This is a genomic window from Bacillus sp. z14 (2026), assembly GCF_058313575.1.
In genome coordinates this window covers 1-57,671 of sequence record NZ_JBZFQK010000006.1, presented here as the reverse complement: position 1 = coordinate 57,671, position 57,671 = coordinate 1, and the positions used below count along the sequence as shown (strand labels likewise).

The window sequence follows — 57,671 nt, the reverse complement described above, 5'->3', positions numbered from 1 at the left end:
ACAATGACTCCCCCGAATCCAAAAATCGTGAGGTTACGATTTAATAGTTTTGTAGAACTCATCGGCACATATTTAACACCCTTCATTGCCAGTGGTATAAGCAATGGGATGATAATTGCGTTAAAGATGAGAGCGGATAGAATCGCGCTTTGTGGTGTATTTAGATTCATAATATTTAGTGCCCCTATTTGCGGGATTGCTACCATAAACATAGCTGGGATAATCGCAAAGTATTTCGCAACATCATTAGCAATACTGAACGTAGTCAAAGCACCTCTTGTCATTAACAGTTGCTTACCGATGGCTACTACTTCAATGATCTTCGTTGGGTCAGAATCTAAGTCAACCATGTTCGCCGCCTCTTTTGCCGCAATCGTTCCGCTATTCATCGCAAGGCCAACATCAGCCTGCGCGAGTGCCGGTGCATCATTCGTTCCGTCTCCTGTCATCGCTACCAGCTTTCCTTCGGCTTGTTCCTTTTTAATAACGGAAATCTTATCTTCGGGTTTTGCCTCAGAGATAAAATCATCCACCCCCGCCTCACGAGCGATCGTTGCGGCGGTCAGTGGGTTATCCCCTGTACACATGACCGTTTTTATCCCCATTTTTCGTAATTCGTCAAATCGTTCTTTCATTCCCGGTTTGACGGTATCTTTTAAATATATTAAGCCTAGAATTTTATTACCTTCTGCTACTGCAAGCGGTGTGCCACCTTCCATTGCGATTGTTTTTGTTTTACTATCAAGATCCTTTGGTACAGTCCCTCCCTGAGCGGTCACATATTCTTTAATAGCATCTACGGCCCCTTTTCTAATTCTCCCTCCATCCGCAAAGTCCGTTCCGCTCATCCGTGTTTCCGCTTTAAATTCAACGCCTTCGGAATCAATTTCATGGCCCACAGTTTCTAAAACACCTGATTTTTTTGCCAGCTCAATGATCGAGCGTCCCTCAGGAGTCTCATCATGAAGAGAGCTAGCTTGTGCGGCTTTATTCAGCTCTATTTGATCTGCTTTTCCAACGGACACAAATGCTGTAGCCATCCGGTTCCCATAGGTTATCGTTCCTGTTTTATCGAGAATTATCGTATTAATATCCCCAGCCGCCTCCACTGCTTTACCTGACATAGCAATTACATTAAATTGAGTAACTCGGTCCATCCCGGCGACTCCAATCGCTGAAAGCAGTCCCCCAATCGTCGTAGGAATCAAACAAACAAGTAAGGCTACCAAAGTTGCGATTGGTATAGTCACTCCAACATAGGAGGCGATTGGAACCAGGGTCGTACAAACAATTAAGAATATCAACGTTAAGCTGACGAGCAATGTATTTAATGCAATTTCATTCGGTGTTTTTTGGCGCTTAGCTCCTTCAACCAAATGAATCATACGATCAAGGAAGGATTCACCTGGATCCGTCGTCACTCGAATCTTTAGCCTGTCACTAATTACTCGTGTACCGCCGGTGACTGAGCTGAAATCTCCACCAGATTCTTTAATAACCGGTGCAGATTCACCTGTTATTGCTGATTCATCAACAGAGGCTACCCCTTCTACAATTTCCCCATCGCCAGGAATCAATTCAGTTGCTTTGACAACAACTATATCCCCTTTTCTCAATTCAGTTGATTGGACCATTTTGGTTGATCCATCTTTCAAAAGCAATCTGGCACTTGTATCTTGTTTTGTCTTTTTCAAGCTTTCAGCTTGTGCCTTACCTCTTCCTTCTGCTAAAGATTCCGCAAAGTTAGCGAATAGAATGGTAAGAAGTAAGATTGCACTTACACTCCCGTTGTAAATTGAACTCGCTCCCCCTCCAAATAGGGTGGGGAAAATGGTCAGGATTAGGGTGATAACAAACCCAACCTCTACTACAAACATGACTGGATTTTTAGCCATCAGACGCGGGTCCAGCTTTTTAAAAGCATCTATTAAAGCACGCTTGACTATAGCGTTATTAATCGCCGCTTTACGCTTTGTGTTCATTAGAATACTCCTTTACCTTCTTTTTTCTTTATTAGCGAATCGATAAATACTCCGCAATTGGTCCGAGCGTGATAACTGGGAAGAATGTTAATGCCCCTACGATTAAAACCGTAGTCACCAGAAGAACGATGAATGTGATGTTATCTGATTTAAACGTACCAATCGTTTCCGGAACAGGTTTTTTATTTAGTAACGATCCAGCTACTGCAAGCATGGCAATCATGGAGAAATAGCGGCCAAATAACATCACTAACCCTGTTGATATATTCCAAAATGGTGTATTATCACCTAAGCCTTCAAATCCTGATCCATTGTTCGCCGCAGATGAAGTAAATTCATAGACGACTTGAGTAATTCCATGGAACCCTGAATTCGAAATCGCTGATGACCCCATTTCTGTTGCCAGCGCAATGGCCGATGGAGCCAGAATAATTAGCGGATGTATTAAAATGGTAATGGCGATTAACTTCATTTCTTTCGCTTCGATTTTACGCCCTAAAAATTCAGGTGTTCGCCCAACCATTAATCCTGCTAAGAAAACAGCTAGAATGGCATACATTAAAATATTTACGGTTCCAACACCGTCCCCACCAAATACACAATTCAACATCATTTCCCCCAATGGAACCAACCCTCCAAGCGGGGTTAACGTGTCATGCATATTGTTTACTGTGCCTGTGGTTGCAGCTGTTGTAACTGTTGTAAATAGGGCACTTTGGGCAATTCCAAACCGCACTTCCTTCCCTTCCATACTTCCATCTGATTGAGAAAGGCCGATTTCTCGAAGCGCAGGATTTCCATTTGCTTCACTAAAATAGGCTAATGATAAGAACGCAAGAAACATAATTCCCATCGCACTGAATAAAATCCAACCTTGCTTACGGCTTCTAGCCATATGTCCAAAAGCGATTGGCAGTGAAGCTGGTAGTAAAAACATGGATAAGATTTCAATAACGTTCGTGAGTGGTGTTGGATTCTCAAATGGATGTGCAGAGTTTACACCGAAAAATCCCCCGCCATTAGTCCCTAAATGCTTAATAGATTCCAAAGCTGCAACAGGTCCACGCGCAATCTGCTGTTCGGCACCCTCCAGGGTCGTAGCTGTAATCGTCGGCCCTATTGTTTGCGGAACTCCCTGACCTACTAGCACGATTCCAACCAGGATGGAAAGCGGGATCAGAATACGTGTATGGGCACGGATTAAATCCACATAAAAGTTACCTATGCTTTTTTGCCCTGTCAGGCCTCTCATAAAGGCGATACATAGAGCAATTCCTGTCGCTGGTGTTGTAAACATCAGAAAGATAATAACCATCATTTGTGATAAATAAGATAAACCTGATTCTCCGCTATAGTGTTGTAAATTAGTATTGGTTAAAAAACTCGCTACTGTATTAAAAGATAAGAACGGATCCATTGAAGCAATCCCACTTGGATTTCCCGGTAAAACACCTTGTAGACGAACGATTATATAACATATAGCAAACATTGCTATATTACTAACCAATAAAGCCTTTGCGTATTGCTTCCATTTCATATTCCCTTGCGAAATTCCTGACAGCTTATAAATTATTTTCTCTATTCCGCCAAATGCTCGATCAAGCTTTGTCTCTTCCAAAGAGAAAGCACGGGCTATGTAGCGCCCCATAGGTATAGCAAGCAATAAAAGAACTGCTAATACCAATGCTATTTGTATAAAATCCATTATTCTTTCCCCCATAGTGTTTTAATAAATTAATATCTCTCTGGATGAATTAAGGCATCAACCAAGTAAATCGCAAGTCCACCTACAACAATTCCTATAAAGATCATTTTTCTACCCCTCGTTCCTCAATCACATTGTCACAAAATTTGATAAATCCCCAAAATAGTAGAAATGAACCTACTGCTAATCCAATTGAAATAAAATCCACAAGAACCTTCCTTTCATAAAATTAATTTTTTAATCCACAGCTAAAGGTTAAAGGTGATTGGTTAACCAACTATATGAGCTGCTTCCAGGTTTACTTATATAAACAAGTTTGGCGCCGAGCTTCTTGTAAAGCTGATAATCCCTGCTGCATTGTGTCGCAACAATGATTTTTCTCGTACCCAATTTAGAAAAGAAGGTAATCAATTCGAACCCTTCATTGATGGAATCTGAAATAATATAAACCTTGTTATATACCAAAAGTTCCTTTTCCATTTCAATTTGGTTATCTATTCTCCTGTTTCCATTTTCCGTGTTGTAAAGAGATTTAAAATATTGCTTATATGACAATACATCAAATGCCCTTGTTCTGAAGCTATTACTAGAAATCACTGATGTATAAAGATTGCCTTTGCCGATAATCAGCACGTTTCCCACTTTTAAATCCCCCTTAAATCTCATTGAAAGATAAAGCTGTCCTTTCTATATCCCATATTTGTTTATCGAATGATAGAAAGGACACGCCTTATTGCCCTTTTATCTAACTTTAGAGAAACCTTCGGATAAAATGAAATATTCATCTGGTTATTCTGGTAAACGATTGAACTAGCTCTTCTTGCATTCTCATCCTCTATTTTTGCTTTTTCCTCGAGCAGCTTAATATCCAGATAACTCATACGTAACATTTGGTTGGTTCCTCCTTGATTTTTGTTAAATTTTACCATTTAAAAAGCACAAAAAAGCCCTCTGTATTACACAGTGGGCTTTAATCCAAAGGTAATACCTTCTCTCTTAACGCTTACGAGGTTAGCTGTCGGATTCGGGCCAAAAGAGTAGCCCTACCTTGTTAAGGATTCACCCCAAGTGACATTGTCACAAAAGTGGTTCCCCCGCTCTTTAAAAGACTCAGCGATTTAAGATATTAACGTATTAAATTGTTAAATTTCAAAAAAGACCACAGAGGTCTACCCTGTGGTCGAAATAACTTCTTCGACTCCCCAGTTACACCATCCTCTCCCTTAACGCTTACGAGGTTAGCTGTCGGATTCGGGCCAAAAGAGTAGCCCTACCTTGTTAAGGATTCACCCCAAGTGACATTGTCACAAAAGTGGTTCCCCCGCTCTTTCAAGATTCAGCGATTAAGAATGATTTAATTATGAGAGTAATACTACTCCGGTATTTTCCAGTTGTAAAGAGTATGAGCAGCTCATATTCATCCTAAAATACAGAAAAACAGTTAAATATAACCACTTTGATAGCCAAATGATATGAAATCTTTAAATTACTCAGTTATTCACTGTTTTATTTAGAATTAAATTTTATTTTTCTTGATTTTAACAAGATAAAAAGGTGTTTCCTTATGACTCGTTGTCTGGCCCGAACCCATTTTATTATAAATCGAATACTTTAATTTAATAAAAAATAACGATCTATCCAGCACACCCAGGAAAAAGTGTCTAAAGATATTAAAACGGGTAAATAACCCATATTAATGAAATTGGGAGGTATAGAATGGGAGATTATGTGATTCACGTATATGAGAACGAACAACAAGCAGCAGATGCTATTGAGGAGTTTAAAAAGGAAGGCTATACTACTGTTGAAATATCTGTGATTGCTAACCAGGCAAATGATTTATCCAAGATGTCACAGGAAGTAAAAACATCTACTATGGATGGAGCTATTGCAGGAGCTGCTACCGGAGGGGCACTCGGCATTGCCGGCGCACTTGCAGGATTACCGGCTGTATTGGTCCCAGGTTTAGGGGCAATTTTGGCTGCAGGTCCTGTTTTAACTATGCTCGGCGGTGCGCTAGTTGGAGCCCGATCCAGTGAAGGAGGATTATTAAACTCTCTGATGAATATCGGACTTTCTGAAGAGGACGCTCAACGTTACTCTAATGAAGTCCAGGATGGAAAATTCCTCGTCATACTTCATGCTAAATCTTCCTGATAATAAAAACGGCTTGATGATTCCTACTTGAATCAAGCCGTTTTATATTACCTTAGGAAGTTTAGATCTCTCAGAAACTTTATTTATATTAAAAACTTTTTACTATTTTCGATATAATTTTATTCAACTGATTTTGGTCTTTTTGCCTGTTGAAAATCAAACTGCCTCTAATCGTCCATTCTTAATAGATAGCTGTGTTTTGTAGCTTTCTTTTGGAAATATAAATGTCCATGGCATACTAACTTCATTTGGAATCACAAGCTTAGGTAAGGTAAATTCATTTTCCGCAATAACCTCTCCCTGAATTTTGTATCGTAATCTTGTGTTATTAAATGTAAGCGGCTGATCCGTGAAATTATGGACTAATACGGTCACAAGCAGTGCCTCTTTGTGGTTGATGGCTTCCCGGATAGGAGAGAAAATTACACCTGTGCCGTTTAGATGCTTTGTCTCTACAAATACTTTTTCTATATAGCTTCGGTCCTGGGCAGATAACGCTTTATCCCACGATTTTTCGAACTGCAAATGTTGCATGATTAAACACTCCTATTAGCTCATTGCTCCAAAATCCCACTATAACGAGGGATAAGTTAACCTTAACATAAAAATCCCACCTGTGTTTAACAGATGGGATTATATCATTATCCTCTAAGCATATTACGTCCGCCATTAACCGCGATGATTTGTCCGTTAATATAGCCTGAAATCCTTTTCGTGATTTCCCACTCTTATTTTCTGCCTATGGAAGATGATGTTAATTGGTTTGGTCCGAACCTCGCTTAAAAAGGATGCTAGGCCTAATTGACCTCGCACTCTCTTTCTGTCATTACACCATAATGCTTACGCCTGTAAACACTAAGTACAATTCCTATTAAAAACGCATTCAAAATCGTCGACATCCAGCCATAGCTGATAAACGGTAAGTAGATTGTCATAATCGGGACAAACCCGAATATCATCGCAATATTATAGAAAAATTGTAAAGAAAACAGGGCCAGAGCTCCGATAACAAGTAACTTTCCATATCTATTGCGTGCTCCTATCGCAATATACCCCATTCGAATCACAAATAATAGGAGAATAATCAGAACTGCCACGGTGACAACATACCCGAAATGAGAGGTCAGACCCGCCAATGCATAATCGGAATATGTTCCTGGAAGAACATTACCCTGGCCAGCAGAGCTTCCATACCATTTTGCTTCGGTCATCAGCTCCCTTAGTTGCACATACATATACCCTGAACCATCTGCATACTTCTCGGGATTTATATAGGCTGCTATCCGCTCATTCTGATAACCTTTTAAAGAAGGCAAAACGGCTACCAACCCAATTATGAATGCTGTAATCGTACTTGCGGTTATAAATAATGCAGTTTTCTTACTTAAATGGCTCCACCATAACATAATCAAAACTGTCATTCCATAGATAAATGAGATTGCTAGATCTGGAACCATTAAGAAAAGATAAAAGGAGTAGATAAACAAAAGAAAAAGCTGCCAAACTTTCAATTTCTTATTCTGAAAAAATTGAGCCCAAGCCAGGAAAAAGAACGGCAATGCAATCCAACAATTGAATGAACCAAGCATTGGTATACCAAAATAAGGTTCCCCATAGATTGTATAAGACGGAATTAGCCGTAACCCATAGAGTATAGCTACACCAACCAGATAAAAGGCCCAACCCCATCTTTGCAGCTTCCGATAGTCAAAGTACATAATCCCAATTGCCAGCGCTATGCCTAGCAGACCAAAAATCACTCTATTCCGCATAAATGAATCCTGTATTTCCACTTGTGACGAATCCATTGATAAAATCGGGAGAAATCCAAGCATCATCACTGCTGCTAACAGGGAAAGAAGCAGCCAATCCACTTTCGGTCGGTATAGCTTGTTCATCTTCTCACCAAGCTTATACGGATCTCCCATTTGCTTAATCGCCTTCTCCTGTGCCTCCGTAGCCGACAGCCCTTTCCCCAGCCAATATTCCTTTGCTTCCTTAAGATGATAATTCAATTCTTTTTCAACACTTACCTTCGCTTCCTTTGAGCGAATTTGCCCGATAACTTCTCCCAAAAAGCGTTCTCTATCATTGACCATTCTGATCACCTCTCCGCCTGTCCTCTCAAGGTAAGACTAGCTAGCCATACTCGTTCATCAGACTTTTCAAGCGCACGTCTCCCCTTGTCGGTCAGCTGATACTTTTTTTCTCCTGATGATCCCCATGAAGCCGTAATGATTCCCGCTAGCTCCTGTTCATGCAAAAACGCATATATAGAACCTTCTTGGTCCTCATACTTTCTTATGCCTCTTACTGCAAGAAGCCTTGTTAATTCAAAGCCTGTCCTTTCCTTTAAAAGAAGCTGGAGGAGGTTAATGAACATATCCTGCTCGCTGAATGATTCTTTTGCGATGGACTTATGAATGCGCTTTTTCATAGTTTCTGAGAAATCTAGCTCCCGCATGCAAGTTTCCTTCATAGCCTTTTTAAGACCCTTCAACCGTTCTTCCATTCGCTATATCCCTCCCAACTATCCTTTAAAAGTGTCTTCGCCCTGCGGAGTCTCGTTTTCACTGTATTGTTATTAATATATAGTACCTGCGCCATTTCACGAATGGGCATCTCCTCAAAATAATGAAGATAGATGACTTCCCGATATTTAATCGGCAGATGCATAACAGAATGCACCAGACGTTCTTCTTCATCTTGCCGAATAACCGCTTGTTCAGTGCTATGCCCACTTTCACCAGAATAAATGTATTCATCACTTGAGAGGAAGACATGGTTTTTGTACCAGCTTTTCAAATAATCCTTGCAATGATTAATAGCTATTCTCCACAACCATGTCCTAATTTTTGATTTCCCCTTATATGTATGAAGGGATTGATAGCATTTTACAAAGATATCTTGGGTAAGGTCCTCAGCAAGTTCACGATTCTTCACATAAGAATAGGAGAGTTGTAAAATTTCTTGCCCATATTGGTCCATCAGTTCGTCGATGATGATCTCCTTTTCCTCAATAACGAGGCGTTCCATTGTTATTTCATCCACTATTTCTCCCCCTTCCTAAATATTGACGAGGCTATTCCGTTTCCGGTTTTAATTTTTTTAAATAAAGTTTCTTTCAGTTACTCAGGTTTCGGAGAGTCTGTCGGTCTCATTAATAATTTTGAGATAAATCCGTTTACAAACAATACCAATAGCAATACTGATTACTTGTCAATAATTAATAGAAATTACAGATATATAGATTTCAAATACTATATACATATATTACCACCTATAATAAATATCTTTGGGAGATTAGTAACATTTTTATTGTTCATATAAATGGTTCCAAATTGCTCTGGTATATTAATTGTCATAAAATTAAGTATACTTATAAAAATTGGGGTGAATGAGATGAAAGCAGGAGTTTATCATGGCTTAAATGATGTACGAGTTGAAGAGTTACCAATGCCAACAATCGGACCGAAGGATGTATTATTGCGTACATTGCGTTGTGGTATTTGCGGTACAGATATAAATATTGTAAAAGCTGGTGCCGGAAATATGGGCATCCGTTATGAAAAAGAATTTGGGCATGAATTTTTCGGTGAAGTCGCAGAGGTTGGTTCAGAGGTAAAGGACATTCAAGTTGGAATGCGCGTTGGGGTGAATCCGATTACCGCTAAACGAGTTGGTAAGGCACTTTCTTGTGAAGCAGGCGGATTTTCTCAATTTGTGGTCATCGAAGATGCAGCCTTAAATCATAACTTATACACTTTCTCAGATGAAGTAACACCTGAAGAAGCGGCATTAATGGAGCCGATGAGCGTTGGTTTTCATGGTGCTTTCTCAACTAACCCTAAACCAGGTGAACATATCGTAGTACTTGGTGCCGGTCCGATCGGATTATCAGCTGCTGCCGGCTTGATCGGAGAAGGTATTAAAGATGTGGTTGTAGTAGATATCAATGATTGGCGTTTAGCTAAAGCTCAAGAATTAGGTGCGAAAACAATCAATACCACTAAACAGGATCTAGCCACAACACTTGTTGAATATTTCGGCACAGCTGAATACTATGGTTTTCCACTTCCAAATGTGGATGCTTTTATTGATGCTGCCGGTGCTCCTCCATTATTTGAACAAGCATTCAAAATGGCAAAACCTGATGCTCGTTTTGCCATTGTTGCCGTGTACAAACAAGACGTACCAGTAAGTTTCTCGGATATTATGAGTAAAGAAGTAAAAATTATTGGTGCAAGCGGATATACACATGAAGATATCGTACGTGTTGTTGATCATATTGAGAAGAAAAAAACACCAATCGCAACAATGGTAACGCAAGTCTATAAATTAGACGACCTTTCAAAGGCTTTTGACACAGCTATCGCTGCCAATGAAACGATTAAAGTTGTTGTAGATCTTACTGATTAATAATTCATCGTGCATTAAAGACACTAAAGACTCTTTAATATTATAAAAATTACAATCGACATTTTTATGTTAATAACTTAAAAAGAAGTCCCTTAAAAGTGCGTAGCTTTTGAGAGGCTTCTTTGTAATTTTTATTACGTTAACGTAAGATCATGTTGTAGCCATGAATATTTTGCGCTCATTCTTCTCGCAGATTTCTTCTTTATACCTTCTCCAATAATCTAGTGGTTTGAATATATGTTTTTTAAGAGTATCTTCCACTCGTTCCATCTCTTTATTCTCAATTATAGAAAGTATATTTCTATGTTCAGCAATCATCTGTTCAAAATGATGTTGGCTAAAGTTAATCATTCGGTGATAATCCATATTCATACGTGAAATTGCTTTCCAAGTATTATCCCTATGATGGCCTCGGAAGATAATCGAATGAAAGCCATCATCTAATTCATTAAATTGTCTAGTCATCTTTTTTGGACTCAGTGTGTTTTGTTGAATCAACAGTATTTCTTGAAGATCAAGATTTCTCCTTAACTGATCAACATTCTCTTCAGAAAAATAATTACATGCTGATTTTAAATATTTCTTTTCTAAGTCAAACCACATAAACGACGCTTCTTCAACCAATTCCAAATTTATTCTTGAAACATATGACCCAACTTGTGGAATAACATCTACAAGATGCTCTTGATGTAGTTTCCATAACGCACTTTTTATAGGCGTACTTGATACTTTTAATGCCTCAGTCAGTTCTCCAACACTTAATAACTGTCCAGGCAGTAATTCTAATGATAATATCCCTTCTTTAATTGCTCTATACGAGTAGTTATTATTATTCTCACCTGGTAACCTTGATAACATTTTCACCATACTTAGTCTCACTCCTATTAGAGAAAACACTGCTAGTCTCTGTTCAAAGCTTTATATAAGTAAAGAAGATAGTTAAATTCCGTCTAACTATCTTCTTACCTAGGGTAGAAATGAAATGATGATTTAAATTACATAATCTAAAAACCTATTATTTATATAAACACTTCATTAAATTCTTGTATCGATAAATCCACAAAATGCATCGACAGGGCTTACACCTTTAAATTCTGAACGTCCTAACAATTTATCAACTATTGCAGATAATGTATGTTCATGACTATCATAGGCATTTATGTATGTCTTAACTTGCGGCACATCTGCTAAATGGAATGGACATTGTAAAGATATAAATATTGTCGGTACTTCATTTACATAGAACGGTATATCTGGAGTTCCCTTTGAAGGATTCCATTGAATACGCTGATCTGTGCTTGGTGGTACGTCTGCTATGTTTATGATTAAATCATAATTACTTGTTAAATCAGATATTGGACGTTTTTGAGCATATACGTTCATGACTGCACCTAACATTTCTTGTGGTGGAAGTTTTAATATCTTATCTATTGCAGATTCATATATTTCAACTTCAAAACCTGCTTTTTCAAGTAATTCCTTCATTAATTCGATTGGCTTTTTCTTACCACCCGACATAGCAGCCATGATTTTACCATAAGCAGATTCTGGTCCTTTTACATCAACAAGTAAAACCCTCTTATTCTTTTCTGGATTGATTGGTAATAATTCCTGCTTATTTTTCACTAATGTGATCGCTTTATCTGATATTTCTGGTGCAACAGCCTTATTTGCTTCTGTTCCGATTTTAGCCATGGCTTCTTCTTTTGGCTGTAAAATTTCAGTTTTAGCTTTTGCATGTAATCCTAAAGAAGCTTTCAATCCTAATATACGAGTTAATGCCTCTTCAAGTCTTTCTTCAGTGATGATTCCTTTTTTATAGCCTTCCATCATCCAGTTGAAGTCTTCCTCCGGGTCATTGAAGAATAAGAATAAGTCACAGCCAGCAGCTATAGCTGTAGGTAACATCTCACTGCGCTTCATAGCAGATGTCATCGCTACCATGTGAGAAGCATCCGTTACGATTACACCATTAAAGTTCAATTTATCTCTTAATAGATTTTGTAAGACGATATTACTTAAACTTGATGGCGTTGCTAACTCTTCAATCGTTGCATCTGGTTTAAAGTGACGTACATATTCCGGTAAAGCGATGTGCCCTGACATGATAGAAGGTAATCCCGCTTCTATTAATCCTCCATATACTTTTCCGAATGTATTATCCCACTCTTCTACTGTTAATGTATTGGGCGCGAATGATAAGTGATGATCCCTTTCATCTACTCCATCTCCAGGGAAGTGCTTAGCAGCTGGAGCTATACCACTTTCCATTATTCCTCTCATATATTCTAAAGAGTATTCTAAAACTTGCTCTGCTTTATTGGAGTAGCAACGAGTAGATATTACTGGGTTTCTCCAGTTCATATCGATATCAACAACTGGTGCAAAGCTCCAGTTACACCCGATAGCAGCAGCTTCCTCTCCGGATACTCTCCCCAATTCATAAGCATACTTAGGATCATTTGTAGCACCTATTTTTACTTGATGACCTACATATGTACCATCTATACAAGCACCATTTCCACCGCACTCTGTATTTGCAGCTATTAATAGAGGAACCTTACTATTTTCTTGTAAGATTTTATTTTGGTCATATACTTGTTCAGCTGTAGCTGGATTGTAACGAACGGCACCGATATGATAAGTAGCTAACATTCCTTTTAAGTACTCTTCATCGCGGCTGGCTCCCATGTTTACGAATAACTGACCGATTTTTTCCTCGATTGTCATCTCTGCAATTGTATCTTCTACCCATTTAATATCTTTATCTGTTAAATTAAACGGTTTTGCTTTTAAATCTACCATCATTGTTTTTTCCTTTAAGTCGATCATTAACTAAATCCTCCACCGTAAAATATCTAGAATTGGCTCTAATGATTATTCATACCAATTAGAGCCAATAATTCATCCTTAATCTTCAATTCATTAACTATTTGCATTACGTTTTGCTTCTAATTCTTTACTTAATTCAATTGTTTTTTGCTTGTTTAAAGGATACATGAATAAAACAACTGCAATTATTCCGTATAATACACCTGGCACTAATGTACCTAGCATGTAAATACCATCTAATACTTCTTGTGGTTGCGTACCTAATGTAGCATTATAACCAACAGCGGCGATTGCCACCCCACCGATACCACCAGCTACTGCTTGTCCTATTTTTCTAGACATAGAAACAATAGAATAAACCGTTGCATCTTCTCGTAATGATGTTAGGTATTCATGATAGTCAATAACATCTGAAATGAATGCATAAGTAATAAAACTATAGAAACTCATGCCCATCATAGCTAGTGCTACAATAGCGATAAACGGCATTGTTTCAATACCTTTTAAGAAGAATAGCGCAATGTATATAACACTTGCAAATGCCATTCCGACAATTGAGATTTCCTTTTTACCAAACTTTGCAACTAGTGGCTTAACTAATGGAACTGTAATGAACATTGACGCCATTTGAACAAGTCCAATTATACTTAGCGCTGCTGCATTACCGAAATAATCTTTGAACAAGTACGTATTAACTGCCATAACAATAAAAGATGTTAACATAGTCATGAGTGATGCTGTTAGTACCCATAGGAATGGTTTATTTTTCACTAAGCTTTTCAAAGAACGCAGGAAATCACCCTTCTTCACTTCTTTTGCTGGTGCCTCAATACGTTCTGTTGAAAGTTTGTAGCAACCAATATAACAAGCAATTGCTAACACACCGAAGATACAAGCTGTCATGAACATGCGATCTGCACTAATTTTGTTATCAATAAATACAATCATTGGTCCAAGAACATTAATAATAAGACCTGCTAAGCTAGCACCTACTGTACGCCATGTAGACAATGTTGTTCTTTCAACTGGATCAGCTGTAATAACAGAAGCCATTGATCCATAAGGAATATTAACTGTACTGTATAATGTACCCCAAACAATATATGTCACAAATGCCCATGCTAGATAGAATCCATCTGACATTCCAGGAATGGTTGTGAACATTAAAACACCTGTAAATACTAATGGGAATGACATACGCAATATCCAAGGCTTAAACTTTCCATTTTTTGTTGTTGGTCGTGTATCAATAAAACGTCCCCAAGCTACATCAGCAAATGCGTCCCATAGTCGAGCGACCATAAATAATACCCCTACTGTTGCAGCACTAATATGGAAAATATCTGTATAAAATACCATTAAAAATGTACTAGTTAATAAGAAAAAGAAATCGTTTCCAAAGTCACCTAGTAAATAGCCTACTTTATCTCGTAAGCCGAATGGTCTTACCGTACTAGAGTTAAGTTGTTCCTCCTGCTGGAGTACTGGTTCTCTCATGCTCATTTAGTTATCCTCCTTAATCTATCCAACAAATACAATTTGCTCAGTATTGAGCATAATTAACTAAACATATACCTTCTTTTTCTTAAGATAGAAGGGTGTTTACTCTTATGAACGGAACAGCCTTACATTTGCTCAATATTGAGCATATTCAATCAAAGTTACTTATAAATTGGTATGAGTGTTGTTTTCTAACTTTTTTGATATAGAAAATTTATATTGCTCAGTACTGAGCATAATTAACCAAAAGTTTGTCTTCCTTTCATTTTCCGATAACTAGTTGGTGTCATCCCAATTCTCTCTTTAAAAAAGCGACTGAAGTGGGCGGCACTTCCAAAACCCGTCGAGCGGAATATGTCTTCCAGTGATTGATCAAGCTTCATTTCCAATAAATACTTCACCTGAATCAGTCTGCATTCCATTACATATTCCATGACCGTATAGCCAGTAACCTCTTTAAAGACATGGGATACATAGTATTTATTTAGATTAAACTCTTTTGCAATACGTTCTAAGCTGATTTTTTCGCAATAGTGCTGATTAATCCATGAGAGAATATTCTCAGCATGCTGTTTCTTTTCTGTCTTCTTTTGTTCGACGTGCAGCTGTGAACATTGGCTCATTTTATAAATCTTCATCAATAGTTGGAGAAATTCTATTTTCAGTTCTGTTTCTAATATCGAATTTATTTTACCTGTAGATTGAAACTCCTGATCGATTATCTCCAGTTGCTTTGCGAACCATTTAATTTTCTCTGCAACATATTTACCCGAAGCATCAAATCCAGTTCGCAAAATACAGTTATTCAGCTTTTGAAAAGGGTCCAAAAGATTTGGCATGCCCAAAACAGGAAATAACCTCCCTAACCAAGCTGGTGAAAAATGAATGGTACTCCTTACATAGGTATCAGGAGAAACAGTATTTGTCTTATGTAAAGTAAATCTGTCCAAAAGAATGATATCTCCTGGTTGTAAGTCATACATTTTATTATGAATAAAATAATTACACTGCCCCTCTTCAAAGACATAAATCTCATATGTACCGTGTGTTTCAAATTGATTAAATCCAGTCACATCTGTATTTAATCCTTGAAGACGATAAGAAGCCAAAATAGATCCATCTAAAACTTTAGGTTGATAAATATCCTTTGCCCATTTATTCACTACTTTTCACACTCCCGGAAGTCAGCGTTCTTAAAGGGCATTCTTTAGAACACCTACTTATTATACTAGTATATCAATAAATAAAATTCATTACATGAAAGTGCTTACTTTTTTAAGTTTTTTGATTTATTTTGCTAATACGTATTGAAATCTAAAATTATATGGATATAGTAAACGTTTGTTTTTCACAATCCCGTTAGAGGTTAGACATTGAAACATAGATTTGTTTGTATAATCTAAGCATTTTGGAAAACTCATCAAATATAAAAAGAGTTACCGTCAGGAAATATTCTTCTGGCAACTCTTTTTATTGGTTAGATTAACCTTTCGAAACTTTTGGGTAGCTTCAACATAATTAAATCGATATATTCATCTTTCTATATTTGGATACCTTTGTTTTGAGGCTTTTTCAGTTGTGTAATGCTTTCTTTCTTATTTCACTAACACTTTTCTAACAGACTTCCTCTTTATATAAATTTCTCCAATCATCTACTGGTTTAAATATATGTTTTTCAAGAGCTCTTTCTACTCTTTCTATCTCTTTATTTTCGATTATGGAAATAATTTCTTTGTGTTCGGCAATCATTTGTTCAAAAGGATGTTGGCTAAAGCTAATCATTCGGTGATAATCCAGCGTCATATGAGAAATTGCTTTCCATGTATTAGTTCTATGATGTGCATGAAAGATAATCGAATGAAACTGATCATCCAACTCATTAAATTTCCTGGCCAGCTCTTTTTGATTCATTATGTCCTTTTGACCCAACAGCGTCTCTTGAAGAATAAGATTCATCTTCAACTGATTCATATGTTCTTTAGAAAAAGAATGACAAGCTGATTTCAAGTATTCTTTTTCTAAGTCGAACCACATATATGCTGCTTCCTCAACTAATTCCAAATTGATTCTTGAAACATAGGATCCTACTTGGGGGATTACATCTACGAGGTGTTCCTGCTGAAGCTTCCATATAGCAATTTTAATAGGTGTACTTGAGACGTTAAGAGCCTCTGTTAGTTCTCCCAAACTCAATAATTGTCCAGGCAGTAAATTCAATGATACGATTCCTTCTTTTATGGCTCTGTATGCATAGCTATTATTGTTCTCACCAGATAATCTGGATACCATTTTTACCATATTTCATTATCACTCCTCTCTACTAGTACACTATTCACTCTTTATAAAAAGTAAAGAAGATAGTTAAGTTCAGTTAAGTTAACCTCGCTCTAACTACCTTCTTATTTAAAGATTATGATTTAAATCGCACAATCAACGAATTTTTATAAAAAATTCTAATTAAAGTTGTGCATCGATAAATCCACAGAATGCATCAACAGGGCTTACACCTTTGAATTCTGAACGTCCCAATAATTTATCAACGATCGCAGTCACCGTATGATCATGACTATCATATGCATTAATATATGTCTTAATTTGCGGTACATCTGCCAAGTGGAACGGGCATTGTAAAGAAATAAAGATAGTCGGTACTTCATTTACATAGAACGGTATATCTGGAGTTCCCTTCAGAGGAGCCCATTGTATACGTTGGTCTGTAGTCGGTGCTACATCTGCTATGTTGATGATTAAATCATAATTATTTGTCAGTTCAGCAATTGGGCGTTTTTGAGCGTATACGTTCATGATTGCACCCATCATTTCTTGTGGAGGAAGTTTCATCAGCTTATCGATTGGTGATTCGTAGATTTCAACTTCGAATCCTGCTTTCTCAAGCAGTTCCTTCATTAATTCGATTGGTTTCTTCTTACCAGCTGTCATAGCAGCCATTAACTTACCATATGCGGATTCTGGTCCTTTTACTTCAACAAGTAAAACCTTCTTATTCTTTTCTGGATTGATTGGTAATAATTCCTGTTTATTCTTCACTAATGTGATCGCTTTATCTGAAATTTCCGGTGCAATAGCCATATTTTTTTCTGTTCTCATTTTAGCCATTGCTACTTCTTTTGGCTGTAAAATTTCAGTCTTAGCTTTTGCATGCAATCCTAAAGAAGCTTTCAATCCTAAAATACGAGTTAATGCTTCTTCAAGTCTTTGTTCAGTGATAATTCCTTTTTCATATCCTTCCATCATCCACTTGAAGTCTTCTTCTGGGTCATTGAAGAATAAGAATAAATCACAACCAGCAGCTATTGCTGTAGGAAGCATGTCTTTCCGCTTCATAGCAGATGTCATAGCTACCATATGGGAAGCATCAGATACGATTACACCATTGAAGTTTAATTTATCTCTTAATAGATTTTGTAATACGATATTACTTAAACTTGCTGGTGTTGCTAACTCTTCAATAGTCGCATCTGGTTTGAAATGACGTACATATTCCGGTAAAGCCATATGTCCTGTCATGATAGACGGTAGTCCAGCTTCTATTAATCCTCCATAAACTTTTCCGAATGTGTTATCCCACTCTTCTACTGTTAATGTGTTTGGAGCAAATGATAAGTGATGGTCCCTTTCATCTACACCATCCCCTGGGAAGTGCTTAGCAGCCGGAGCTACACCACTTTCCATAATTCCTCTCATATATTCTAAAGAGTATTCTAAAACTTGCTCTGCTTTATTGGAATAGCAACGAGTAGAGATTACTGGGTTTCTCCAGTTCATGTCGATATCAACAACTGGTGCAAAACTCCAGTTACATCCGATAGCAGCTGCTTCTTCACCAGATACTCTACCCAATTCATAAGCATACTTAGGATCATTTGTAGCACCAATTTTAACTTGGTTTGCTACATATGTGCCATCTATACAAGCGCCATTTCCGCCGTTCTCCGTGTTTGCAGCGATTAATAAAGGTATTTTACTATTTTCTTGTAAGATTTTATTTTGATCGTATACTTGCTCAGCTGTAGCCGGGTTGTAACGAACCGCACCGATATGGTAGCTATCTAATACTCCTTTTAAGTACTCTTCATCACGGCTAGCACCCATGTTTACGAATAACTGACCGATTTTCTCCTCAATTGTCATATTAGCAATGGTTTCTTCAACCCATTTAATAGCTTCATCTGTTAAATTAAAAGGTTTTGCTTTTAAATCTACCGTTACCGCTCTTTCCTTTAACTCTATCATTATTGGATCCTCCGCAATAAAAATATTTAAGATTGGACCGAATGGAATAATTCGGTCCAATCTTTTATCCTAGATGATTCAACTGATTAATTGTTTGCTCTTTTCGCTGCTAAATCTTCAGCAAGTTGAGCTGTTTTCTTTTTATTTAATGGATACATAAACAAGACTAAAACAACTAGACCATAAAGAATGGCTGGTACGATTGTACCTAACGCATAGATTCCATCTAGCACTTCTTGTGTTTGTGTTCCACGTGTTGCATCATAACCAACAGCGGCAATTGCAGCACCGCCGATACCGCCAGCTAAAGCAAGACCTACTTTTCTTGCCATTGCAATGACAGAGTATACGGTCGCATCTTCTCTCATTGAAGTTTTATATTCATGGTAATCCGTAACGTCAGTAATGAAGGCCCAAGTCACAAAGTTATAGAGATACATACTAAATGTACCCACTGCCGCAAAGGCCACAAATTGAATTGCTGACAGACCTTTTAAGAAAAATAATAGTGTATAGACAATAGTAGTAATTGACATACCGATTAAAGCTGTTTCTTTTTTACCAAATTTCGCAACTAACGGCTTTACTAATGGAAGACATAAAAACATAGATACCATTTGTATTGCCCCAATCAAACTTAAAGCAGATGCATCTCCGAAATAATCTTTAAACAAATAAATATTAACAGTAGTTAGTAGGTATTGTACTAACATAGCTATAAGCGAAGCTGACAAGACCCAAACAAATGGTTTATTAGTCATTAAGCTTTTCATGGAGCGAAGGAAAGCACCTTTTTCCACTTCTTTTGTCGGTGCCACGATACGTTCTGTAGAGAGTTTATAACAACCGAAATAACATGCAATTGCCAAAACGCCAAACACAGCCGCAGCCATGAACATACGGTTTGCATCAATTTTATTGTCTACAAACACAATCACTGGTCCCAAAACATTGATAATTAAACCTGCTAAGCTTGCCCCTACTGTACGCCATGTTGATAATGAAGTACGTTCTACAGAATCAGCTGTCATAACGGATGCCATTGATCCATATGGAATACTAACAGTCGCATACAATGTACCCCATACAATGTAAGTCACAAATGCCCATGCCAGGTAGAAACCATCAGACATACCAGGTATTGTCGTGAACATTAAAACACCTGTGAATACTAGTGGGAAAGACATGCGCAGAACCCATGGTTTATACTTTCCATGTTTCGTCGCTGGTCTTGTATCAATGAATCGGCCCCAAGCCACATCAGCAAATGCATCCCAAAGTCGGGCAACCATAAATAATACCCCGACTGTTGCAGCATTAATATGGAAAATATCTGTATAAAATACCATTAAGAATGTGCTGGCAAGCAAGAAAAAGAAGTCGTTTCCAAAATCACCTAGCAAATAACCGACTTTATCTCGTAATCCGAATGGTCTTACTGAATTAGATTCAACTTGTTCCTCCTGTTGGAGTGCTGGTTCTCTCATACTCATTTGTTTTCCTCCTTAATCCATTAAAGTTTGCTCATCTTTGAGCATATTTAGTGAAAAAATTCCTTATTTACACATTATTTCTCTTATAAGAATGCTATGTTCCCATCCTTATTATAATCTTCTAAAATCTAACAGATATTGCTCAATTGTGAGCATACTAAATTACATTTTGCTTCTAATCTAACAATTAAACTTTGCTCACAGAAGAGCAAGATGGATCAAACGTTTGGCTTCTTTTCATCTTTCGATAACTGGTAGGTGTCATCCCGATTCTTTCTTTAAAAAAGCGGCTGAAATGGGCAGCACTTTCAAACCCAGTTGATAGAAAAATGTCTTCCATTGATTGATCAGGTTTCATTTCCAATAAATACTTTACCTGAATTAGCCTGCATTCCATTACATATTGCATGACTGTATATCCGGTAACCTCTTTAAAAACATGAGAAACGTAGTACTTATTTAAATTTAACTCTTTAGCAATACGTTCCAAGCTGACTTTTTCACAGTAGTGTTGATTAATCCACGAGGCAATGTTTTCAGCATGTCGCTTTTTTTCCGTTTTCTTCTGTACGACTCGGAGTTGTTGACATTCGCTCATTTTATAAATTTTTATCAACAGTTGAAGAAATTCAACCTTCAGTTCAGTTTCCAATAGGACATTGATTTTACCTGTACATTTATATTCCTCGTCTATAGCTTCCAACTGCTTTTCAAGCCACTTAATTTTCTCAGCCACATACTGACCTGAGGAATCAAATCCTGTCCGCAGTATACAGTTATTCAGCTTTTGAAAAGGATCCAAAAGATTTGGCATTCCTATTACCGACAACATACTCTCCAACCACACTGGAGAAAAATGAACCATACTCCGTACATAGGTATCAGGAGATGTGGTATTTGACTTATGCAAAGTTAATCCATCCAAAAGAATGATATCTCCTGGCTGCAGATCATATATTTTATTATGAATAAAATAATTGCATTGCCCTTCTTCAAGTACATAAATCTCATATGTACTGTGTGATTCGAATTGATGAAACCCAGTCATATGTTTATTCAATCCTTGAAGACGATAAAAAGCCAAGATGGATTCATTCAACACTTTAGGTTGATAAAAATCCCTCGCCCTATTTTTCACTACTGTTCACACTCCCGGAAGTCAGTGTTCTAGAGGAATCTTTTTGGAACACCTTTTATTATACTAGTATACTAACAAGAAAAAATCATTTCATGAAAGTGCTTTCTACTTCCATTTTTTTGACTCATATTGCTCTCTCTTGTTTGCCATAAGATACAGAAAAATAATATAATTTTATAAGGCCAGCAAAGATAAATATTAAAAAACACAAGCTCTTTGGACTTGTGTTTTTCTTCACTCTTTCACTTTATTAAATAAATCCATAATATGGGCTTTGGCTATTTGCATAATGTGCCCAGTTAATGAGTGTAATAAAATCATACACAGGCAGCTGCACTGCTTGCTGGATATCAAATGCATAGGGAGGCAGGTCACTGCATTCTAATAAGATGGCTCCGACTTCAGGATGCTTTTCCTTTATCTCAATTGCTTTTTTAACAACCTCATCCCTCAGCTTTTCATTATTAAACGTACCTGCTCCATTCGAAATGGATGAAAACTCTTCTCCCTGGCTCAAATCACCAATGATCAAATTAGATCTGTTTGTAACTCCGCACGTTTTCAAAAGGGAATCCGTCAATCCTTTTTCATAGGCTGTTAATATACCAATTTTTTGTCCTGGCTTTAATCCAACCTGAATCATAGACAGTTGAACGAGGCTAGACAGATAGACAGGAATTTCTAATGCATTTGCTATTTGCTTATGAAAGTTTCCAAAGAACCCACACGCACTTGAAATAACTTTTGCTCCTTCACTTTGAAGTTGCATAGCTGCATCAATAATCCCTTTTTCCAGTGTTCGATCATTATTTAAAAGACGCTGACCCGTACAGCCCGGAACCAGTTTATAATGGACGGGAAAAGGGTAGGTTGAATAATTTGCGACATTGCCGGGAATAACCGGATAGGAATCTTCATCTAGGTATAAAATCCCCACAGAAAATCCTGTTATATAGCGTCCTTTTTTTTGTACGAGCTGGCCAGAGTGTGTACCAGGACCAATATATCCATAATGCATTCAATCTTCTCCCCTTTCTTATCAGAATTAGTCTTTTACAGAAATATGGATTTATGCAAAAAAGACAGCAGAAGAAGCCCGGAAATTTTCACCTTGACCCAATTTAAATTATCCAAAGACTAAGAACAGCGGAAAATAAATTAGGTTTTTGAGATGGCCAATAATCCAAATAAAAAAAAGTTGCCGACAAGACATCATCCTGTGGCAACTCTTTTATTAAAATCAAGCCTTTAATCCGTAATAATTTTTTTTTGCAAACAATAGATCCATAATAACAAGGATAAAACGAGGAAAATCAGCATTGTCATGCTCAAGCCATTAATATAATCTCCCCACTGGAGTGACCCAACCATCATCCCTACACTGCCGATCACTGTAAAGCCAAAGTTCATTAGACTTGAAGCTGCTCCGACATTTGACTTTTGCATAGATAATAGCGTATTTGACACCATCGGTCTGAGATATGTCGTGATAACCGTGAAGGGCACATAGCATACAAGAAATACAAATGGGCTGATGGAACCTACTAAGAAGAGCAGGCAGATAGATATTGTGACAATTACAAAGGCGATATTGATCGATTTTTTTATCGAACCGCCACCAACACGCATATAAAGAAATGGTCCAATCAAACCTATACAAGCTGCACCGGCAAAGTAAAGGCTGAAGGCAGATTCCGAGATGCCAAATCCATCTATATAAATGTATGAAGCGAGTGTTAGATATGCCATAAACGGTGCCATTAAGAGAGCAACAACAAGCAATAGGCTGGTAAACTTCTTATCCTTCACAATACTTGTAAGCCCTAAGATAGATTTAAATGTACTGCCAGATACTCGCTTTTCCTGCGGCAAAGTTTCTTCTAAAAGAAATCCTCCTATAAGTGATACTAGGAATAGAGCAGCTAGAGCAACAAATGTCATCTTCCAGCTGAAAAAGGCTAAAATAACCGCGCCCAAAATAGGCGCTAGCATTGGAGCAAGCAGAACGATCGCCTGCGTGATTGACAAAACATTAGACATCTCTTTTCCTTCGAAGCTGTCTTTAATCAAAGCTGTAGAGATGGCAACCATCCCTCCTGCACCAAATGCCTGAATTGCCCGGGCTGCAATCAAGATCCAAATCGACGGTGAAATTGCACAGATGATACTAAAGGTCAGTGCCACAAGGATACTGCCCAACAGGACTGGCTTTCGTCCGTACTTATCACTCATCGGGCCAAGAATGAGGATACCAATTGCCATAAAAATAAAGAATATCGTCATTGTATAGCTTGTAACTGACGAGGTTGTTTGATAATAGTTTGTCATTTCAGGCAACGAAGGCATATATAAGTCTGTTGCCAGAGGAGGCGTCATCGATAATAGCGCGATGAAAGCAATAAGCCCGCCCTTTTTTAAATATTTTTGTTCCATTGACATCTTCCTATCTTCCTAATGATTACATGGATTATTAAGATTAAATGAAAAAATAATTCAATAAACGCCGTCGTTAGTTTGTTAACGAAAATAATCCACATTATCTTAGGGTAACAGGAAACTGCTGAGCTGGGCGATATGTAAAATATAGAAATATTGAGGAGTAACCCAGAGGACTGTTTCAACTTAATAGGTAATACAACTTGAACCTAATAGTCATCTCTAAATAAAGGAGGACTCTAGTCGAAAATACTTTTATCATAACTATTAAAGATTGCTTGTACTGCATCCTTTTTTATAATTAAAAATTCAAAAAACAACCACAACTCTGGAAAATAACAAAGACTTTTCGCATCCTAACAAGGCTGTTAGATATAAAAAATCGATAAAAATTTGGTGTATACTCCGTTATAGTTAATTAATAGTTTATGAGGTGTTACCATGAATACAATCAAAATTGACAATAAAACTAAATCACAACTTAACATAGAATATATGAACGCTGTATACGCTGTTAGCAGTGCTAAGCATCCAGCTGAATATCTATACAAAGTTACTCAATATAAGAAAGCAAAGCATTATAAACAACTATTAGAAGGCCATTTAAACCAACATCAATGTTCTTAATATTTTTAATATACGTAATGTATATAAAGAAAAAGAAGCGTACCTAGTGTATTGGATCCGTAAGTTAGGACTGCATCGCTACACTAGGAGCGCTTTTTTTATATCATCCTATTCTACTATTTAACGAACGTCGGATTCTAAACATCATAATGGCCGCCCTAAGAATGAAATTGTGTAAAATCTTTAATGAAGTGCGCGAAAAGTACCTTCTATTGAGGTTTCGCTATATTTGAGGTACAACATCTTTAACGGTGATTTTCAGTATTGTATGGGATTACGTTAGCAAAAACTATATCATTACAAGATTTATAATAATTTTAAATGACCAGTTACGTCATCCACTTTCCCTCTCTCGCCAAGTATAGCAAGACACGTATCTGTTTTAACACCGTTGAACATGGTCAATCCGTTATCGGTGATAAGTCTTACAGGTAATTCTTTTTCTTTCGCAAGGTGATAAATCGAATATAATTCATCCAAACTTTCTACATAAACAGTCACTTTTACAAATGTTTCATTAAACCATTTGTTTAAAATTTGTTTGTGATTTTCAGTTCCATTATATTCAATCCACTTCACAACCCCTAAAGAAGCATGACTTCCTTGGGCTACATATTTCCCTTTTGTCATTTGTAAATCTTTTCTCATCACAATAACCATCTTTGTTGTACTTGACTTCTTTTCCAAGTTGATAGCTCCTTTTCGCAAAGAATATGTTGAAATTGTTTACTCAACTCCATTTTATTTTTTTATATACCTATTGGTGCCTAAGTGGAGAAAATTCGATGATTAATAGTTAATGGAAAGTTCTTGAATTCATCCTTTATAAAAGGGACTACAATATTCATTGTTAGTTTCTAAGATATCGTCGCTAATGCTGTTTGCTATAGTGCAGGTTAACTTATGTATTTTTAAATGGTGTCTGTACATCCTTTTTTCACCATTAAAAACCAAAAAAAGAAGCATCCCGCAAGTTTTTCAACTTGTAGGATACTTCTTTAAATGGGGGAAGCAGATTACATCATGCCGCCCATCTAAGAGTGACTTTTCTACCTTTGGATGGGCTGGTAAAATGCATTGTTTACTGGGTTCGGAACGTTAAGAACTGAATACGTTAGAATACAAAACCAAAAAAAGGTTAGCAAAAAAGTTAGCATTGTGAGGAGATTTAATGAAGAAACCATTCATGCTTATTAGCATTATATTTATAGTTGCATTGCTTGGCTGCACGAAGAACGAGATTAGAGGAAATGGAAAAGTTATCACACTTGATATTAATGAAGCTCGAGAATTTATAGACGAAAAAAAGACTGGATTGTTGTATATAAAGTCTCCTTATCAAAGTAGAGAAAAGGAAGAAGCATACTATATAGAAGAGCTAGTATCCATCTCTAAAGAGGAAAAATTAAACATCTTACTATTTGATGCAATCCAGTATAACGGCGACCATACAGAGCTTGGACTAAAACAACATTCAAGAACCTTAGCATTTTATCAAAAGGGTGAAATAAAAGCTGAACTAGATTTCTCAAACCTTTCAAAAGAACAGACTCCTGCTGCCATCCACACCTTTATCGAAAGTATAAGAAATGAATCCTATTAACATAACTATGAAGGAGGAAATATCATGGACGAAGAAGTTGTAAGGATACTTGAAAAGTTCTCCGATTTCTTAGAGATTACAAATCCAATTAACTACTCTTTACGTCTTATTGGTTGGACTATAATCAATGGCCTAGCTTGGCTAGTTGATGCTTTAGCTGATATTACTGATTCTGTATTGGGTCTTAAATCTTTTTTTAACCATAGCGACATTAACGATTTTATTCATATGTTGCTTCCCTTATCGGCTATCTTAATGGGATTCTCCCTCTTATACACGGGATACAGACTAATCTTTCAGAAAAAGATAGATCGAGAAGCAATTGTCATTAATATCATCCTTCTCATGTTTTTGTTCGCCTTATTGAGTGAAGGTATGGATAAAGCCAACAAGTTTACGGATGAAGCCATAGATGCTCTTAATATATCTGGTGATAGTTCCATGAGCCAAGAAATCATCAAAGACAATTTAATTGATCTTGCTCAATTTGATGCAACAGGATGGCAAACAACAGATTTAAAGCATCCCAATCAGATTCCCGAACAACGAATTCAGAAAATCGACATAACACAAACAATAGATAAAGACTTTATCTTTGCTAATGATGATCAACAAATTTCTGAGATTGGACGTGAAGTTTTCGATAGTCGCTTGGGATATGATGATATGGGTAACCTACAAAAAGTCGATTTAGACAATGGATGGTTTACAGTATTAGATGAAAAATACTATAGATGGGGTTGGAATTTCTGGACAATCATCGTAACACTAGGCATTACTGCCTTTACCCTACTAACCATCTCGATAAAATTGGCGAAACTTTTCTTTGAACTGACATTCAATTATGTCCTAGTAACCATAATTGCTCCTGCTGACTTACATTCTGGTCAAAAAACGAAAAAAATCCTGCAAAGTATATTAAATATTTTTTTAACCACCTTCATGATCTTCCTATCCATGAAAATTTATATTATAGGAACTTCTTTCATCACAGAGACATTAGATGGTGTATCCTATCTTATAGCTTTATTTGCTTTTTCTCTTGCAGTAATTGATGGACCCAATATAGTGGAAAGGCTGTTCGGCATTGATGCTGGTCTCAAATCTGGTTGGGGAGCTATAGCAGGAGCATACGCAGGCACTAAAGGAATAAGCAAAGTTATTCAAGAGGGGATAAGTTCCGGTAAATCTATTGCATTAAGAAGTTCTGATGGGATGACTAGGATTACTGGACTTGCACATGGACTGAATGAAAGTGGCCTACACAATGAAAAAGGAGAAAAACCTCAATCCACCGACAACCCGAAGAACAAGTTACCCACTTCTAATCGCACCCAGACCAGAGATCAACATACAAGTCAGAACATTGACCCACCAAAAGATTACTCAGAAGTTAATAAAAATTCCATTCCCAACACAGATCAAGAACTTCAACTACGAGAAAATAGTGTAGACAGTCAAGTTCCCGGACTACATCAAGAAATGGCTTCACAAAACACTCATGTTAGCCATAAGCCAAGAAATCAAATAAACAGATCCAACACCAATACCCATCCATTTATAAATGAACAAAGTTATAACAAGACAGGGTTCCCAATTATTATGAATAACGGTATCTCTCAATCGCATATAACAGGAAAGCATTTTACTTCAACTAAACTGCAAAGTATCAGGACGTATCATATTACAAAAATCAAAAATCCAAATAAAGTTTAATATTTCTAAGGAATCCATTTTGATTTATCTCAAGATGGATTCCTATATTTAAGCTATGTCGATCTAAACATAATAAATTTTTATGTAATACAGTATAATACATGTACTTTTTTATATTACATCGTTGGTAAATCACCATAATCATTGTCTAGGTAAAAATGGATACCTATGGTTTTAAAAGTCATTGAGCTCTTTCGCGTTCTCCACGAATTGATAATAGTATATTTGAGTATTTTTCATCAAACTCATTTGTGAGATCAATAAGATTTAATTCTAACTCTTTTAATGTACAATTAAAATGATAATAGATTTCCTCCCCAACTACATCTATAAATAAGATCTCCCTTTCAATCAAACGATTGATCACTGGAAACATGCAGAAATGTACGTCTACAAGATTTGCTATGTTCTCATCTACACTACGATATTTATAATTTAATTCGAATTGTAAAGCTGAATAGTACATACAAATTTTTTCAATTGATGTCGCATCTATAAAATCATGATGAAATCCGTCAGCAACACACCTAAAGCATTCTCCATCAATTGAATAGTCTGTAATAAGCAACTTACCATTGTTAACTTTAATATTAATCATGATTTGATTTTTTTTATCCAAACTTCCATAATAATGCTTACCTACCTTAGTCGGGAAAGCCATTGATATATCCTCAGATATATTTACACATACATTACCAGGACCAAAATAATAGCCTAACTCGGACTTACCTTTTTCTACATAAATAGGCATCATTTCAAAACTTGGAACATCAGGGTAATTGATAAAATACTTATGCTCTTTGGAAATATAATTATCCGAATCCGAATAAACCGTTTTCTTTAGAGTTAAACTAAAATATATTACTAGACCTACTATTATAATGACGAAAACCATATCTTCTCCTACTTTCTTTATCAGGCTACTAGTACATCTTCAATTAAATTTACAATAGGCCACTCACCATTATTAATCGCCTGCCTCTTTATTTCTTCTAGAACATCTTCAAAATCGGTTAATCTGGCTTTTAATAAAATCAAGTAATTTCTCTCTAAGTTGTATACCGCACTTTCTATTTCCTCAATATAAACTTCACCAATATCATGAATCTGAAAGGCTTCATGAAAATGCTTAGCCATATCAATGTACCCTAACTCATAGACGTAACGTAATATCGTTTTATTCCCTTTTAGCGTTTTTAATATTTCTGGATATTCATCATTAATTTTGTTAAGTAACATATAATTTGAACCTGAAATAAGGGACTCTAAAATAGAATTTTCATTATCATTTCCAGCAATAATTTCTGGATCATTTTCAAACATTTCATATGCGATCTCATCACACTTCGCAGATAAAACCATTAGAAAGTCGTATCTTTTCGCTTTTATAGGAATATATTGAACTAATTTGGGGAACTCCTTTGTAAGGTAGCCAAAACCTAATATGTGTAAAAAATAATAAGGTGACGGGAACTCCGGAAATTTGGTATGCAAGGACATTAAAATATTCTTATACGAATCAATATTGGTATGACAATAATGACAAACACTGCATATCATATCCCTTGATCCATATATCATAATATTAGCCAATAAATATCGATCCCCAATAGACATAAATGGATCTAGCCCAAGTTTTAATAATAAGTTCATTGCTTGAATATCATCTTTTTCAAGGATATCTGCAATTATGTCATAATTAATAATCAGATTAATATTTTCAAAGGAGTTACTTAAAGCTCTGAGCATTGGTCTATATTGTAAACTTACTAGTTCTTTTGTAATCACAATTGAATCTATTGTATAGCCTTTATCAAGTAGGATTAATACCCTTCGATAATCAAGATTTTGAATCGCTTCGTCGAGAAGATTTTTAGACACAAAAATATTCCTCAATTTAGCAAAAACACTTTCTTTTTCCGAATAATCCTTAGCAATCCATAATTCCGCCAATTTTTTCAATCTTCTTCTAACTTCTTCGTCATCTTCCTCATCATCTTCTACATCATTAATCAAAGACAAAATTCCATTATCAAGATTATTCTCCCACCATTCCAATGGAACTTTTTCTTTAATAAAGAAGTTTGCTATAAAATACATAGATGTTAAAGGACCATCAAAATAAACTTTTTTCTGAGATGGCTTATCAGTATGTACATATAATTTATTCAAGTCAACGACTTCGGCATATAAAGCTGCCATCTTTTCTGGTTCTTTCTCAAAAGCTTGAAATATAGTATCATGAATAATTTCATATTCATCTTCTCCTAAAAATGAAAAAACATATTCATCATATTTAGTTCCATGCCAATATATTGGCTTCATATCCTTAGGTAAGTCTTTTACTTCATTATTATCAAGTACAAACTTTGCCTGTAAATAAAAATAATGAACGTATAACCTTTCGATATAAAGGTTATAATTCGAATCTGTTAAATAGTTCAAATAAGATTTTGAAGCAAATGTACGTATACAATGGAACACTTCATCCATATTATCTTCCTTATTCAGAACATCATCTAAATAATTTCTATATTTTAATTCTGCTTCATCTGTTAATCCCAACTCAACTTTAGAACTATTAGGATAATAGTTTTTCAACTGTAAACCTACTACAGCTAGATCCTGACTCACTTTAAGAAATAATCCACCAATTAAAGATAAATAAAGATTATATAACCTTATAGAGTAGTTACCAAAAACAGTTTGATGCATATTACTTGCCTGGATACCATACCATGTTTGATGTGCCTTACTTAATTCTTGACCAAAACGCCTCTCATTCGAAGAATTTATACCAGCAAATAATGCTGTTACACTTAACGAACCTAATACACCCGCAACTAGACTTCCAGCAATTTTGGCAATAAACCGAGCTGATTGATTACTCTTTTTTTCTGATAGATAGTAAGAATAGGCCTTGCAAGTTTTCTTCAATTGATTTTGATGTTCCACCATCGTATTCACAAATGGCTTTAATGAATGAGCTAAATAAATATGACAAAACTTCTTACTATGATTTGTAAATGAATATCTGTTTTTCACATTTAAAAATGGTGCAACATCATCAATCATTTGAAGAGTTTCATTGTATGTATTTTCTATTTGGCAAACGACCTCACTTAACCCATCACCCGCCAAGTAGTTCAATGAATCTGAAACATCTAATTTTCTCAGTATTTCCCCCATATTCTTTACTTTAATTTCGCCACTTTCCACAGAACTAAAATATTCAGTAGCCTCTACAGCATAATCTAAATATCTATTAAGCGGGGTAATCCCCCCTGACAAAATTCCCATTCGTGATATCAATTGTTTACAGAAACTAGGGTCAAATGTCTCTGATAATTTAATTTCCAACTCATAGCTATCAAATTTTATTTCGTATGCATCTTGCTCAAATACATTTTGAATTGTCGATTCCATTAAATAATACACTCCTTAAATCAAATCTGTTATATCACTGATATCTAATATAGAATCGACAAAATCAACATCGAGATCAGCAACATGACTCAATACATCCTGTACTTCTAAAACATCCGTTGCATTTGTAAATGTGGCCTCGAAAAAAGAATCCAATCCTGAATAATCACTTTCAGGATATGTAAAAAGTGTTCCTAGCATTTCATTCTGCCCATAAATTTGATATTGATTGGGGCTGACTGAAGAAATAGTTGCTTCTGTCACAAGATTGGTATTTTGAAATACCAACTGATGATTTGAGTTCACATTAATATATTTTATAATCTTTCCAAATTGATCAACAAGAGCAAATCCTTCTCCCCATGGAATCACCGATGTCCCTTCATTAATGAGCTGTCTATCCATTAATACATCTAAGGTTTTTTGGTTAAAAAGTATACCTGTTATACCTTCCATACACTTTCACTCCATATAATTTTTATATTTACTATACTAAAAAAATAATAATGTGTGTGATTTTTTTTTAGATTAATACAATTTATTTTCAATCAATAGAATATAAAAAAAGAAGGGGATTCCCCTTCTTTCCCTATCCATGAAAATTTATATTATAGGAACTTCTTTCATCACAGAGACATTAGATGGTGTCGCCTATTTTATAGCTTTATTTGCTTTTTCTCTTGCAGTAATTGATGGACCCAATATAGTGGAAAGGCTATTCGGCATTGACGCAGGTCTCAAATCTGGTTGGGGAGCTATAGCCGGAGCATACGCAAGCACTAAAGGGATAAGCAAAGGTATTCAGGGTGGAATAAGTGCCGGCAAGTCTCTTGCCTTAAGAAGTTCAGATGGGCTGACAAAGCTTTCTGGACTTGCACATGGTCTGAATGAAAGAAGTCTACACAATGAAAAAGGAGAAAAAACTCAATCTACCGACAACCCAAAGAACAAGTTACCCGCTTCTAATCGCACCCAGACTAGAGATCAACATACAAGTCATAACATTGTTCTACCAAAGGATCAATTAGAAGTTAATAAAAATTCCCTTCCTAACACAGAACAAGAACTTCAACTACAAGAAAAAAAAGTAGACAATCAATTCCCTGGACTACATCAAGAAATGGATTCTCAAAGCGCTCCTTTTGCCTATACATCCGGAAATGAAATAAACAACTCGTCCCTCCAGTATAATCCGATTATAAGAACCCATGAACAACTTTATAATACAGCAGTTAATCAAAACTGTGATGAAAACGATAGGACACAATCACGTATATCGAGAAAAAATTATACTTCAACAATAAAGAATATCAGAAAGTATCGTATTGAAAGATCCAAATAAAATTTAAGATTTTAAGAGAATCCATTTTAATTAATTTAAAATGGATTCTTTATAATCGGCACTGATGATTAAACTTTCTGTAATACAAGATAATAGGTATATTTCTGTGTATTACACATTAATCTTCTTTGAATAATTAAATGAATTTATCAATTTTAGACCTATTGTTATGAAAAAGTTTGACTGATTTGAGCCCTCATCATTAATAATCCTCTTTCATATTTGTAAGGTGAATAGAAGGGTGCTTATTGTCCTTTTATATAATCCTTACAGTTTTCACAAATACCATCTTGTATTCCTTCTAAAAGTTGCTCACACCTTAGACACTCTCCTACTCGATTTAAATGACCACAAGAAAAACAGTGTCCTACTGCATATTCATTCTCAATTGAAATATTGACGGTAAACTCCGAACATTTTTCACAAGGAAACGTAGCCAATTCCCCTTCTATTTCAGGCATTTTTTCTCTCACTAAATTATGGATAAGGCTTTTCAGATCCTTAAATGCAGAATCATCCAAATCGCCTAACATACCCGGCAAATCACTATAAAAATCTGCTTCATCAATAGTATAGCTAATTTGAAAACTACCTTGAATTTCACTGTTGTAATAGACTAAAAACCTTACATAGCTTGTTTTACATTCTTCGGTATCGATAATTGATTCTGTGTCAACTGTTATATGATTTTTAAATACCCGGTGAACAATCTCAAACATATCATCATCTTCACCTTCCAACAAGGGATCATTAAAGATGATGTCAAGATCACTTCTATAATAAATATCCTCCTCAATTTCTATAAAAGCATCTATAATTATCCCTTGCAGCATTTCTATGATTTCATCTCGATTTGGCATTTCAAAGTGCTTAGATTTTAATATGTAGTTATCTACTTCCCCCATTACTTCCAACTCTTCTAGAAAGTTATTTGTCTCACCTTCTAAATATTTTGAGAATTTATCTTCCGCCTCTGTAATTAACTCCAGCAAATCAGTCATGCTGGTCTTAAACTTGTGATACAACTTATTATCAATTAGTTTATTATGCGCAACATGATTTCTATCGGTGCTAAAATTACGCCATTTCCCTTGAAATTCCCTCTTGGTACAAGAAAAATATGGTGCAAAGTATTCTTCCCAAAAATCCTTATCAACTTCCATTTGTTCTTTCAAAATTTGAGTTAGCTGCTTCTGAAAACCTGGAATTGGTTTTTCATCACTCATAACATTATTCATAATATTCAGATATGAATGGAGCTGTTTCTTCCGTTCAATATCTCCCTCATTCTTAATACTAAATTTAGACGGTACACCCTCCCTAAAAATATTATTGTCCTTCACTCTATAGGTTTTAAAGGAGATTATTGTAAATAAATCCTCAGTATCAATGGATAATAAATTCGTATGAATATTTTTGAAGCTAGGTGCTCGATCTCCGTAAGAGTTCTTTCTTTGATTGTATTTCACAGTCAAGTTAGTAGGCATATACTTTTCCCACCAATCTCCTCCTAGATTATAAAATAAGACTGTGTTTATTAAACGACGTAAAGAATTTTCTACGTAATGAACATCCTTATATAACTCTTCAGCTAATTCCTCTGATTGTCGATCCTCCAACCATAAACACTGTTCCCATTCATCAATTATTAAATCCTTTATCTTAATCTTTAAATCATGAAGCTCTTGGTCATCTTTTAATTCTCTTTGTCTTGAAATGTCCAACTTTAATTGGACAGTCCCATGCGTTCTAACAAAAGTAAATTGAACAAAATATAACTTGTCTTTTAAAACCAAAGAACATTTTCGCATTTGATTTTTATTTGAATAAAATACTGTCTCTTCTACTCCTAATTCCTTTTTTAATTTTTCTATTAGTTCAGTTGTATAGTGTATAAAGTTGAAATTTTCTAGTTTGATGTTAATCATAACAAACCGTATCATGCTCTTCATACCTCTTTCCTCCTATTACATGTATCTTCTCATGATTCATATAAATCCTAGTTGAAACAAACGGTCACCCTAAGAAAAAATAGCATTAACTTGCAACCTTCTTTGAAATATTCGTACTCATTTACTTTAAAATGCTCTTTGCAAAAAGAACAATAAAGGAAATAAAACTCAAAATTTTTTACGCCCATTTTATACATAATTTTAACATTTTAGGGTTTAGTAGACAAAAAACTCCAGTTGAGATGAGAGTAAGAAATAGAAAGAAAGAGCATAAGGAAAAACTGTCCCCAACTACGTTGTGAACCTAGGCAAAGCCTAGTGTTTTTATGGGTACATGAAGTTTATAACAGTGGGCTTAGTCGGGTCTTAAATAACTCCTCATGTCATGGATAGTGGGATGAAATGGGATACATAAAATTTGATTAATGGGATGAAATGGGACCTATATTAAAAACAAAAACATGAGGAAATAAATCCTCCTCATGTCAATTTATTGCTGGAAAGAGTCACTCTCTTTTTCTTAACTCAAGCGTGTAATTTTTATCTTGGAGTAAATTCCCTTGTGCTTCAAGCTCAGTTATAGTTATAGTTTTTTAAATTTATATATTCTCGACTGATAACTATTAATTATGCTTTCATTTTCTAATTTAACATCCATAAAAATAAACTGGTAGTTTACCCTTTTCATTATATATACATATCGCCAAGATAAGACCTCTATTGTAAATTACCGTATCCCACATAAACCCACCTTTAAACTTTATGCGATATCAAAAAACCACTCGGCTTTGCCTAGTATTTCACCCCAGGTGATATCAGTTTTTCCTTATGCTCTTTCTTCTCTCTAGATCTATTGTTTTAATTCGCGGAGGTTTAAGGTTATTTTCACATACTGGCAATAATCATTTAATATACTTGTCGTCTTTTTACAAAGAGTATTAATGAAAAATTATATACTTCCTAACTTCGATGGAGGTTTTTGCTTAATTATTTTATTCTTCATCTAGATTAAACTCTTTTTCATATTGTAACTTTAACGCCGCCAGAAAATCAGATAATAAATTAGGTTTACTATTCAATTCATCTGATACCCATGGTTGCAACAGATATGGAAATGATGCATTGTTTAAATCGCTAACCATATATTGAGTAGTTGCTTTACCAATCATCTTATTATTTTCAAGTTCTAATACAGCACCATCATGTAGGGGCAAAGGTAAAGTTCGATTATCTTGAATATATAATGAATATATTATTGCCTTTTGATAATCATTAAGTTTTTGCAATCTTTTCTCGGCAGTAGCATAAAATTCCCTTTTCACCTTATAGTCATTTATAGTAATTGCAAGTCGATAAATTAAATTCACTATAAGGATAGATAAAGAAGTAATGAAGACAATCCCAATGATAAAACCATATTTATTTCGAAAGTCTAGCATAAATATAATTTCCAAAAACATGGAAGGAGAGAAAAGAAGGATACTACTTGCTAAACACAAAGCAGCCATAATAGTAATTGGCAGAGTTAGAATTTCACTAATATTAAGATTTAATTTCATAAACTATCCCCCAAATGATTTAAATACCAACATTATCCCGTTGAGGTGAAAACAAAATACTCAATCCACCTTCATCTCAGCAATCCCACATCTTTACTCATGGGATGGCACTCATGGGGTAACTCTATAGTTTGATGTTTTCCCCTTGAATTGATTCAATTATAGAATTACGATCTGATAGTTTCTTTGACTTTTCCCATGTCAGCTGTACTACAACCTCTTCATCAATTTCTAACTCCATAAGCAAATAAAATTCCAGCATTGTCTGTAACAATAATATTAATTGATATAATTCTTCTCCCTTTACCGATTTTTTTATTAACCGTTCATCGAAATGGGTATTATAATTTCTTGTATTTTTTATATCTCTAATAATCTGAATTTTTTCTTTACCTCTTAGTCTAAATAAATGATGGTACATTCCTTCATAATGTGGGGACAAATTTTTTCTTTCAGGCGATAACAAATCTTCCAGTCTTTGGTGTAAACTGGGCTCGTTAGAAAAAGCTAACTTTTCACTTACCCAATCCTTATACTTTTCAGGTACACTAGCTGTGATGTTATTAATCCTTTCTGAATGTTCTTCTTTTGATAACATATAATTTTTTCTGGTTAATCTGTGATACGCCTCAAGAGCTTGAACTAAATTTAGGAAATGACGTTCATAGGATGTACGATGATATTTTAATGATAAATAAAGGTCTATAACTGGCTTTAATTTTTCATTTTTTTCAAACCAATTCTTCATACATAAATCAAAATCTTTTTTTATTTGTTCTAAACTTATATAAGAATCATAACTCCTTAGCTCCTCAATCTCATCTTTCTGTTCAAACTCAATAGCTTCTCCGTAAATCTGAATACGTGTTGTAAACTCTTTTTGGGAAGAATAATAAGGTAATACAGAAATATAATGAATGTAAGTTCTAGTATTAGTACATAGTGAGAGGAAATCTCTAATCTGGTATATGAGTTTATGAGTTTGTAACAAAGATGTAGGCGTAGCAAATTTTATAATCAAGTGTGTATCTGTTTGGATTTTTAATGTACTAGAAAAGTTATATCCATAATCAGGCATAGTAAAAAAACTAATGACAAATTCAAATTGATCATTCTTATGTGTTATATCATCTACTTTTTTTGTTGTTATCATATATTCTGATGATTCTTCATCAAATTTTATTTCTACTGCATTTTGAAAGGACCACTTATTTAAATTAGTAACACTAAAATGGACCTCATTAATCAAAATATCTTCTTCTTTAGTGAAAATTCCACCTTTTAAGACATAATTACATTTAACTATATATATATATTTTGATTTATAGTCATGAATAAATGATGTAGACTTCCCCCCTTGAATATTGCACTTATTTAAAGTAAAGGCTTCTCCATGATGTGTTTTTCCATATACAACATCAGTATAATATGGTATTTCTAAAGATTCATCACTGTATAAAGTCAATCCAAATTCGTTTGTTTCGTAATTTAAATTTATTGTTCCACTTAAATATAAATCTGTTCCCCCGATATACCATGTTCCAAACTGTGATTCATCATTGTTAGTCAAATGTTATCCCTCCATTTCATTAGTGATTCTATATATTCGAACTTAGTTATACTCTAATTTCTTTATCAGAATGGAAACACAAAAACTAACCCCTGAGTATATTTTACCATAAAAACCCATTTATATTATCAACTTTCTTGCCTACAACTATATAACAAAAAGAGCTATTATCAGACTGACTAGAAAATCAGAACATAGGAACACAATTTTGAGCCTTCCTATTTTTTATCTTTATCTCTCCATTTATAGACATATGAATGGATGCTCTTCAAGTTCATAAGCTATTTGATCAGCCCCTTTTTCTGCTACAAACAGAACAGGTTAGTGCAATCAAAGAAAAAGAACAAAATTAAGTTCATGGTGCGTTCAATGACAATAAGGGTGTTTAAAATTCCACAATTTGACAGAAATCTTCATTGCTTCTATGTATAATAAAAGAGGAGAAAGAATCTTTCGATTTATATTCCGTAAATTAATAAGCAGATGCTTTTTCATTCATAGTAATAAGTCATTATCTATCGAAGGGGGCTTTAAAAATGAAACAACGTGAACTAACACTTCATTCAACGATGATTGAGACATTGAACTACGATTCGGAAAACTACGAAGATGCAGAGGAGTTATTAACTATTTTAATATATTCAGAAATAGAACTATCAAGTCCAGGAGCTTTTTCTAATAAATATAAACATCATTGGGAGAATGTAATTATTCGTGTGAAAATTCCATTACTAAAAAAGGCACGTACTCTACAGCAAAGTTTTGAGACTTTAATTGCTGACTGTTATTCCGAAGATAATAAATTTGAGTTAGACGACATTATAATCCGCCCTAGACAAATAGCAAGTCCAGATGACTTAGAAATTCAATCTCACATGGCTACTTTCTCAAATATTCGCAAGGAAATTATTCAAAGCATACGAATGGCTAAACATTCCATTTGGATAAGTGTTGCATGGTTTACAGATGAAGCACTGTATCGAGAATTGTATAATCAACAAACGAATGGAGTTCATATCCGTATTCTTATTTCCAATGAGGACTCGAATAAGAATATGATTCCTAAATTAAAAGAACAATTTGAAACAATTGTTGTAAATAAGTGGGGGTATGACGATTATAATCGATTACATTCTAAGTACTGTATTATTGATTATTCTATTGTTTTACATGGTTCATATAATTGGACAACTACAGCTAGTCAGAATGAAGAGCATTTAACCGTTTCAGTAGATAGACAGTTGGCTGATCAGTACACGGAAAATTTCAAAGAAATATTTCGTATATCTAATACCTAAAAAAACTTATATGCTTAGATTGGGACGTCAGCAAAAAAGACTTGAACGAAACGATTTTATTATTGATTTCTTTATTCATACACACTATAGGCAACCTTAAGAGCCTCACTATACTTCGTTTCTAGTAAGGCTCTTATTATCAGAATAAATCAGTACCATATTATAAATGGAATACAATTAGCCAACAAGCATCTCTACTCCATTAAATTTTAGTCGAATCATTGCTTTTCCAATAGATAAATTACTATCATCCATATTCACGAGTGCTTTAACAATCGCTTCGTGATCCTCTTTTAAAACAACACATGCAAACTCCACTAATTGCTTACTTATTTCATCAATATCTCTAGAGTGATCAGATGATTTCCATTCTTGTATTGTATCTCTCCAATCCCTTTGCCAATTAGAACACGTACCTTCTTTAGATATCCCCAAAGCAGCATAAGTGTAGAAAATCACCAGATTATTAGTATCTCTTAGTTGCCATGGGAAGCTCTGCACATACTTTATGAATAAATCCTTATGTTGAAGATTGATAAAAGGTATCAAATCTATTGTTTCTATTTTTTCTTCTAGTAATCTTCTCTTCTCTTCATTAATTAAATATGAAACACAGTCAACTATGGTCATACGTGTATAATGCGCCATTGTCCTTAAATTCTCATAGGCTCCAGAGTGAACCCTTATCGTTTTGTAATTATCTTTATCGCTTTTCATACTTTTTACCTCCAGGAATACTACAAGAAAAAGTTACATTTCTCCTGAATATACTACATGTTAAGATACAAGGTATTATCGCCATTATCCCTTAACCTAAACATAGTTCCAGTTCATAATATAGTCAGGTACAAAGTTACATGTTTTCTAACAACATCATTTACTTTTTCTATAAGTAAAATCACTTTATCTCAGCACCTAGAAATTGTAACTTTTGTAACCGAATATAATCAATTCCACTTTTTTCAAGAAGCGCTAGTTTCCCCAAATAAAAAAGAGGCACACGGACGTGTAACCTCTTTGTAACTATGTGTAAACCCCTTCAAGAAAAATCAAAGCCTAACTTGCTGATAATATCCTTATTTACCTGCACAGCTCTGAACGACCTTTTGTTCTTTTTGATCACTTTATAATCAACTTCAATTCCTCTATTTGAAAACTTCATAATAAATCCCCTTTTCATCCACAAATACCGAATCTGCTTTTCATTTGCTCCTAGCCTTTCTTTAAGATAAGCTGGTGCAAAATAGAATTCGTCATTGTGATAAAAAGCGTTAATAGATCCATGTGGCTCAAAGTCGCTATAAAGCTTGTTTCGGTTAGCATCAATTTCTTCTAGTGCATTCTGCAGCTCCAGTAAAGGCATGTCCGCTGAATTATTTAACTTATTCATTTCTATATAAAGTTGTTGAAGTGCCTTTAAATTAACTTGAAAACCTTCTTGACGGAATAACTCATTCAACACATGACCGGTAAAGACAATGAAAGCATAATGGCGAGATAGTCTCTTTAATACAGCATTATCATTACTAACTTCTAAATACTCCTTTTCATATTCCAAGAATTTATTCAAATACCGCTCCCGGCTACTTTTCCAACGTTTTAGAAACTCTATCCCTATAACCCCATAATTATTTTTAACAGATTTGTAAAGCTTACTTAAGAAGTCTGCCTCAACATTTTCAAAAGCAAATTGTGAAATAAGAATTACTCTAGCCGGAACCCCTTGTGCATTTGCGTAAGTTACTATTTCATTTTCACCGGATGTGATCATCAAGGAGTTCCATGAGTCTGTACGCTGACTTCCATATATACTTCCTCTTTGCTTACCAGTATTATTTACATATTGATAGATCATAGGTTGAATAAATCTTGAATCATTGGCTCCATTTGAATCGTCCAATATATGAGGGAATGAATTTAAAAATGTGGAACGTCTTTCTATAGCAACAAGCGTTGTATTAAATGTACCAACATATTTTTCAGGCTCACCCCATACTGAAGCACACATGCGCATAAGACCACTTTTCCCTGTACTTGATGTTCCTGACACATCTACTACTATCGGTTTTAAATCAGCTTCATGAAGGATGACAGAGGCAAATGATGCTAATACTGGGAGAAGGGCTTTAGGATGGTCCTTAATTAAGTTAAATACATTATGAATCCACCCCTCAAACGTTCCTTTTGTTTGGAAGGATTCCAATAACTGCTGCTCTCCAATGTCATTTGGTAATACCTTTAGATTTTTTTCTACCAATGGATGGACAAACCTATCTTTAATTAAACCAATCCTGTCTGTCATCTCAATCTTAGGTATGTCATTCTGGCCTATAAAGAGGTCAAAGTATTCCACAAAGTATTTTGCATTTGTATCATTACAGCTTAATCCCTTATCGGCCAACTTTAATAGTTCCTTCTTTGAAGCTAATACACCAGCTGAAATAGTCTCGTAGTATAAGTCCCCCTTGTTTTCCCAAAGTATCTCGTAAAATACATCATTTTTTTCTGTATGCTTATACATCTTGGTAACAACAGGAGCATTTCTACTAATTTTCTTTAACGATTCTTCTATCCTCCCATTTAAATTCTTATATTCAAGTCGGTAAAGTTCGTTCTCCACTATCGAGAAAGGATACGGGATCTTCCAATTTTCTTGTAGTGATTTATCCAACAGAAAAATCCCCCCTCTCTAGCAGGATAGAAAAGATTGCTTTACTATTTAGCAGAATATACAATAAAGATGTAATACCATTTTTTATCCCTACTAATTCAGTGCCATGAGTTAGTAGGCTTTTTATTTTTTCGTTGATACTTACCCCAATAATAAAAATCAATCCCTTCTCTTATATCTCAGAAAATCCCCACCATTATTCCGGACCTCAATATAATGCTTCTCCATATATTCTTGGACCTCTTTTTTATTAAAAAGCCATTTTGCGCCTAAGCGGACTTTGGGAAAGTCTTCTTCATATAAAAAGTGTGTGACAATTGTTTTCCAAGACATGTTTAAATAAGCGGACAACTGTTTAGAATTCATGAAGAACACATCTGTCTCTAGTTCTTTTAAATGCTCTTCAACTCTTTGAAGATATAATTCTTTTAATTCTTCTTCATCAATTTTTAAAGTAATCAAAAGCAATTCACCCCATTCTTTGTATTTCATGGTTTACAAGAATCCCAAAAAAAATTGCATTCCTTATTATGTTATCCACTGCCATGTTTGTATACCATGGTTTACACCTCCTTGTGAATAAGATATACTATGGATAAATCAATATCAAGAAAAAAATGACATTTTTTAAAATTTTTTCTAAGGATGAGTCATATGAACGATTTCGGAAATTATCTAAGAAAACTACGTGGGAAACGTACCTTACGAGAAATGGAGCAGTTAACCGGACTAAGTCACTCTTATTTACACACATTAGAAAAAGGCATTGATCCTCGCTCAAAAAAAGAAAGAAAACCAACGCCTGAAGTTTTACAAAAATTAGCTTCAACGCTTTCCATAGATTATTACGAATTACTAGAAAAGGCTGGATATGTTAATAAAAGTGATTTTTTCATTCAAGAAACTTCGGAGGGTGTCAAACTTTACACTGGAAATGAGCCAGCCAATAGAGAAGCACCCTATCCTATTCTTTCTGAGAATTCATTACATGCCAGGGAAATCTCACAAGAGACAGAATCATACTTAGATGACCTATCTATATTCCTTAATAAAGATGTTATAACATACTATGGTCATCGGCTTACTAAAGAGGAACGAGAAAAAATCACAGAAATGCTAGAAAGGATGTTCCCTCAGTATGTAAAGGATTAAAATAAGAGATTTATTAGTAAATATCATTGAAAGGAGGTGAAACGATAGTGGCTTTTATCCATAAACGTGGAAACAAGTGGGCATATATCGTAAATATCGCTAACGATCCAGCAACCGGAAAACGGCGCCAATTAACGAAATCCGGATTCAAAACTAAGAAGGAAGCTCAATTAGCTGCAAACAAACTAGAGGAGAGCATACAGAACGGACAATTAATCAAAGAATCGAACATTACTTTTGAAACATTTGCTAACGAGTGGCTATCCTATTATGCTGCTCAAACAAAAGTTAGCAGTGTAAGGGCTCGTAAGATAGCAATGAAGCATCTTATATCTGCTTGGGGACATCTCCCCATTCGGAAGGTTACGAAACACATGTATCAGGCTCGAATCAACGAGTTGAATAAAAAATACAGTCGGAACTACATTGACAGTATTCATACAACGGGAAATATGATATTCAAGCATGCTATAAGGCTGGATTTAATCCAACATAACCCCACAGATAGTTTTGTCATGCCGAAAAAACATTTAACGGTAAAGGAAATAGAAGATGACACACTTCAAGAGAAATTTTTGGAGCTTGATGAGCTTAAAAACTTTCTAAGTCTTACAAGAAAACATGGCTTGGATTTAGATTTGCTCACTTTCGCTACCTTGGCATATACAGGGATTCGTTTAGGAGAGCTTCTAGCACTAAAGTGGAGTGATTTAGACTTCAAGAAAAAGACATTACGAATAACGAAGACCTACTATAACCCCAATAATAAACAAGATGGTTATGAAATTCTTACTCCTAAAACCCAAAAGTCTATTCGGACTATTATGATTGACGATATGCTTATATCCTTATTTAAAGATCATAAGCATGAACAAAAGAAGTTAATATTGAAACAACGTCCAATATACAAAAACCATGATTTTATCTTTGCAGAAAATCATGGCCATCCAAGAGTCATGAAGAAGGTTATGCTAAGGCTACAACGATTGTTGAAATACACGGACACTGATAAGCATATAACGCCTCATAGCTTTAGGCATACACACACATCTCTTCTCATAGAAGCTGGTGCAGGTGTTAAAGAGATCCAGGAAAGATTGGGGCATGCTGACATAAATACAACCATGAACATCTATGCACACATGACCAAAAATATAGAAGAAAAGACCTCCCGCAAGTTCAGTGAACTTACGAAAGGTCTCCTCTAAATTCCTGATTACAGGTCTTCTTATAATGAAAGTTAGCAAAAAGTTAGCATTTCACTTTTCATAACCTTCCGAATCCCTATATATCAAGGGTTTGGGGGCAAGATTACATCATGCCGCCCATTCCGCCCATACCACCCATGTCAGGCATTCCGCCGCCTGCACCAGCTGGCTCTGGCTTGTCAGCAACAACTGCTTCAGTTGTTAAGAACATAGCTGCAACAGAAGCTGCGTTTTGAAGTGCAGAACGAGTTACTTTAGTAGGATCCACGATACCGGATTCGATCATGTTTACCCATTGGCCATTAGCTGCATTGAAGCCAATGCCGATTTCCTCTTTTTTAAGACGTTCTACAACTACAGAACCTTCAAGGCCTGCGTTGTGAGCGATTTGGCGAACTGGCTCTTCAAGAGCACGAAGTACGATGTTAACACCAGTTTGTGCATCGCCTTCAAGTTCCACAGCAGCCACTTTATTGTACACACTTACAAGTGCAGTACCACCACCGGCTACGATACCTTCTTCAACAGCAGCACGAGTGGAGTTTAGAGCATCTTCAATGCGAAGTTTGCGCTCTTTCAATTCTGTTTCAGTTGCTGCACCTACTTTGATAACGGCTACGCCGCCAGCAAGTTTAGCAAGACGCTCTTGTAATTTTTCTTTATCAAATTCAGAAGTAGTTTCTTCTAATTGGGAACGAATTTGATTGATACGTGCACCGATTTCGCTAGTTTCTCCAGCACCTTCAACGATTGTAGTTGTTTCTTTTGTAACAACAACTTTCGCAGCGCGTCCAAGAGAAGTTAATGTAGCAGATTTAAGGTCACGGCCTAGTTCTTCAGTGATTACTTCACCGCCAGTTAATGCAGCGATGTCTTCAAGCATAGCTTTACGACGGTCACCGAATCCAGGAGCTTTAACAGCTACTGCATTGAATGTTCCGCGAAGTTTGTTCACAACTAGAGTTGCTTGTGCTTCACCTTCAACATCCTCAGCAATTAGCAATAAAGGTTTACCTTGTTGAACAACTTGTTCAAGGACAGGAAGTACTTCCTGGATGTTAGAGATTTTCTTATCTGTGATCAAGATGTATGGATTTTCTAGTACAGCTTCCATTTTATCGGAATCTGTTACCATGTATGGAGAAGAATATCCACGGTCGAATTGCATACCTTCTACTACATCTAGTTCAGTTGTAAATCCTTTGGATTCTTCGATTGTGATAACTCCGTCGTTACCAACGCGTTCCATTGCTTCAGCAATTAGAGCGCCAACTTCTTCGTCAGCAGAAGAAATCGCAGCAACTTGTGCAATGGATTCTTTGCCTTCGATTGGTTTGGAGATTGCTTGTAATTCTTCAATTGCAACAGAAACAGCTTTTTCAATCCCTTTACGAACGCCCATTGGGTTAGCGCCAGCTGTTACGTTTTTCAATCCTTCACGAATCATAGCTTGGGCAAGAACTGTTGCAGTAGTTGTACCGTCACCAGCAATTTCATTTGTTTTGCTTGCTACTTCTGCAACCAATTTAGCACCCATGTTTTCAAACGCGTCTTCAAGCTCGATTTCTTTTGCGATTGTTACACCATCATTTGTGATAAGTGGGGAACCGAATTTCTTTTCAAGAACAACGTTACGTCCTTTTGGTCCAAGTGTAACTTTTACTGTATCAGCTAATGCATCTACCCCACGTAACATAGCGCGGCGAGCTTCTTCACTAAATTTAATATCTTTTGCCATACGTAAATTACCTCCTCGATTTTTTTGTTATGTCTTATTTTTTAATCGACATTTTCGTTAAGCAATAACGGCCAAAATGTCGCTTTCACGTAAAATTAAGTATTCTTTACCTTCGTATTTAATTTCTGTACCTGAATATTTAGAGAAGATAATATGATCGCCTTCAGATACTTCCAATCCTACTCGCTCACCATTCTCAAGGACACGGCCTGTTCCTACCGCTACAATTTTGCCTTCAGATGGTTTTTCTTTGGCAGTGTCTGGTAACACGATGCCGCTTGCAGTTTTTTCCTCTTGTGCGACAAGTTCAATCACAACGCGATCTCCTAGTGGCTTTAACAAGTAAAACTACCTCCTTAAAGTTATCTCCATTTTTATTAGCACTCATCATCGTTGAGTGCTAACACAATTTATAGTTTAAATAAAGAACCAATGATTTGCAAGTAATATTAGTTAAAATTTTTAAATTTTATCACCATTTATTTATCTTACCCAAATAAGGTCTAAATATCCTTTTTATTTCAGTTTGGTAGATGAAGAGAAGGAAAATGTTTCGCAATTGTAACTATGAGGTAAAAACGGTTAAAATTAAAGATATACGCAATCTAATATCTATATAAAAGATTAAGGGAGTTTTTCTATTTGAAAAAATATTACTGGTCAATTCTCATTACCTATATTGCCATGCAATTTTCTTCTATTCTTGGTATCCCAATTATGCTGGTTTTCTTATCGAACACGAATATCCCCGCGGAACGGATAGAAGTATTGGCTGCAGGGTATTGGATTGTTATAAGCTTTATTCTGGCTTCTATCATTACTCTAGTCCTACTGAGATATGAAAAAAATAATAGAAGCTTAGGCGATCAGGCAAGTGTGGGAGCTTCGATCGGCTGGGCAATTGGCGGAGTATTTCTTGCTTTGTTTTCACAATCTATAGCTGGTAATATCGAACGAATTATTGGTATTCCTACCGGGTCTGAAAATACACAGAATATACTCGGTCTCATTGAGGCAGTACCGCTTGTTATGGTAGTCAGTTCTGTACTTGGGCCATTTTTAGAAGAGATTGTCTTTAGGAAAATTATCTTTGGCACATTACACAAGCGATTGAATTTCTTCCTGAGCGCGTTAATCAGTTCACTGATCTTTGCCGTTGCTCACATGGAATTTGTACATATCCTGCTTTATACAGCAATGGGATTCACATTTGCTTATTTATATGTTAAAACAAAGAGAATCCTTGTTCCTATTTTTGCCCACATTACTATGAATACATTAGTTGTAATCGTACAATCACTTTACAAAGATGATATATTAAAAAATATGGAAGAGCTTAATAAAGTTCAAAGCTTTATCGGAGGTTTGTTATGAGACGTTCACCGTTGTATATGGCAACGACTTACTTAATTTTAGGTGCTATTTTTATATTTTTTGCTGTTCAAAATGTATCACGCAGCGGTTGGGATTTCTTTACCTATTTCCTGATCATACTGGCTACACTTGATGTTGGTTCAGGAATCCGCTTGGTGATGATTCATAAGCAAATAAAGAAAATGAAAAGTGAAAAACCAAAAGAATAACAAAAAAAATCTCGGAGGGAAAACCTTCGAGATTTTTTATTCTGTATCTTCCGTATTTCCGGATGGATAATGTTTAAGAAAATATACTAATGATTGCAATTCGACTGCAAGGTCAATATGATGGACACGAATGCTGTCTGGCACATTCAGACGTGCCGGCGTAAAGTTTAAAATAGCCTTAATGTTCGCAGCCACTAAACGATCTGTAATAGATTGGGCAACCTGTGATGGAACTGTTAAAATAGCTACACTAATATCTTGCTTTTCAAGTTTTTTCTCCAGTTCATCCATATGATAGAGCGGAACATCCCCTATAAGGGTTCCTACTTTATCAGGAGAAACATCAAACGCCATTTCAATCTTTGTATTATTATTTTTCATAAAATTATAATTTAAGAAAGCTGTACCTAGATTCCCGACTCCAATTAGAGCTACCTTTGTAATCTCATCTTGATCGAGAGTTTTTCTAAAGAAGGATAATAGATAATTAACATTGTAACCATACCCTTTTTTACCTAAAGCACCAAAGTACGAGAAATCTCTTCGTATAGTAGCTGAATCTACTTTAACAGCTTCACTTAGTTCTGCGGAAGAAACTCGTAGTTTTCCTGACGCGTGTAGATTTTGTATAAAACGATAATATAATGGAAGTCGTTTGGCTGTAGCCTGCGGTATTTTAGTATTTTCCTGCAAAATTAATTCCCTTCTCCCTATTCTTTCTTGTCAATCGTTACTCCATATATCAAAACTGCCTTTGATAATCCCGACTGGTTTTACCCCCCGGTTTTCCAATGAAAATAGTTTCCTTCAATAACCATTGATTTTTCGATTGCTTTGCACATAACATATAAGGTTAATCAAGTATTGCTGAAACAGCTGTTATTTCTTACTTTCGTTTTTAAGATTATACGAATAATTAATCTATTCATATTTTCAGCTTTTTTCCATATAAAATCAATATCTAATCCTTGGAGTGCCCGGGTACCACATAGAAATTATATCAGAAGTTTTCTTCACTACCATAATTCTAACTATCTTAGCTATGTATAATACGCCGCTTTTTTATCAATGATTCGTTAATTTTATATTCGAGCAAAATACTAGGACTAGCGGTTCTGATTGTTTCCAGGTTACCTCCGCGATACCAATCATATGGGATCTTTCCTGATTAATAAAGCACGTAAATTCACTGAAAGTTTATTCTCCTATTCCTATTCTATAATATTTCTATCATTTTTGGTAATTTTTGTGTGAGTATTCACAAATTTTCTATTAAGTTGCGGTGCTTATCAAGAGTAGGCTACACTTAAGGTATGTACTTCTTGAGGTGAGAATATGATTATTTTACAAGTTAATAATGTATCCAAATATTATGGAGCTGAAGCAATTTTATCTACTATTAAGCTCGAAGTTCAAACGAAAGACCGTATAGCACTTGTTGGCAGAAACGGTGCAGGAAAATCCACCCTGCTTAAGATCATTGCAGGTCACCTTTCACATGACAGTGGGGAGATCTATAAGCCAAAAGATGTTTCGATTGGATATTTGGCTCAAAATACCGGTCTCCAATCAGACCGCTCTATTTGGGATGAAATGATCTCTGTTTTTGAAGGCTTACAAAAACAAGAAGATGAATTGAGATTATTGGAAAAATCTATGGCTGATCCTTCTGTCTACAATGATGAACAAAAATATAACCGGGTATTAAAAGATTACGATCGTCTCCAGGAGCAATTTAAAAATTCTGGCGGTTACCAAATGGAAGCAGATGTACGTTCTGTCTTACACGGTCTGCGTTTCTCGGATTATGATTATACTACATCTATTAATTCCTTAAGCGGCGGCCAAAAAACCAGGCTTGCACTAGGTAAATTATTATTAACGAAACCTGATTTACTGATTCTAGACGAGCCGACCAACCATCTTGATATCGATACATTAAGCTGGCTCGAAGGCTATCTTCAATCTTACCCTGGCGCTATCCTAATTGTTTCCCATGATCGTTATTTCCTTGATAAGGTTGTCCATCAAGTAATGGAGCTTTCCCGAACATCAATTAAGAAATATACAGGGAATTACAGCAGATACTTAGAGCAAAAGGCAGAGGAATACGAACGTAATGCAAAGCTTTATGAAAAACAGCAGGATGAGATTGCAAAATTAAAAGATTTTGTCCAAAGAAACATGGCCAGAGCATCTACAACTAAACGAGCCCAGAGCCGGCAAAAGGCCCTGCAGCGTATGGAAGTAATGGATCGGCCCTTGGGCGATGAAAAATCAGCTAATTTTACCTTTGAGATTGAAAAGCAAAGTGGTAATGAAGTTCTTCAGGCAAATGATTTGTCTATTGGATATGAAGCACCTGTTGCCAGCCACTTGAACTTTAGAATCACTAGAGGAGAAAGCATTGCACTGATTGGTCCTAATGGGGTAGGGAAATCTACTTTATTAAAAACATTGATTAACAGAATTCCGGCTTTGCATGGAGATTTTCAGCTCGGTGCCAATGTGACACTCGGATATTATGATCAAGAGCAGGCTAATCTATCGTCCAACAAAACTGTGCTAAATGAGTTATGGGATGACTTCCCTAACCAACCTGAAAAGGATATCCGATCCATATTAGGAAACTTTCTATTCAGCGGAGACGATGTAATGAAAACTGTCTCTACCTTGAGCGGTGGTGAAAAAGCACGGCTGGCTCTTTCAAAATTAATGATGCAAAAAGCCAACCTTTTAATTTTAGATGAGCCGACCAACCACTTGGATTTGGACAGTAAATTAGTGCTTGAAAATGCACTGGTTGATTATTCAGGCACTCTCCTCTTTGTATCCCATGACCGTTACTTTATCAATCGAATTGCCGATAAAGTATTGGAAATGAAAGCAGATGGTACAATTGAATACTTGGGAGATTATGACTACTATATTCAGAAAAAACAAGAACAAGCGGAACTCGCTGAACTGGAAAAACCAGCGGATTCTATCTCCAACAATCGCCCTGTTTCAGATAAAACTACTTATCAGGAGGACAAGGAGCTTAAAAAGAAAGAGCGCCAACGCCAAAGACGTATCGCAGAAATTGAAACTACCATTGAAGAACTTGATACACGGATATCCGATTTAAATACACAATTATGTGATCCGGAAATCTATCAGGACCATGAGAAATCATTGGAAATCCAGACAACTCTTACAGCAACTGAAGAAGAATTGGAAGCATTAATGGAAGAGTGGACTTCTCTACAAGACGAATAAATCAAGATAAAAAACCAAGTTAGGGATGGCTTGGTTTTTATCAACATTTTTATCCACATTAAAAAAGTTATAAAATAAGGTTTATTTTGATTTTTCCACATTATCCACAGATTTCAAATCTTTTATCCACAGAATCTGTTGATAACACGTAGTTATCCACAATTATTCGAGTGCTTTTACTTTTCAATCAATTTTTTTACCAATAAAATAAGAGGATTACTTAATACAAGTAACCCTCTTATTTTTTATTCCAATATCAATCCTGGATTTGCATTCAAGTCCATGGCAGCTCGTTTGCCTTTTTCAAAAGCAATACTACCTGCTGCAGCAATCATTGCTGCATTATCTGTACATAAATAAAGTGGAGGTATAATCAATTCTACTTCCTTTTTGTCTATAAAAGCTTCTTCTAATTTAGTTCTTAATCCTTTATTGGCAGCAACCCCACCGGCTAACAGTACTTGTTTCACCTGGAACTCATCTGCTGCTTTTACGGTTTTAGTTACTAAGACATCAATTACACTTTCCTGAAAGCTGCAAGCCAGATCCTCAGGAGTTATCACTTTACCTTTTTGGTTGGCATTATGCAATGTATTTATAACAGCCGATTTTAATCCACTGAAACTGAAATCATATGAATCCTCTTCTAGCCATGCACGAGGCAGTTTAACTGTTGGCTGACCTTCATGCGCCAGTCGATCAATATGAGGGCCGCCCGGATAAGGTAGCTTTAGCGTACGAGCTACTTTATCATATGCTTCACCGGCTGCATCATCTCTTGTTTCCCCTATAACGTCAAAAGCTCCATGCTCCTTCATCAACACCAGCTCCGTATGGCCACCGGATACAACCAATGCAAGGAGGGGAAAAGAAAACTCAGTGAGAATTCTGTTTGCATATATATGCCCAGCTATATGATGTACATTAATAAGTGGAATTCCATGAGCAAAAGCCAATGCTTTTGCCGCATTTACGCCTATTAAGAGAGCTCCCACTAACCCAGGACCTTCAGTAACCGCAATTCCATCAAGATCATCCCAAGAGATTTCTGCTTTCTCCAATGCCTCTTCAACTACAAGGGTAATTGCTTCAACATGATGCCTTGAAGCAATTTCAGGAACGACTCCACCAAAACGTTTATGGCTCTCGATTTGAGAAGCTACAACATTTGAAAGAATTTCTCGGCCATTTTTTATTACTGCTGCTGCGGTTTCATCACAGCTGGTTTCTATACCTAATATGATTTGATTTTCTTTATTCACCATAATTCCACCCACATTACTAATGCATCTTCCATATTGTCTGTATAATAAAACTTTCTTATGCCACCGTCTTTAAAGCCCAATTTTCGATAGAGACTTTGAGCAGTTTGGTTTCCGATCCGTACCTCGAGAGTCATTCTTTTCACTCCCATGCTTTGTGCCTTGCCCAACATACGTACCATTAATTCTTCCCCGATTTTTTTGCCTCTCCATTCCGGCAATACGGCAATATTCGTGATATGGCCCTCATCGAGGATGAACCAAGTACCGCAATAACCAATTACTTTCCCCTGATCCTCTGCTACCAAATAATACGCATATTGATTGTTCATCAGCTCATTATAAAAAGCTTCTTTGCTCCATGGCAAAGTAAAAGAAGCATGCTCTACCTCAATCACACTATCAAGATCCTCTATAGTCATCTTACGAAATGTAATCGTCTGATTCATTACTCTTCCCTCTGTTTCTCTTGAGCTTCTAACCATTTCGCCTCAGCTTCTGCTAAACGTACGTAATTGGGGACAAAGGTGTGGATATCATCACCAGGCAGATTCATGCCATGCAATGCTAATTCACCCGGCCTGGCCTGATGCAACGATAAAGGTGCCATAATAGCCTTATCTCCAAGAATTTCTGTTAGGGCCTCGATATGAATAGGAACATCATTGCCTATGAATAGTATAGGTTGATTGAGTGATTTTAAATGCTCAGCCCACTCAATGGCCAACACATTCTGGTCTTCCTCCAATCTAACTAACTCTCCATTATCCCATTTAAAAAGACTTGTATAAATCTGTCCCCTTCTTGCATCAAACAGTGGACATACCAAACCATTGAAATATCTGCCATTCAGGGCAAGCGCCTCTAAACTTGATACGCCTGATAATTGAATGCCTAGACTCCAGGCCAAAGACTTGGCAATCGTTACGCCAATTCTTACGCCGGTATAAGAACCTGGCCCCTTTGCCACCACGATTTTATCAAGGTCTCCTGGCTTAAGCCCGCATTCCTTCAAAATTGCTTCTATGGAAGGCATCGCCCGTACTGAATGGTTTCGTTTTGTAAATGTTATTTGCTCTCCGATAATCCCTTTTTCATTAGCAACAGCCACTCCCAGGACATTCGTAGATGTATCAATTGCTAATACATTCATTAAAATATCTCCTCACATAGCTTTTCATAAAATTCACCTTTTGGTTCAGCTACAATTCTCCGTCTATCATTCCCATCATGATATAAATATAAGGTCAAAAGCTCTTCCGGCAATTGTCCTTTTATCAGATGAGCCCACTCGACGATCGTAATTCCTTCACCTTCAAAATATTCTTCAAACCCGAAATCTTCCTCTTCATTTTCAATTCGATAAACATCCATGTGATAAAGTGGAAATTTCCCTTTATATTCTTTCATAATGGTAAAGGTCGGGCTATTTACATTTCTTGTTACACCAATTGCTTTAGCAATTCCCTTGCTAAATGTTGTTTTGCCTGCACCTAGGTCTCCCTCAAGCGCAATTACAGATCCGGGAATCAGGCGACTTCCAATTTCCTCTGCCAGCTTCCTGGTCTCTTCTTCACTATTACAAATTCTCATATATTCGGTCACAGTCATTCACCATGCTTTATATTTTATTATTAAAGTTTACATTATTTTAGTGTGTAAATCCAATTTCGTTTTTTTAGGTTAGCGCAAGGTTAGAAATATGAATTTGGTAATGGAATATCTGACTCTTTACGTATAGATTTATTGCTTGAGATGAGGTCTTGGCTACTACAGATTTGCTGTATACTTCGCATAGCTTTAATACAGTGTGACACGGCTTCGGTACGACTACGCCGACCTTTAAGGTCCTTGCCTTGGGATAGATCACCGCGGGGCATAGGTCGGGCATAGGTGCCTCATAGGCGGAGCATAGTTGCTTTGCTACACACTTCACCCACCTTTCAACAACCTTTACCCTGGTATACGTCGGGCATAGGTGTTCCATAGGTGGAACATAGCTGCTTCCCTCCATACTTCACCCACCTTTCAACCACCTTTACCCCGGTATAGATCGGGCATAGGTGCCTCATAGGTGGAGCATAGCTGCTTTCCTACATACTTCGCCTACCTTTCAACCACCTTTACCCCGGTATAGGTCGGGCATAGGTGATCCATAGGTGGAACATAGCTGCTTTCCTCCATACTTTACCCACCTTTCAACCACCTTTACCCCAGTATAGGTCGGGCATAGGTGCCTCATAGGTGGAGCATAGCTGCTTTCCTACACACTTCACCTACCTTTTAACCACCTTTGCCCGGGTATAGGTCGGGCATAGGTGTCCCATAGGTGGAACATAGCTGCTTTCCTCCACACTTCGCCTACCTTTCAACCAATCTTTGCCCGGGCTAAGTGCAGTATAGGTGATGGTAGACCCAGAATAGCGCACCTTTCCCATACCTTATTCACGTCTTTAAGATATTCCATTGACTGTGGATTGATCCCGACTCCTCACTCCTCCAGCTCCAACAAGTATCCAAAATCCTCCTTGCTCCCTAAAAAACCGCACAAAAAAACCAGCTCATCAACTGAACTGGTTTCTGATTGCCCGGCAACGTCCTACTCTCACAGGGACTCGCGTCCCAACTACCATCGGCGCTGAAGAGCTTAACTTCCGTGTTCGGAATGGGAACGGGTGTGGCCTCTTCGCCATCATTACCGGACTATTTGGTTAGAAAGAAATCATTCCTTCAAAACTGGATAATGTAAGTTTGGCAAGTATGCTTGATTCATTTGGTTAAGTCCTCGAACGATTAGTATCCGTCAGCTCCATGTGTCACCACACTTCCACCTCGGACCTATCAACCTGATCATCTTTCAGGGTTCTTACTAGCTTGCGCTATGGGAAATCTCATCTCGAGGGGGGCTTCATGCTTAGATGCTTTCAGCACTTATCCCGTCCGCACGTAGCTACCCAGCTATGCTCTTGGCAGAACAACTGGTACACCAGCGGTGCGTCCATCCCGGTCCTCTCGTACTAAGGACAGCTCCTCTCAAATTTCCTGCGCCCACGACGGATAGGGACCGAACTGTCTCACGACGTTCTGAACCCAGCTCGCGTACCGCTTTAATGGGCGAACAGCCCAACCCTTGGGACCGACTACAGCCCCAGGATGCGATGAGCCGACATCGAGGTGCCAAACCTCCCCGTCGATGTGGACTCTTGGGGGAGATAAGCCTGTTATCCCCGGGGTAGCTTTTATCCGTTGAGCGATGGCCCTTCCATGCGGAACCACCGGATCACTAAGCCCGACTTTCGTCCCTGCTCGACTTGTAGGTCTCGCAGTCAAGCTCCCTTGTGCCTTTACACTCTGCGAATGATTTCCAACCATTCTGAGGGAACCTTTGGGCGCCTCCGTTACTCTTTAGGAGGCGACCGCCCCAGTCAAACTGCCCACCTGACACTGTCTCCCACCCCGATCAGGGGTGCGGGTTAGAATGTCAATACAGCCAGGGTAGTATCCCACCGATGCCTCCACCGAAGCTGGCGCTCCGGCTTCAAAGGCTCCTACCTATCCTGTACAAGCTGTACCAAAATTCAATATCAGGCTGCAGTAAAGCTCCACGGGGTCTTTCCGTCCTGTCGCGGGTAACCTGCATCTTCACAGGTACTATAATTTCACCGAGTCTCTCGTTGAGACAGTGCCCAGATCGTTACGCCTTTCGTGCGGGTCGGAACTTACCCGACAAGGAATTTCGCTACCTTAGGACCGTTATAGTTACGGCCGCCGTTTACTGGGGCTTCAATTCGCACCTTCGCTTGCGCTAAGCGCTCCTCTTAACCTTCCAGCACCGGGCAGGCGTCAGCCCCTATACTTCGCCTTGCGGCTTCGCAGAGACCTGTGTTTTTGCTAAACAGTCGCCTGGGCCTTTTCACTGCGGCTCTTCGAGGCTATAAACCTCTAATGAGCACCCCTTCTCCCGAAGTTACGGGGTCATTTTGCCGAGTTCCTTAACGAGAGTTCTCTCGATCACCTTAGGATTCTCTCCTCGCCTACCTGTGTCGGTTTGCGGTACGGGCACCTTCTTCCTCGCTAGAGGCTTTTCTTGGCAGTGTGGAATCAGGAACTTCGGTACTCTAGTTCCCTCGCCATCACAGCTCAGCCTTATGTGATGAGCGGATTTGCCTGCTCATCGGCCTAACTGCTTGGACGCGCATATCCAACAGCGCGCTTACCCTATCCTACTGCGTCCCCCCATCACTCAAATGGAAGAGAGGTGGTACAGGAATATCAACCTGTTGTCCATCGCCTACGCCTTTCGGCCTCGGCTTAGGTCCCGACTAACCCTGAGCGGACGAGCCTTCCTCAGGAAACCTTAGGCATTCGGTGGAAGGGATTCTCACCCTTCTTTCGCTACTCATACCGGCATTCTCACTTCTAAGCGCTCCACATGTCCTTCCGGTCATGCTTCACAGCCCTTAGAACGCTCTCCTACCACGCATACCATACGGTATGCATCCACAGCTTCGGTGATACGTTTAGCCCCGGTACATTTTCGGCGCAGAGTCACTCGACCAGTGAGCTATTACGCACTCTTTAAATGGTGGCTGCTTCTAAGCCAACATCCTGGTTGTCTGGGCAACTCCACATCCTTTTCCACTTAACGTATACTTTGGGACCTTAGCTGGTGGTCTGGGCTGTTTCCCTTTTGACTACGGATCTTATCACTCGCAGTCTGACTCCCGAGTATAAGTCTTTGGCATTCGGAGTTTGTCTGAATTCGGTAACCCGATGAGGGCCCCTAGTCCAAACAGTGCTCTACCTCCAAGACTCTAAACTCGAGGCTAGCCCTAAAGCTATTTCGGAGAGAACCAGCTATCTCCAGGTTCGATTGGAATTTCTCCGCTACCCACACCTCATCCCCGCACTTTTCAACGTGCGTGGGTTCGGACCTCCATCCAGTGTTACCTGGACTTCATCCTGGACATGGGTAGATCACCTGGTTTCGGGTCTACGACCACATACTGCAAACGCCCTATTCAGACTCGCTTTCGCTGCGGCTCCGTCTCATCAACTTAACCTTGCATGGGATCGTAACTCGCCGGTTCATTCTACAAAAGGCACGCCATCACCCATAAAAGGGCTCTGACTACTTGTAGGCACACGGTTTCAGGATCTCTTTCACTCCCCTTCCGGGGTGCTTTTCACCTTTCCCTCACGGTACTGGTTCACTATCGGTCACTAGGGAGTATTTAGCCTTGGGAGATGGTCCTCCCGGATTCCGACGGGATTCCTCGTGTCCCGCCGTACTCAGGATCCACTCGGGAGGGAACGAAGTTTCGACTACAGGGTTGTTACCTTCTCTGACGGACCTTTCCAGGTCGCTTCATCTACCCCGTTCCTTTGTAACTCCACAATGAGTGTCCTACAACCCCAGATGGCAAGCCATCTGGTTTGGGCTGATTCCGTTTCGCTCGCCGCTACTCAGGAAATCGCATTTGCTTTCTCTTCCTCCGGGTACTTAGATGTTTCAGTTCCCCGGGTGTGCCTTCATACACCTATGAATTCAGTGTAAGATACTGCCCCATTACGGGCAGTGGGTTTCCCCATTCGGAAATCTCCGGATCAAAGCTTACTTACAGCTCCCCGAAGCATATCGGTGTTAGTCCCGTCCTTCATCGGCTCCTAGTGCCAAGGCATCCACCGTGCGCCCTTATTAACTTAACCGTTAAAAAACTCTTACTCGGTTTTTATTAAAACGCATTTACTTTGCCTTACATTACATTATCCAGTTTTCAAAGAACGATT

The 57,671-nt window shown here is 36.9% G+C and carries 48 protein-coding genes, 2 rRNA genes and 2 riboswitches (1 of these 52 running past the window's edge); of the genes, 12 read left to right on the top strand and 38 right to left on the bottom strand.

The window, feature by feature from the left end; translation table 11 throughout:
* The 5 genes from kdpB to AC4G3O_RS16705 all read right to left on the bottom strand — a co-directional run.
* A protein-coding gene (gene kdpB, locus AC4G3O_RS16725; protein WP_490553679.1) for a potassium-transporting ATPase subunit KdpB crosses the window boundary here: on the bottom strand, nt 1–1,982 show its 5' portion. It extends 58 nt beyond the left edge of the window; 1,982 of the gene's 2,040 nt are visible here — the first part of the coding sequence; the start codon lies at nt 1,980–1,982; its stop codon lies off the left edge, out of view.
* 31 nt (nt 1,983–2,013) lie between these two features.
* Complete coding sequence (gene kdpA / locus AC4G3O_RS16720; protein ID WP_490553677.1) at nt 2,014–3,687, bottom strand: potassium-transporting ATPase subunit KdpA; 1,674 nt, start codon at nt 3,685–3,687, stop codon at nt 2,014–2,016.
* A 29-nt stretch (nt 3,688–3,716) separates the two neighbouring features.
* Nucleotides 3,717–3,794: a potassium-transporting ATPase subunit F gene (locus AC4G3O_RS16715; protein ID WP_077248205.1), complete on the bottom strand. Its 78-nt coding sequence runs from the start codon at nt 3,792–3,794 to the stop codon at nt 3,717–3,719.
* 148 nt (nt 3,795–3,942) lie between these two features.
* A complete protein-coding gene (locus tag AC4G3O_RS16710) occupies nt 3,943–4,329 on the bottom strand; it encodes a hypothetical protein (protein ID WP_066109918.1) in 387 nt (128 codons plus the stop codon).
* 62 nt (nt 4,330–4,391) lie between these two features.
* Nucleotides 4,392–4,577, bottom strand: a complete 186-nt coding sequence (locus AC4G3O_RS16705; RefSeq protein WP_066109921.1) for a hypothetical protein — start codon at nt 4,575–4,577, stop codon at nt 4,392–4,394.
* 96 nt (nt 4,578–4,673) lie between these two features.
* Nucleotides 4,674–4,813: riboswitch (cyclic di-AMP (ydaO/yuaA leader) on the bottom strand.
* A gap of 85 nt (nt 4,814–4,898) precedes the next feature.
* Nucleotides 4,899–5,039: riboswitch (cyclic di-AMP (ydaO/yuaA leader) on the bottom strand.
* A 364-nt stretch (nt 5,040–5,403) separates the two neighbouring features.
* Here AC4G3O_RS16705 and AC4G3O_RS16700 point away from each other — a divergent pair.
* Complete coding sequence (locus tag AC4G3O_RS16700; protein WP_491136482.1) at nt 5,404–5,844, top strand: general stress protein; 441 nt, start codon at nt 5,404–5,406, stop codon at nt 5,842–5,844.
* Between the two features lie 156 nt (nt 5,845–6,000).
* Here the strand turns inward: AC4G3O_RS16700 and AC4G3O_RS16695 are convergent, their stop codons facing one another.
* The 4 genes from AC4G3O_RS16695 to AC4G3O_RS16680 all read right to left on the bottom strand — a co-directional run bounded on the left by AC4G3O_RS16695 (nt 6,001) and on the right by AC4G3O_RS16680 (nt 8,895).
* Nucleotides 6,001–6,378 carry an SLAP domain-containing protein gene (locus tag AC4G3O_RS16695; RefSeq protein ID WP_148631268.1) on the bottom strand — a complete coding sequence of 126 codons (378 nt, stop codon included), beginning with the start codon at nt 6,376–6,378 and terminating at the stop codon, nt 6,001–6,003.
* A 263-nt stretch (nt 6,379–6,641) separates the two neighbouring features.
* Nucleotides 6,642–7,943 carry an FtsW/RodA/SpoVE family cell cycle protein gene (locus AC4G3O_RS16690; protein ID WP_491136481.1) on the bottom strand — a complete coding sequence of 434 codons (1,302 nt, stop codon included), beginning with the start codon at nt 7,941–7,943 and terminating at the stop codon, nt 6,642–6,644.
* Nucleotides 7,944–7,948: 5 nt separating this feature from the next.
* Nucleotides 7,949–8,356: a PadR family transcriptional regulator gene (locus AC4G3O_RS16685; protein ID WP_140462264.1), complete on the bottom strand. Its 408-nt coding sequence runs from the start codon at nt 8,354–8,356 to the stop codon at nt 7,949–7,951.
* Nucleotides 8,341–8,895, bottom strand: coding sequence for a sigma-70 family RNA polymerase sigma factor (locus AC4G3O_RS16680; protein WP_148631264.1), 555 nt, complete (start codon nt 8,893–8,895; stop codon nt 8,341–8,343). Before AC4G3O_RS16680 ends, AC4G3O_RS16685 begins: the two co-directional genes overlap by 16 nt.
* A 351-nt stretch (nt 8,896–9,246) precedes the next feature.
* On the opposite strand from AC4G3O_RS16680, the gene AC4G3O_RS16675 reads away from it, so the two are divergent.
* Nucleotides 9,247–10,263: a zinc-dependent alcohol dehydrogenase gene (locus AC4G3O_RS16675; protein ID WP_066109935.1), complete on the top strand. Its 1,017-nt coding sequence runs from the start codon at nt 9,247–9,249 to the stop codon at nt 10,261–10,263.
* Nucleotides 10,264–10,413: 150 nt separating this feature from the next.
* Here AC4G3O_RS16675 and AC4G3O_RS16670 read toward each other — a convergent pair whose 3' ends face one another.
* The 10 genes from AC4G3O_RS16670 to AC4G3O_RS16625 all read right to left on the bottom strand — a co-directional run bounded on the left by AC4G3O_RS16670 (nt 10,414) and on the right by AC4G3O_RS16625 (nt 23,913).
* Nucleotides 10,414–11,130 carry a GntR family transcriptional regulator gene (locus tag AC4G3O_RS16670; RefSeq protein WP_066109938.1) on the bottom strand — a complete coding sequence of 239 codons (717 nt, stop codon included), beginning with the start codon at nt 11,128–11,130 and terminating at the stop codon, nt 10,414–10,416.
* 168 nt (nt 11,131–11,298) lie between these two features.
* Complete coding sequence (locus AC4G3O_RS16665; protein WP_491136480.1) at nt 11,299–13,095, bottom strand: glycoside hydrolase family 3 protein; 1,797 nt, start codon at nt 13,093–13,095, stop codon at nt 11,299–11,301.
* A gap of 93 nt (nt 13,096–13,188) precedes the next feature.
* On the bottom strand, nt 13,189–14,592 hold the full coding sequence (locus tag AC4G3O_RS16660; protein ID WP_491136490.1) for an MFS transporter: 1,404 nt from the start codon (nt 14,590–14,592) through the stop codon (nt 13,189–13,191).
* 242 nt (nt 14,593–14,834) lie between these two features.
* A complete protein-coding gene (locus tag AC4G3O_RS16655) occupies nt 14,835–15,758 on the bottom strand; it encodes an AraC family transcriptional regulator (RefSeq protein ID WP_066109945.1) in 924 nt (307 codons plus the stop codon).
* A 451-nt stretch (nt 15,759–16,209) separates the two neighbouring features.
* Nucleotides 16,210–16,893 (bottom strand): GntR family transcriptional regulator, encoded by a 684-nt coding sequence (locus AC4G3O_RS16650; protein ID WP_490996826.1) that lies wholly within the window; start codon nt 16,891–16,893, stop codon nt 16,210–16,212.
* A gap of 159 nt (nt 16,894–17,052) precedes the next feature.
* Nucleotides 17,053–18,849 carry a glycoside hydrolase family 3 protein gene (locus AC4G3O_RS16645; protein ID WP_066109952.1) on the bottom strand — a complete coding sequence of 599 codons (1,797 nt, stop codon included), beginning with the start codon at nt 18,847–18,849 and terminating at the stop codon, nt 17,053–17,055.
* 86 nt (nt 18,850–18,935) lie between these two features.
* Entirely contained in the window at nt 18,936–20,342 is a 1,407-nt protein-coding gene (locus AC4G3O_RS16640) for an MFS transporter (RefSeq protein WP_308810556.1), read from the bottom strand.
* Nucleotides 20,343–20,529: 187 nt separating this feature from the next.
* Nucleotides 20,530–21,480, bottom strand: coding sequence for an AraC family transcriptional regulator (locus tag AC4G3O_RS16635; protein WP_077248203.1), 951 nt, complete (start codon nt 21,478–21,480; stop codon nt 20,530–20,532).
* 250 nt (nt 21,481–21,730) lie between these two features.
* Nucleotides 21,731–22,498, bottom strand: coding sequence for an aspartate/glutamate racemase family protein (locus AC4G3O_RS16630; RefSeq protein WP_140462261.1), 768 nt, complete (start codon nt 22,496–22,498; stop codon nt 21,731–21,733).
* A 230-nt stretch (nt 22,499–22,728) separates the two neighbouring features.
* Entirely contained in the window at nt 22,729–23,913 is a 1,185-nt protein-coding gene (locus tag AC4G3O_RS16625; RefSeq protein ID WP_181162054.1) for a Bcr/CflA family efflux MFS transporter, read from the bottom strand.
* A 444-nt stretch (nt 23,914–24,357) separates the two neighbouring features.
* Between AC4G3O_RS16625 and AC4G3O_RS16620 the strand changes: the two genes are divergently transcribed.
* Complete coding sequence (locus AC4G3O_RS16620; RefSeq protein ID WP_066109956.1) at nt 24,358–24,543, top strand: hypothetical protein; 186 nt, start codon at nt 24,358–24,360, stop codon at nt 24,541–24,543.
* 306 nt (nt 24,544–24,849) lie between these two features.
* Here AC4G3O_RS16620 and pth2 read toward each other — a convergent pair whose 3' ends face one another.
* A complete protein-coding gene (gene pth2 / locus AC4G3O_RS16615) occupies nt 24,850–25,230 on the bottom strand; it encodes an aminoacyl-tRNA hydrolase (protein WP_217491090.1) in 381 nt (126 codons plus the stop codon).
* A gap of 484 nt (nt 25,231–25,714) precedes the next feature.
* Here pth2 and AC4G3O_RS16610 point away from each other — a divergent pair, with 484 nt between their 5' ends.
* Nucleotides 25,715–26,146 carry a hypothetical protein gene (locus AC4G3O_RS16610; protein ID WP_491136479.1) on the top strand — a complete coding sequence of 144 codons (432 nt, stop codon included), beginning with the start codon at nt 25,715–25,717 and terminating at the stop codon, nt 26,144–26,146.
* Nucleotides 26,147–26,170: 24 nt separating this feature from the next.
* A complete protein-coding gene (locus AC4G3O_RS16605; RefSeq protein WP_491136478.1) occupies nt 26,171–27,862 on the top strand; it encodes a pLS20_p028 family conjugation system transmembrane protein in 1,692 nt (563 codons plus the stop codon).
* Between the two features lie 181 nt (nt 27,863–28,043).
* Here the strand turns inward: AC4G3O_RS16605 and AC4G3O_RS16600 are convergent, their stop codons facing one another.
* The 3 genes from AC4G3O_RS16600 to AC4G3O_RS16590 are packed head-to-tail and all read right to left on the bottom strand — an operon-like array spanning nt 28,044 to nt 31,744.
* A complete protein-coding gene (locus AC4G3O_RS16600) occupies nt 28,044–28,757 on the bottom strand; it encodes a hypothetical protein (RefSeq protein ID WP_491136477.1) in 714 nt (237 codons plus the stop codon).
* 20 nt (nt 28,758–28,777) lie between these two features.
* On the bottom strand, nt 28,778–31,288 hold the full coding sequence (locus AC4G3O_RS16595) for a hypothetical protein (protein ID WP_491136476.1): 2,511 nt from the start codon (nt 31,286–31,288) through the stop codon (nt 28,778–28,780).
* Between the two features lie 15 nt (nt 31,289–31,303).
* Nucleotides 31,304–31,744 carry a hypothetical protein gene (locus tag AC4G3O_RS16590; RefSeq protein WP_491136475.1) on the bottom strand — a complete coding sequence of 147 codons (441 nt, stop codon included), beginning with the start codon at nt 31,742–31,744 and terminating at the stop codon, nt 31,304–31,306.
* 139 nt (nt 31,745–31,883) lie between these two features.
* On the opposite strand from AC4G3O_RS16590, the gene AC4G3O_RS16585 reads away from it, so the two are divergent.
* Nucleotides 31,884–32,630 (top strand): DUF8208 domain-containing protein, encoded by a 747-nt coding sequence (locus tag AC4G3O_RS16585; RefSeq protein WP_491136474.1) that lies wholly within the window; start codon nt 31,884–31,886, stop codon nt 32,628–32,630.
* A gap of 245 nt (nt 32,631–32,875) precedes the next feature.
* On the opposite strand, the gene AC4G3O_RS16580 is transcribed toward AC4G3O_RS16585, so the two are convergent.
* From AC4G3O_RS16580 to AC4G3O_RS16570, 3 genes are all read right to left on the bottom strand, one after another.
* The gene (locus AC4G3O_RS16580) at nt 32,876–34,582 is read right to left on the bottom strand and encodes a hypothetical protein (RefSeq protein WP_491136473.1); all 1,707 of its coding nucleotides are present in this window, start codon (nt 34,580–34,582) and stop codon (nt 32,876–32,878) included.
* Between the two features lie 992 nt (nt 34,583–35,574).
* Nucleotides 35,575–36,141: a superinfection exclusion B family protein gene (locus AC4G3O_RS16575; RefSeq protein ID WP_491136472.1), complete on the bottom strand. Its 567-nt coding sequence runs from the start codon at nt 36,139–36,141 to the stop codon at nt 35,575–35,577.
* Between the two features lie 124 nt (nt 36,142–36,265).
* The gene (locus tag AC4G3O_RS16570) at nt 36,266–37,711 is read right to left on the bottom strand and encodes an ApeA N-terminal domain 1-containing protein (protein WP_491136471.1); all 1,446 of its coding nucleotides are present in this window, start codon (nt 37,709–37,711) and stop codon (nt 36,266–36,268) included.
* Between the two features lie 536 nt (nt 37,712–38,247).
* On the opposite strand from AC4G3O_RS16570, the gene AC4G3O_RS16565 reads away from it, so the two are divergent.
* Nucleotides 38,248–39,009 carry a phospholipase D-like domain-containing protein gene (locus tag AC4G3O_RS16565; protein ID WP_491136470.1) on the top strand — a complete coding sequence of 254 codons (762 nt, stop codon included), beginning with the start codon at nt 38,248–38,250 and terminating at the stop codon, nt 39,007–39,009.
* A 177-nt stretch (nt 39,010–39,186) separates the two neighbouring features.
* Here the strand turns inward: AC4G3O_RS16565 and AC4G3O_RS16560 are convergent, their stop codons facing one another.
* The 3 genes from AC4G3O_RS16560 to AC4G3O_RS16550 all read right to left on the bottom strand — a co-directional run bounded on the left by AC4G3O_RS16560 (nt 39,187) and on the right by AC4G3O_RS16550 (nt 42,172).
* Entirely contained in the window at nt 39,187–39,726 is a 540-nt protein-coding gene (locus tag AC4G3O_RS16560; protein WP_491136469.1) for a hypothetical protein, read from the bottom strand.
* Nucleotides 39,727–40,048: 322 nt separating this feature from the next.
* On the bottom strand, nt 40,049–41,680 hold the full coding sequence (locus AC4G3O_RS16555; RefSeq protein WP_491136468.1) for a DUF927 domain-containing protein: 1,632 nt from the start codon (nt 41,678–41,680) through the stop codon (nt 40,049–40,051).
* A gap of 159 nt (nt 41,681–41,839) precedes the next feature.
* Nucleotides 41,840–42,172: a helix-turn-helix domain-containing protein gene (locus AC4G3O_RS16550; RefSeq protein WP_491136467.1), complete on the bottom strand. Its 333-nt coding sequence runs from the start codon at nt 42,170–42,172 to the stop codon at nt 41,840–41,842.
* A gap of 162 nt (nt 42,173–42,334) precedes the next feature.
* On the opposite strand from AC4G3O_RS16550, the gene AC4G3O_RS16545 reads away from it, so the two are divergent.
* Nucleotides 42,335–42,832: a helix-turn-helix domain-containing protein gene (locus AC4G3O_RS16545; protein ID WP_491136466.1), complete on the top strand. Its 498-nt coding sequence runs from the start codon at nt 42,335–42,337 to the stop codon at nt 42,830–42,832.
* Nucleotides 42,833–42,879: 47 nt separating this feature from the next.
* A complete protein-coding gene (locus AC4G3O_RS16540; RefSeq protein WP_491136465.1) occupies nt 42,880–44,040 on the top strand; it encodes a site-specific integrase in 1,161 nt (386 codons plus the stop codon).
* A gap of 103 nt (nt 44,041–44,143) precedes the next feature.
* On the opposite strand, the gene groL is transcribed toward AC4G3O_RS16540, so the two are convergent.
* Together groL and groES are read right to left on the bottom strand one after the other, a co-directional pair.
* Entirely contained in the window at nt 44,144–45,778 is a 1,635-nt protein-coding gene (gene groL, locus AC4G3O_RS16535; RefSeq protein ID WP_066109987.1) for a chaperonin GroEL, read from the bottom strand.
* Nucleotides 45,779–45,835: 57 nt separating this feature from the next.
* On the bottom strand, nt 45,836–46,120 hold the full coding sequence (gene groES / locus AC4G3O_RS16530) for a co-chaperone GroES (RefSeq protein ID WP_066109990.1): 285 nt from the start codon (nt 46,118–46,120) through the stop codon (nt 45,836–45,838).
* A 300-nt stretch (nt 46,121–46,420) separates the two neighbouring features.
* On the opposite strand from groES, the gene AC4G3O_RS16525 reads away from it, so the two are divergent.
* On the top strand, nt 46,421–47,152 hold the full coding sequence (locus tag AC4G3O_RS16525) for a CPBP family intramembrane glutamic endopeptidase (RefSeq protein ID WP_066109993.1): 732 nt from the start codon (nt 46,421–46,423) through the stop codon (nt 47,150–47,152).
* Complete coding sequence (locus tag AC4G3O_RS16520) at nt 47,149–47,361, top strand: YdiK family protein (protein WP_066109994.1); 213 nt, start codon at nt 47,149–47,151, stop codon at nt 47,359–47,361. Before AC4G3O_RS16525 ends, AC4G3O_RS16520 begins: the two co-directional genes overlap by 4 nt.
* A gap of 36 nt (nt 47,362–47,397) precedes the next feature.
* Here the strand turns inward: AC4G3O_RS16520 and AC4G3O_RS16515 are convergent, their stop codons facing one another.
* Nucleotides 47,398–48,057, bottom strand: a complete 660-nt coding sequence (locus AC4G3O_RS16515; protein ID WP_066109997.1) for a redox-sensing transcriptional repressor Rex — start codon at nt 48,055–48,057, stop codon at nt 47,398–47,400.
* A gap of 639 nt (nt 48,058–48,696) precedes the next feature.
* Here AC4G3O_RS16515 and AC4G3O_RS16510 point away from each other — a divergent pair.
* On the top strand, nt 48,697–50,619 hold the full coding sequence (locus AC4G3O_RS16510; protein ID WP_066110000.1) for an ABC-F family ATP-binding cassette domain-containing protein: 1,923 nt from the start codon (nt 48,697–48,699) through the stop codon (nt 50,617–50,619).
* Between the two features lie 245 nt (nt 50,620–50,864).
* Here the strand turns inward: AC4G3O_RS16510 and tsaD are convergent, their stop codons facing one another.
* The 6 genes from tsaD to AC4G3O_RS16480 form a co-directional block, all read right to left on the bottom strand.
* Complete coding sequence (gene tsaD, locus AC4G3O_RS16505) at nt 50,865–51,881, bottom strand: tRNA (adenosine(37)-N6)-threonylcarbamoyltransferase complex transferase subunit TsaD (RefSeq protein ID WP_491136464.1); 1,017 nt, start codon at nt 51,879–51,881, stop codon at nt 50,865–50,867.
* Nucleotides 51,878–52,330 carry a ribosomal protein S18-alanine N-acetyltransferase gene (rimI, locus tag AC4G3O_RS16500; RefSeq protein ID WP_140462253.1) on the bottom strand — a complete coding sequence of 151 codons (453 nt, stop codon included), beginning with the start codon at nt 52,328–52,330 and terminating at the stop codon, nt 51,878–51,880. The genes tsaD and rimI overlap by 4 nt, the downstream gene beginning before the upstream one ends.
* Nucleotides 52,330–53,034, bottom strand: coding sequence for a tRNA (adenosine(37)-N6)-threonylcarbamoyltransferase complex dimerization subunit type 1 TsaB (gene tsaB / locus AC4G3O_RS16495; protein ID WP_066110009.1), 705 nt, complete (start codon nt 53,032–53,034; stop codon nt 52,330–52,332). Before tsaB ends, rimI begins: the two co-directional genes overlap by 1 nt.
* Entirely contained in the window at nt 53,034–53,492 is a 459-nt protein-coding gene (gene tsaE / locus AC4G3O_RS16490) for a tRNA (adenosine(37)-N6)-threonylcarbamoyltransferase complex ATPase subunit type 1 TsaE (RefSeq protein ID WP_066110012.1), read from the bottom strand. The genes tsaB and tsaE overlap by 1 nt, the downstream gene beginning before the upstream one ends.
* Before the next feature lie 975 nt (nt 53,493–54,467).
* Nucleotides 54,468–54,584 (bottom strand): 5S ribosomal RNA (gene rrf, locus AC4G3O_RS16485).
* Between the two features lie 70 nt (nt 54,585–54,654).
* Nucleotides 54,655–57,590, bottom strand: a 23S ribosomal RNA gene (locus AC4G3O_RS16480).
* Nucleotides 57,591–57,671 lie beyond the last annotated feature (81 nt).

What these genes read in the sequence shown, in the direction of transcription:
- kdpA (WP_490553677.1), bottom strand. Translation starts at nt 3,687, where the DNA reads ATGGATTTTATACAAATAGCATTGGTATTAGCAGTTCTTTTATTGCTT.
- AC4G3O_RS16715 (WP_077248205.1), bottom strand. Translation starts at nt 3,794, where the DNA reads ATGATCTTTATAGGAATTGTTGTAGGTGGACTTGCGATTTACTTGGTT.
- AC4G3O_RS16705 (WP_066109921.1), bottom strand. Translation starts at nt 4,577, where the DNA reads ATGTTACGTATGAGTTATCTGGATATTAAGCTGCTCGAGGAAAAAGCA.
- AC4G3O_RS16700 (WP_491136482.1), top strand. Translation starts at nt 5,404, where the DNA reads ATGGGAGATTATGTGATTCACGTATATGAGAACGAACAACAAGCAGCA.
- AC4G3O_RS16695 (WP_148631268.1), bottom strand. Translation starts at nt 6,378, where the DNA reads ATGCAACATTTGCAGTTCGAAAAATCGTGGGATAAAGCGTTATCTGCC.
- AC4G3O_RS16690 (WP_491136481.1), bottom strand. Translation starts at nt 7,943, where the DNA reads ATGGTCAATGATAGAGAACGCTTTTTGGGAGAAGTTATCGGGCAAATT.
- AC4G3O_RS16685 (WP_140462264.1), bottom strand. Translation starts at nt 8,356, where the DNA reads ATGGAAGAACGGTTGAAGGGTCTTAAAAAGGCTATGAAGGAAACTTGC.
- AC4G3O_RS16675 (WP_066109935.1), top strand. Translation starts at nt 9,247, where the DNA reads ATGAAAGCAGGAGTTTATCATGGCTTAAATGATGTACGAGTTGAAGAG.
- AC4G3O_RS16670 (WP_066109938.1), bottom strand. Translation starts at nt 11,130, where the DNA reads ATGGTGAAAATGTTATCAAGGTTACCAGGTGAGAATAATAATAACTAC.
- AC4G3O_RS16665 (WP_491136480.1), bottom strand. Translation starts at nt 13,095, where the DNA reads ATGATCGACTTAAAGGAAAAAACAATGATGGTAGATTTAAAAGCAAAA.
- AC4G3O_RS16660 (WP_491136490.1), bottom strand. Translation starts at nt 14,592, where the DNA reads ATGAGAGAACCAGTACTCCAGCAGGAGGAACAACTTAACTCTAGTACG.
- AC4G3O_RS16650 (WP_490996826.1), bottom strand. Translation starts at nt 16,893, where the DNA reads ATGGTAAAAATGGTATCCAGATTATCTGGTGAGAACAATAATAGCTAT.
- AC4G3O_RS16645 (WP_066109952.1), bottom strand. Translation starts at nt 18,849, where the DNA reads ATGATAGAGTTAAAGGAAAGAGCGGTAACGGTAGATTTAAAAGCAAAA.
- AC4G3O_RS16640 (WP_308810556.1), bottom strand. Translation starts at nt 20,342, where the DNA reads ATGAGTATGAGAGAACCAGCACTCCAACAGGAGGAACAAGTTGAATCT.
- AC4G3O_RS16630 (WP_140462261.1), bottom strand. Translation starts at nt 22,498, where the DNA reads ATGCATTATGGATATATTGGTCCTGGTACACACTCTGGCCAGCTCGTA.
- AC4G3O_RS16625 (WP_181162054.1), bottom strand. Translation starts at nt 23,913, where the DNA reads ATGGAACAAAAATATTTAAAAAAGGGCGGGCTTATTGCTTTCATCGCG.
- AC4G3O_RS16620 (WP_066109956.1), top strand. Translation starts at nt 24,358, where the DNA reads ATGAATACAATCAAAATTGACAATAAAACTAAATCACAACTTAACATA.
- AC4G3O_RS16610 (WP_491136479.1), top strand. Translation starts at nt 25,715, where the DNA reads ATGAAGAAACCATTCATGCTTATTAGCATTATATTTATAGTTGCATTG.
- AC4G3O_RS16605 (WP_491136478.1), top strand. Translation starts at nt 26,171, where the DNA reads ATGGACGAAGAAGTTGTAAGGATACTTGAAAAGTTCTCCGATTTCTTA.
- AC4G3O_RS16600 (WP_491136477.1), bottom strand. Translation starts at nt 28,757, where the DNA reads ATGGTTTTCGTCATTATAATAGTAGGTCTAGTAATATATTTTAGTTTA.
- AC4G3O_RS16595 (WP_491136476.1), bottom strand. Translation starts at nt 31,288, where the DNA reads ATGGAATCGACAATTCAAAATGTATTTGAGCAAGATGCATACGAAATA.
- AC4G3O_RS16590 (WP_491136475.1), bottom strand. Translation starts at nt 31,744, where the DNA reads ATGGAAGGTATAACAGGTATACTTTTTAACCAAAAAACCTTAGATGTA.
- AC4G3O_RS16585 (WP_491136474.1), top strand. Translation starts at nt 31,884, where the DNA reads ATGAAAATTTATATTATAGGAACTTCTTTCATCACAGAGACATTAGAT.
- AC4G3O_RS16580 (WP_491136473.1), bottom strand. Translation starts at nt 34,582, where the DNA reads ATGAAGAGCATGATACGGTTTGTTATGATTAACATCAAACTAGAAAAT.
- AC4G3O_RS16575 (WP_491136472.1), bottom strand. Translation starts at nt 36,141, where the DNA reads ATGAAATTAAATCTTAATATTAGTGAAATTCTAACTCTGCCAATTACT.
- AC4G3O_RS16565 (WP_491136470.1), top strand. Translation starts at nt 38,248, where the DNA reads ATGAAACAACGTGAACTAACACTTCATTCAACGATGATTGAGACATTG.
- AC4G3O_RS16560 (WP_491136469.1), bottom strand. Translation starts at nt 39,726, where the DNA reads ATGAAAAGCGATAAAGATAATTACAAAACGATAAGGGTTCACTCTGGA.
- AC4G3O_RS16550 (WP_491136467.1), bottom strand. Translation starts at nt 42,172, where the DNA reads ATGAAATACAAAGAATGGGGTGAATTGCTTTTGATTACTTTAAAAATT.
- AC4G3O_RS16545 (WP_491136466.1), top strand. Translation starts at nt 42,335, where the DNA reads ATGAACGATTTCGGAAATTATCTAAGAAAACTACGTGGGAAACGTACC.
- groL (WP_066109987.1), bottom strand. Translation starts at nt 45,778, where the DNA reads ATGGCAAAAGATATTAAATTTAGTGAAGAAGCTCGCCGCGCTATGTTA.
- AC4G3O_RS16520 (WP_066109994.1), top strand. Translation starts at nt 47,149, where the DNA reads ATGAGACGTTCACCGTTGTATATGGCAACGACTTACTTAATTTTAGGT.
- AC4G3O_RS16510 (WP_066110000.1), top strand. Translation starts at nt 48,697, where the DNA reads ATGATTATTTTACAAGTTAATAATGTATCCAAATATTATGGAGCTGAA.
- rimI (WP_140462253.1), bottom strand. Translation starts at nt 52,330, where the DNA reads ATGAATCAGACGATTACATTTCGTAAGATGACTATAGAGGATCTTGAT.
- tsaB (WP_066110009.1), bottom strand. Translation starts at nt 53,034, where the DNA reads ATGAATGTATTAGCAATTGATACATCTACGAATGTCCTGGGAGTGGCT.
- tsaE (WP_066110012.1), bottom strand. Translation starts at nt 53,492, where the DNA reads ATGACTGTGACCGAATATATGAGAATTTGTAATAGTGAAGAAGAGACC.